The sequence below is a fragment of the Methanotorris igneus Kol 5 genome (assembly GCF_000214415.1).
In the GTDB taxonomy this organism is placed as follows: domain Archaea; phylum AGJL01; class Methanococci; order Methanococcales; family Methanococcaceae; genus Methanotorris; species Methanotorris igneus.
The window spans coordinates 1,612,848-1,670,518 of the sequence record NC_015562.1 but is presented as its reverse complement, the minus strand read 5'-3'; the positions used below and the strand labels follow the sequence as shown (position 1 = coordinate 1,670,518).

The window sequence follows — 57,671 nt, the reverse complement described above, 5'->3', positions numbered from 1 at the left end:
TTTAGTCCCATAATCTTTAGGTTTTTTTCTTATGATGAGTAATTCTTTATCAGTTTCTATGGATACCGCTGTTGCTATAGGGACAGAACCTAACTCAACACCAGCAACCTTAACATCCTCATTTTTTATATACTCTTTTATAAGTTTTGCAATGCATTTTAACACTTTTGGGTTTGTAGTGGCTTTTTTTATGTCAATATAGTAGTTACTCTTCTTTCCAGATGCTAAAATAAATTCTCCAAATTTTATACAACCAACTTCTTTTAAAAGTTCTATAAGTTCTCTTCTTAACTCTTCCATATCATCACCAACCAACTTATTTGAGATTATGAGGCAAATATAGTGTTTGCGTTAGATGTTGAATATAACCATAATTTGGGAGAAGTATTGACTTATTTTTAAAATTTAGGACCGGATAACAATCATTTAAAATTTTAGGGTATGCAATAAGTTCCAATAAAATTTCGCAAAAACTAATAAAAAATCATAAGTATCTTTAATGTAATAAAAATTATAAAAAACCTTGGTATAAAAGAGGTGGTTGTATGGATATTAAAAAGGTAGGAATTTTATTTTTGATGTTTATTTTTTTATCATTTTGTAGTGCATTTCCCACAAACGCAATAGTTATAGCAAATAAGGATAGTGTTGACTATGATTATGCAAAATTACTAATGAACAACATGTATTCAAACAAAAAAGTAACTGTTGTTGGAAATCATATAAATATAACAGACACAAAGGTCTATTATATTCCAGCATACAACAAACTAAAAATTAGTGAAAATGGAGAAACGCTAATTGTTGAGTTTGAAAACAACAACAAATCTATACAATACAAAAGCTTAACTTACGAAAGGGAAATAAACTTTGAAAAAGATAAGAAAGTTGAATTTTTTGGAAAACTATACAAGATATTAGATCATGATGGGGATTCATTAATACTTGGAGATGAAGTGAAAAATATTACAACCAATGAATCATTTGAATACAAAAACTATAAAATTGTTCTCAAAGCTGTAAGTTTTGATAAAAATGAACTTTTAGTAGATGTATATAAGGACAATGAACTAATTGAAAGTGTTAAACTAAAGAAAGGCAAATATCACCAAGTTAAAGATTCTGATATTGGAATAATATATAACGAAACTTACGAAAGTTTAAAAAGATTGTATTTCAATTTTAATGTGTATGATGCTATAAAATTGGTTGATGGGGAAGAATTCCCATTGAACAAAGATTTTATTGTATATATTAGAGGTAATAAGATTGAATTAGAACATAAGCATCCAGAAAATCTCCCAGAGAACTTTAAAATCATGAATTTTAATGTGTATGTTGATAGTTTTGGGAATATAACAACATTTAGAGTAAAAACAACTCACAACTATGAAGAAGAAATAGATGACATTCAATATCTTGGGGATGACGTTTGGGGGATAAAGGAAGGAAATAAAACATACGTGTTCTATTGTGGGGAAAAATACAAAAACGCAACATTTTACTTTGGATGTGGAAAAATTTTAGATGATAATGTTTTGAAGGTAGATTCTGACCTAATATTAATTGGAGGGCCAGTTTCAAATAACATAACTAACCAAATAAAGGATAAGTTAAAGATAAAAATCGACAACAACAACCCAGGTAAAAATAGAGGGGTAATACAACTCATAAAAAACCCATACAATCCAAAGCACAACATTCTTGTTCTTGCAGGTTCTGATAGAAATGGTACAAAAGCATGTGTTTTGGCTGTAATTAATGGAATATACAAAAATCAAGATATTATGATTGTTGAATTAGATGGGGATAAAGTAAAAGTCATTAAATAAATTTTAATAATAGCACTGGCTTTATTAGCCGGACTAAACCAAAAATATAATTTATCACATTATCCCCCAGAAGATACTTTTATAATCTTTATATTATCATTTTCTATTAATTCATCATCGTCTAACAAAAATTCATCATTTCTCATGACTATAACATTTCTCAGGTTCAATTTTTTCAATAAATCCCCAACCTTTGAACCTTTTTCAACCTCAATTACTTTTGTTATGTTTTCAAATTCAACATGGACTTTCATATCCATCAGCCAAATATGGTTGTGTGCGAATTTTTTAAACTTAAACTTATATGCATATTAACCTAATAAAATACCAATATAGGCAACATTTAATATTTTTAAGCATTATTTTTAATGTTTTTTTATATTGTTGTTTTTACCTAAATTTCATTGAAACCAATCTGGAGTTTTCACTAATTTATATCCTCCCAAAGGTCCAGATTTACTTTCAATTTCAAATCCCAAATCTTTCAAGTCTCTTATTCTATTATGTACGGCAACTCTACTACTCCTGCCTATAAACTTTTTTAAATATTCTCCAGAAACATATTCAGAGTTTTTCGTGAATATGCCTTTTTTTTCAAGTATCTTCCGTGCTTGGTTTTTACCAACTTCCTCACTCAAACGCCTATATAATTCCCCCACTCCAATTAAAATATTGAGTATAATAAAATGCCCAATATCAAGCTTCACATTGCTCTCATAAGCCCTCTTTAAAAATTCCCAAAAATCAAAGTCCTTCCTATTAACCATTGATTCAATTTCCTTTTCAATATCAACATACTTACTCTCAATCATCTACATACCCCTCTTTTTTGCCACCTTTCTTGCAAGAGCAACCTCCCCTATCCTAATCAAACCAGCAAAGAACTTCTCCAAACCACCACATGCCCAAATTGCCTTACCAAATGTAGCATTTTTTATCCTTCTCTCATATTCTTCAGGAGTAATCTCCTCTCCAGTTGTCTGTTTTGTTACAATTGCTGCTGCTTCCATCAACTCTTCCCAAGTTATACCCCTAAGCTGTTCCTGCAGTGTCTTAAATAACTTATAAACGGGTATGTCATAGAGTTTTGCAAGTGTCTTTGTAATATCACAATTCCTAACTATACCCACAACCTTTCCCTCATTATTGACTACTGGAATACTAACAACTTTATACTTAACTATTTTAATTACCGCTTCTCTTGCCTCATCATTCTCATTTAACACAATAACCTTATCAACGTCGTGCATAAATTCTTTTATTTCTTTCTTTTTATCTTCATCATTAAGTATTAGCAAATCAATAGCATTAACCCATCCAACTAATTTATCATGTTCATCAACAACAGGGGCAGAGTATCTATTTTTTTCATGCATTAATTTAGCAACTTCCTCAACTGTATAATCTGGATAGACCTTCAAAAAGTTAGTATCCATAAGTTCCTTCACTTTCATAGAACCTCCTCCCAATACAGACAATCCTAACGTTTAATTTTTGTTTTTAATCTTTATTAATTTTTTCAATTTTTATTGCATTAACTGGACATACGTCTCTACACCTACCGCAGAATATACATTTTTCTTTATCTATCTCAACTCCTTCAGGTATCTCTTTTATTGCATTAACTGGACAGACCTCAATACACGCAAGGCATCCAACACATACGTCATTATTTACAGATATGATTTTGTTAAATATAACCCCTCCCAATTCCTTCTCAACTTCTATTGCATCTTTTGGGCATACATATGCACAAGCCCCACAACCCATGCAGAAATTTAAATCAACCTCAAAGTTCTTACCAATCTCAACTTCTATTGCATTTGTTGGGCAGAACTTTGCACATATACCACAAAATACACATTTATCCCTATCAAATTTGTAATTCTTCAACCTCAATTTCCTATGAGGGACACTGAGCTCTTTGAGTTCATAGACAATATGATCTTTTTCAGCATAAGCCCTACCTTCAATAACTTCAATTGCATTAACTGGGCATGTTTGGGCACATATCTCACATTTTACACATTTGTCTGTTATTTCAGCAGGTCTCTTTATAGTTGGTTTTTTTATTGCGTCAACTGGACATTCCTCAACGCAAAGATTGCATCTCACACATTTATCTGGATTAATGAATATGGTTTTTTCTTTTATTGGTTTTATATTTTTTAATACCTCTTCCACTTTCTCATGATCCATCTCAAACTTCTCTCCTAAATCTGAGATTAAATCCTTAAATGACTTTTTTATTGTTATCATTAGCAATCACCATTATTTGTTGTCAAGGAAGCTCCGCTCTTTAGGGCGGAGAGGGGTTAATATCGAGGTTGTCGAAAAATTATTTCATCAATGAATTTAAATATTACTCTCTAATACTAATAACTCTCATTAGTGTTAAAATATTATGAACGATTGCTACTGCTAAAGTAGCTCTACATCTACTTTCAGGTAGTTTTTCATTTAGAGTTAATCTAAATTTAGTTTTTAGCCCTCCAAATATCGCTTCTATTACCCCTCTAATTTTATACAGTTTCTTATCAAACAATTTTTTAACTTTCTTTCTGATTTTAGAAATACCGTAATCCCATTTAAACTCTTTTGTTTTAACTATTGGAATGAGGTCTATGGATAACAACTCTCTAAGTAAATCTTCATCATCGTAACCACCATCCAACAATATTATCGCACCTTTCACAAAATCTAAAGATTTTATCATTTTTAGTAAGTTTTTACTGTCTGAACTATATCCATTATCCCATTTTACCATAACAATCGAAATTAATCCATAATCTTTATAATAGCAAGCTAATACGTGCATTTTGTCAAAAACCCGATACTTTACCTTTTTTATTTCATTATTCACAACTCTGATTCTTTCACAATACACTCTTAATAAATGGACTCCAGTGGAATCAGCTATGTAAATTATAACCGATGATTTTAACGAATTAGCAATAATTAAGTGTAATCCAACGATTATTTTAGTTAAATCGCTTATTTTAATCCTCTGAAAAGCTTTTCCGTATGTGGAGCTATCTATATGCTTTTTATGTAAATAATCGGAAAGAGTTTCTAAATCTCTTAAACTAATTCTAAAAATGTGTTTTATTATTAGAGTAGCTATATATTCATTGTAACTTATAGCTAAAGGCCTTCCTACTTTGCGTTTTTCTTTATATGGAAGTAAAATATTTATAATAAATGAAACAAAATCATAAGTGTACTTAATATTGAATATCTTAAACCTCTTATCGTAGGCTTTCCAGTATCCTTTTCTTTTGGTTTTTCTGCCGCTCATAATTATTATTACTATTATTTATAGTATTCGTATTTTTCGACAACCTCGTTAATATCGATAAACTTATATACAATGTTGTTATATAGTATTCTTTGAAGGCTGCCTGACCCAGCCTGATGAACATAACCTGCCCGATGACGCCTCGGCGACGAGGATGAGAGGGTGTTCCCCATGGGAACCTCCGCCCTAAAGGGCGGAGAGGAGGTCAGCTAAATTCAATGGCATCTAATGGGCATACCTCTCCACAATGACCACATAACGTACATTTCTTCATGTCAAATTTTAAGGTGCTTTTATCTTCAAATATTGCACCAAATGGACAAGTTTTAAGACAAACTAAGCATAAACAGCATTTTTTTCTATTGTAGATAAGTTCTTTGTATTTTTTTATGTTTTTCTCAATTTTAAGTTCCCCATCTTCAATTTTTGCAGATGCTTTAAAAATATTAATTGCATTAACTGGACAAACCTCAACGCACTTTCCACAATATATACATTTTTTTTCATCAATTTCAACTGGGAAAGGCGTGTTTGGCTCTATTGCATTAACTGGGCAAACCTCAACACATCTATTACACGCAATGCACTTTTCTTCATTAACTTCAATCTTTTTCATGCTTGCTTTTATGTTGAAATTGGGAATAATCTCTTCCCCGTTAAAGTATTTTTTTAAAATATCATTTAGCATAACAATCCCTCATACCAAATTATACGGCAAAACCTTGTTTTGCCATAAAAATTAATTACAATAAAATTTAATTTTGGATATAAACTACGGTAATTTTCCATAAAGTAGTCAGGTAAATTTTTTTATGCCATAGTTATTTCTTAAATAATTTCTTAATTTCATTTTCAGCAATCTTTTCAAGTTCTGATTTTGCAAGGACATATTTTTTGGAATATTCTTCCAAGTCCCTCCTCATAATTCCTCTGAGTTCATCACATATGGCAGTTAATTTATATTTCATCAATGCTTTCTCTGTTTCAACTAAACTTATTGCATTAACAGGACATTCCCTTGCACACATTCCCTCCCTTGCACATTTCAAAGGGTTTATGTAAGGCAGTTTTGTTTCGTCCCCTATCTTTATGGCATTTACATTACAGACGTTGTAGCAAATTCTACAACCAATACATTTACTCTCATCAACCATGTAACAAACATCAGTTCTTTTTGGTTTTGGTTTAAGTTTCTCTGTTCTTAAAGCATTTGTTGGACAAACCTCCAAGCATAACCCACATTTAACACACTCAATAACCTTATGGTTTTTAATATCAATTTTCCCAACACAAACATCCACACAGTTATAACAATCTATACATAAACTTTCCACAATATATGGGACTTTATTAATCTTATTTTTCTCAATTTCAATTTCTCCTGTAAGCATTTTGAACTTAATCTTTTGAGCTTTGTCAATTTTTTCTTTTAGGTCTTTCTCAGTAAATTTCCTTATGGCATCAACTGGACAAACTTCAACACATCTATTGCATGCAACACAATCATGCAAATGAATCTTATACTTCCCTTCTTCATAATGAATTGTTTCAACTGGGCAGTTCTCTTTACATAAACCACACTTAACGCATAACTCCTCATCAATAATTAAGTTGGTGTATTTTGGAATGTCAAATGGTAACCCATCTGTATCTTCCCTTAAACTATCTATTTCCAAAACACCCGTTGGACATGCCTCGATACAGTTTCCGCAACTTATACATGAACCATCATCAATCTTTGGGATTTCTTTTTTAAATTCTTTATTATAGATCATTTCTATTGCAAAAGATGGGCAAGATTCCTTACATGCAGTACAACTTATACATTTTTCTATATATTGGACTATTGGAGGAACTTTTCTATATCTTTTTTGTGGAATAGTGCTTTCTTTTTCCGTCTTTGCATCAAAAAATTTCTTAAGCCATTTTTTCTTGGCAAATTCATACAAATACCAAATAGCGGATGACATAATACCACCTTGTCACAACATAATCTTAGAATTTAATGGTTCTTTCTTTGCCGTTATTAACATCCTTAACAATGATTGCCCTTTCAGTGCAAGATACGCATGGGTCTATTGAGGCATAAGTGGCAACTGCATCTGAGATTGTTGGACATGTTTTTAGCATATACTTATATGCCTCCAAATTCATCACTGTTGGAGTTCTTATCATTATCCTCTTTATTATTCCATCATTCGTTATTGCTATCTTATACAAAACCTCTCCTCTGGGAGCTTCGTTCCTCCATTCTCCTTCCCCACCTTTTACATGGACCTTTTTTCTAACTCCCCCAGAACATTCTTCATAAAGTTCCAATGCCTTTCTAACCAACTCAATACTTGCAAGTACCTCTTCGTGCCTTACCATCATCCTTGCAAAGTTATCCCCCTCTTCCCTCCAAACTGGTTTAAACTTTAATTCTTGATATGTTGGGTGTCTTAATCTCCAATCACTCTCTGGCAATCCAGAAGCCCTTGCCACAGGGCCGACAGCCCTTGTTTTCATAATCTCTCCATAGCCAATAACCCCTATACCTTTACTCCTCAAACCTATCATTGGACCAGTTTCAAATGCCTCTATGATATTTTTTATGTCATCTTCAAATTTATCCAAGGTTCTGTATATCTTATCCATCATTTCCCTATCAATATCAACTCTAACTCCCCCAACAACATTGAATCCCATATTTACCCTGTTTCCAGTAATCATCTCCAACAAATCCATTATCATTTCCCTTACATTTAACAACCACATACCTATTGTTTCATGCTCTATTGCAAAGTTGTAAACAGCAGAAGCAATGAGATGACTATGGATTCTTTCTAATTCACATGTTATAACCCTTAAATATTTTGCTTTATCTGGAACATCTATTTTTGATATGTGCTCTATACACTCCACAAATGTTTGGGTGTGGATGTAGGAGCAAATTCCGCAAACTCTCTCTGCTAAATGAACTCCTTTTAAGTAATGCTTTCCTTCCATTATCTTTTCTATTCCTCTATGCACATAACCCATCTCTATCTCTGCATCAACGACTCTTTCCCCTTCAACATGCAACTTTATCCTCAATGGTTCTTTTAATATTGGATGTATTGGACCTATTGGAATCACTGCCATATTATCACGGGATTTTAATTTGATTTTAAATAATTACCTCTCCCTTTCTTATCTTTTCTTTAATCATTTTCTCTTTCATTGCTAATGCATCAGGCCCCACTTTTAAAATTGCCTCTATGATTTCAGAAGGCCTTGGAGGGCAACCAGGGATTTTTGCATCTACGGGAATTACCTTATCAATTCCACCAACAACATGCCCTTCCTTAAATATGCCCCCACTCAAAGCACAGGCACCAACAGCAACAACTATCTTTGGCTCTGGTGTTTTTTCGTAAATTTCTTTCAATCTTTCCTTCCAAGGAAGAGTTACTGGACCTGTAACAAGTAAAACATCTGCTTCTCTTGGGTTATTATGGACAAAAATACCATACTGCTCAATATCATACCTTGGGGCTAAGCAAGAGACAATCTCAATATCACAACCATTACACCCACCGGTATTAACAACACAGACATGGATTGACCTCTTTCTTACAAATTCCTTTAGCATGTTATTCCTCCCTCAAATCCTCCTTTAATAATTGGATAATTAACTTCCTTCCTTCCTCCAATGCCTCCTTATATGGCTTTTTATACAAAATATGGGATTCAACAACTTTTTTCCTAATCAAATCAGCATCTTTCTTTGATATCAAACCAAAGAAATCACTAAGCCAACATAATCCTAAATCAATATCCACTCTTCTTCCCAAACACCCCATCTTTGCCTGCTCTGCATAGGCATGGAGTTCATACAATGTTGCACTATCACACTTCCTTACAAAGATCTCAACGACTTCTTCAGTAGGAAGATTCAAGACCTTTGAAATTGGAATTATAACTTCTTCCATAATGTATCTATTATCCCTAATGATGTTGTATTTTTGCTCTAAACTGTCTTTTTTGTATTTTTCATCTATTTTTATCATTACAATCACCAAAAATTGAATTAAATTTTTAAACTTAAATATATCAATACTGCAATAATCACACCAATTAAAAACTCCATCCTTCCATACCCTGGTCTCATCCCAAGTGGAAATCCAAGAAATAAACTTCCTATAGGCGGAGATAAGTTAAATATTAACCCTCCAATAATTGCAGATGCTAATGCCAATTTATCAATGCGTTTTTCTACGTATGGGGCTTTATATTTGCTGTAGCTATATACCAAACCCAAACAGATGCCAACAATAAATGCTATTATGTTAAGGAGCATATAACCACCCTACACTGTATAAGCAGAATCCTAAATAAGCGAATCCAATCAATACAAGGAACATAAATGCAATTTCCAGTTTTTCCATTAAATGGCAGATTTTTTTGTATTTTAGCAATAAAATTCCAACAAATATTCCAACAAAAATTAAACTTAATGACATAATGTTTAATTGGTAAATACTCACACTTATTATATACAAGACAGTAATCAATCCAGCAATTGATAAAAGATAAAGGTAGAGCATTTTTTCACCCAAAACCTTTTATACGGCAAAACCTAAGGGTTTTGCCATTAATTTTTGCTTATGTCATCAATCTATAAGCAACATCAATCAAAACCAACGCCGCTATTGTAATTTGAAGCATAACTGAGTGGTGTGGAGCAAGTAGTGGGGTTAAAGCACATATAAATGAGATTACAACCGTCATTATTGTCATTGCAATTAGTGTTATTATTGGATTTGAAACCACTATTGGCCCTATAAACAAAGCCAAGAACAACCACAGCAGGACAAACCATGCTACTGCCTCTCCCATTAAGATTATACTCTCCAACAACCCATAATGTTCTGTAATGTATCCACTAACAATATCTTTCCCCTTCACTATTGTAAATGGGCTGTATGGTGCTTTTGAAAGCACAAGCACAAAGAACGCAAATGCTGCCAATGGAAGTTTGAATAATAATGGTCCATGTGCTGCTTCATAAGCCAATATATCCTCAATTATGACTGAATGGGTTGAAAGATAGATTATCCCAACAACTGCAAATAATGGCACCTCTGCCGCTGCGGAGAAAACACTCCTAACCCCACCAACCTTTCCATACGGAGAACCGCTACTCAATCCACAACCGTGCTCTATAATCTTTTGGAGGACGTAGAGACCTATTAGAATTAGTAGAGATGATTTCAATGAGATTCCAATGAACAAAGCTCCCAACCAAACCATTAAACTCATCAATGCAACAAACACATATAGTGGATTCCCTGCTGAGATTGGGAAGGTAATTTCTTTAACATAAAACTTTAGAATATGCAACAAATACTGAATTATTGGAGGGCCTGGCCTTCCCTGAATTCTCGCCATTATTTTCCTATGCAACCCTAACAACAAACTACCAACTAAAAATGCATACAATGACAATGATAAGGATCCCAATAACGCATCAAAGTTCATGTTATCACTTCCAGATTATTTCTCTCCTCACCACCCTCTAAATGGTATTTGTCCTTCTTTTTTTCTCCTCGTTGGTGGAATTAAAAACGTCCCAACTCCATAAATGAACATGGGAGCAAATATAGAGAATACCATATAGGTAACAACTTCACTATTGGTAATTAACAATATGCAAAATCCAATGAGTGATAATATTAAGCATACGATTCCACTTTTCTTTTCTGGTGTCATAGTCCCACCAAGTTATATTGTTAGCAAAATCTCGACCGTCCTAACAATAATCAAGAGGGATGAAAGGTGTATCATTAAGATATATGGTGCTCCTGGGGCTCTAAACATCTCTGCCTTTGCCGCATAGAATGGGGCTATACCTGTTTCCCCAGCCATACCAACTGCAAATAGAACTTTTGGATAGAAAAGGTCTGCATTGGTTTTTGCCAATTCAAATAAGGACAGAGTCCCTGTTTTGGCAAGTATCATTGCCGCTGAACCAAATAATGGCAATCCTGCAACCATTGCTATAATCCCGTATTGATATGCTGCATTTAATACCCACTCCCTTTTTACCGCAGAGACGATACCAATATTTGCAATTCCAACCAAAGCTAAAAATAAAGCATAATCAAACAAGTCCCCAGTAAGCATTGCTCCTGCTGTTGCAATTCCGCAGAATATTGCCATCATTCTTCTGATTTTTAATTCCTTCAAACTGACATCATAGAACACATCCCCAAAATCATGCAACTTTGCCTCTAACTGCTTTTCTGGTTTTGACAAATAAACAACAATAGTAAAGAATATCGCTATCAAGAAGCAAATAATTGAAAAATCAGTTATATAGAATACAATGTCTCCAAGTGGGATGTATCCGTGGAAATTTCCAACGATATTTAGTAGAGTATTTTCATCCATTTTATCTCACCAATATAGCCATTTTTAAGAGGCATTGCGAACGAAGTGAGCAATGCATCCCATTTGGATGCAACCTTTTTAAAAGGTTGCAGATAGAATACAATATCTCCAAGTGGAACATACCCATGAAAATTTCCAACGATATTTAATATGCTATCTCCATTCATTTTACCTCACCAATATAGCCAATTAATCCTAATTTTGAGCCAACTTTTATGACCAATCCTAATCCTGCGAGCATCAACCATACAAGGTAGTTATCTGGGTTGATAAAGAATCCTATAAACCCAAAAATCCACAAAGCCCATGCAATTCCAGATAGGCCAGAAATTCCCTCCCATAGGCATTTAATTGTTTCATCAAACTCTCTACCCAATGCCCTCTGAGATAACGCATAATAAAGAAGGCCGCTCGCTATTATTGCCCCTCCTGTAAACCCACTTAATATTGCCCCATAGACAACAAGCACCAATGCTAAGAATTTTGGAGATGTTTTTAGTATTTCCATCTCAACTTCATGCTCTAAAACACCATGGTGCAAAGGCAATAGAAATTCTTCAAACAGTTTTTTCTTTGGTTTGTTTTTAGCTAATGATTTCTTCATCACCAAAATCTCTGAAACTGCCAACAATTCCGCCATACCAACAACCAAGCCAGGCAAGATTAGTGCCTCCGCTAAATCAGTCCCAACTGCTGCAATAACCACAAGCATGGCACACTCTATTAAGTCAGTAAGCAACAAGATATGCAGATCAGATTTTTGATAAGATAATGCAAACAAAGACAATATCCCAACAATAAACGCAACAAGTATTGAGGGGTTATAGAAGGAGTAAATTATGTTTTCCATCATTTCACCCATCCCTATTCATGAGCATCCAACTGAATATGATAAATGAAACCAACAGTATTGTACTTTCAAGGATTGTGTCAAATCCCCTTGTGTAGTAAAGAATCTCATCCAATATTCCACCAGGCGTTGAGACGATTGTAGTTCCAAAATAAAGTGTCTTTTTACTAATCCATTCTGCTATTGGAGTTAAATAGGCCGTTATTTTTCCAAGCAGTGGCTCAAATTGAGGATATTGGGAAATTATTTCCGCTGGTTTTTCAAGAGGAATTCCTCCCCTATCGTAAGGGGCAAGAGGTGTCTTCAATACTTGGGACTGTGGGACAGGTTTTGGATAGAGTTGATTTTTATTTAATTCATGAGGCAACAATAAACCAAAGATCATAACTAATGCCAAAAATCCCGCAAATATTCGGGGAACAACGTGGGGCTTTGATAAGTAGTTCCAAATTTTGCTTAATTTATTCATTTGTTTCCCTCCTAATGAAACAATTTATTCCTGTTCTTCACTAAGTTCAGTGTTTATTACAATTGCTCTAACCAAGACAAGGATGAGTATTGCATTGACTCCAAGGAATGTCATTAACGCAAGTGTCTCGTTATAAGCCAAGAATATCAACGCAACCCCCATAGATGGCACTTCAATATTCAACAACCTCTTAAATGGGTCATCAGTCATAGGTCCAAACACAACACCTATCGTCCCAACAACCAACAAGAAATATCCAAGATACATTATCAGCGTTATCAAATCCATCAAATCACCTTATTTTGTCAATATAGGTAATTTTCTACCATATTTCTTTTTGCTCTTTTTAACAACCTCATACTTCATTAACCCAAGCAATAAGACCACAGTCCCTATCGGCTCTAATATTGAAGACACAATCGCAACATCCAAATAATAACATGAAACAATAAGCCCAATTAATCCGCTTTCAAGAAATGCAAACATTATAATTTTATTTATTGGGTTTGTGTGAACAATAACCCCAATAGCACCAAGAACACAACAAATTGCGGATACAGTTGGTAATATATCCATCGTTCCACCTTTTCATACACAGTTGTTTTTTATAAAAATACGGCACTATTTACAACTTCGAACCGTAAGGTTCGAGCAGCGAAATCTTTGATTTCGCCTAATCGAACCGTAAGGTTCGAGCAGCGAAAACTCCGCAGGAGTTTTCGCCTAATAAAATTTCAATTTTAAGCAAGTTTAACAAAACTCCAATTTAAATTAGAGTTATGTTAACTGTCATTTAATTGTAGAACGACTATATTCATGTTTTTTATTCCATTTTTTTCATCTGCTCTAATGTGTATGCTATAGCGTTACTTGAGAGTGTGGACGAGATTAAATAAACAATAGCTGCCAAACTACCCATAGGACTTTTTATATACAATGCTATCAATGCCGCAATGCAGAAATTTAAACAGCAGAGATACAACAACTTTCTCGCCCTACTTTGAGTTAAGAAAACCCTCAACCCACAAATAACTGCAATAACTCCAATTATTATTGATGATAAATCCATTCTTATCTCCCCGTTCTGTTCATCTTCCTTGCTATTTCTCCAAGAACTTTTGAAGCAAGAACGTGGTCAAATCCTTGTATTGAGAATATCGCAATAACCATTCCCACAATAAAATATTTTGGCTCTATAATTGGGCTGAATAAATGAATTAATACCGTCGCCATTAAAGCCCCAATTGTTCCCGCGTAACCGGGGTCATGGCATAATCTATTACCAATGTAAACAAATAACGCTGCAATTAAACCCCCTTCAATACCCATGAGGTAATAGCATATCGATGCAAGTAAAGTTCCTGCTGATGCATCAGGAGAACAAACAATATTTCCCATGAAATAACCGCCATTTAAATTTCCACCGATATCTCTAACTTTCTCTCCAATAACCTTTGCTCCCAAAACTCCAGGTTTTTCTGGAAGTCCAAAGTAAGTGTCTATTAACACAAAATTAATCCAGGATACTATTGAAGCTATTGCAATTTTTAGAACTTCAAGCATTTAATTCACCCAAATATTTTATCTGAAAATTTTGAAAACAATGCAGATATTAAACCAATCAAAACGCATGACATCAAATCAGGGGTAAACAAAATTTTATCTATTGCTGTCAAACCTAACGCAATAATCGGAGTTGGAAATAAAACTGATGTTTCAAATGAGTCCCTTATAGGTCTTTCTTTTGGAATTATTGGCATTTTTAACATAAACGCAAAGATTATCGACGCAATTACTGAAATGACATAATATTCCATTGATATCACCATCTATCGACACTTAAAATTAAATTATAGTTGGTGATAAAAATTTATGTTGAATTAAGGAATATTTTTTATCGACAAAAATATTTGGGATTAGCGATTTTCTAAAAGCTCATTTATCACAACAAAATTTGACTTTGAACATATAAGAACATATAAATTACAAACTTATCCCCAACAATGAACAATCATGCAGTCTCTATTAACCGAATAAATTGGAGGAGTTTCATCTTTTGGGAATATTTGAATTATTGTTTTTTTATTTATTTTCTCTGAAACCTTCTTCTCTAATCTTCTAATATCTGAGCAATCGAGGTCAATGACAACTTCTCTTTTATCTGAATGGAGACCTTTTACGGTCATGCATCCTCTTTTGAATTCAATATTTTTAATTTCAATAACATCCAATCTTTTTTTCAATTCTTCGGTAAATGCATCCTTATCAACAACTATCACAGGATAACCCTCAATATACCTAACAAATCTTTTAAATGATGGGGAATTTCCAGAATTGTTTATATCATTGATGAATTCTACTATCGCCTCTTCCAATTTTGTTAACGATAGGATATCGAGAAGATACATTATAGGGTCTTCTTTATCCCAAACATCACTGCACTTTAATAAACCAAGTGTTATTGCTGCTGCAATCATTTCAGTGGCTTTTCTCTTCCCCTTTTCGAGCATACTCAGATGAGATTGGCTAACTCCACTTTCCTCTGCAAGTTTAGATTGAGTTATATTTAACTTCTCACGGAATATTTTTACATACTTGGGGTTTAGCAAGATGGCTCTCTCTATGATGTTCAACTTTTTATACATAATCTCACATCGGAAAATACATTCCGCCAATAGTCATGTTTAATCATTATATATTGCACTGGAATAATATTATTCCCATGGGATATTTATAAATCTTTCCCAAAAAAATAAACCATAAAATTTATATATGAAAAAATGTAGTTGCAGTTTTCACAACAAATACATAGTCGTTTGTGAATTTTTTTACACTTATCTACACATAACAAAAAAATAAGGCATAATAACATTCATTTAATTTGATTTATGGATCATTAATGGGGTTAAATAGATTTTAGTCAAATTCCACAAATGACTATAAATAACAACATTACTAAAAATAGTAACTACAAAAATTAACATGGTGATAATATGAGCAAAGAATTGGCAGTTCAGAAGTTAGATTGTCCAATATGTGGAGGAAAAAATTCCTTTACAATAACAAATCATGAGATTGAAATACCTTACTTTGGTAGGGTTATTGAAACTACAATGTTGTGCGATAGGTGTAAATATAGAAAAAGTGACGTTTTTCCATTAGAGGTTAGGGAACCAAAAAGATACAAGTTGGTAATTAAAAATGAGAGAGACTTAAACAGAAGAGTTATAAAATCATCAACAGGATATGTAAAAATTCCAGAGTTGGGTGTTGAAATAACCCCAGGCCCAGTTTCAGAGGGTTATGTTTCAAATGTTGAGGGGGTCTTAAACAGGGTAGATAACGTTTTGCAAACATTAATAAGATGGGCAGAAAATGAAGAGCAGAAAAAGAAAGGAGAGGAATTAAGAGAAAGAATCAAAAAAATTAAAGAAGGGAAAGAAACTGCAACTTTAATAATTGAAGACCCGTTGGGGCATAGTGCTATTATTGGGGATGGTGTTGTTGAGGAAAAATTAACTGACGAGGAAATTGAAAAATTGAAAGGCAATGTAATTATTATAGACACTAAAAAACAATAAAAAAGAAAAAAAGTAAAAAAGTTATTTTATTATTTCTTTATTTCTTTCTTGTTAAGAAATATGCCAAAGCTCCTAATATTGCTAATATTATGATTATTCCAACTACAAGTCCAATATTTGATTTCTTCTCTTCTTCAGCCTTGCTTACATTACCAGTTACCTTTGTTACGTTTTTGGCTGTTATATTTTCAGTTACATTTTTAGTTTTATTTACTGTTACATCTTTAGTTGTTACGTTTTTAGTTACGGTTACGTTTGTTATATTTTCAACTGCAATTTCTTTAGCACAAATTGCTAAGATACAGAATGAATTCAATTTAGCTCTATACTTAATATACTCTCCATCTTCTCCAACCACTTCTGTTGATATATCTTCCCATTTATTACCATTCCATCTTTCTAATACTACATTTTCTTTACCATATCCTTTCTCCATCAACCAAGATTTTGGAACTTTAAACTCAACTTCTCCTTTTGGTTCTACAAGTTCTCCAGCATCTTTATTTACAAATACTATTTCGAATATTGAGAACGGTTCTCCTGATGGTGGTGCATTGACTGTAGTTGGTAGAGATTTCACAGCAGAAACGATAACTTGTAAGTTCATTGACTTATCGAGAGTTATCATTAACTTATCTAATCCAATGAGATCTGATAACTCTTTATCTATTGCTATAGCTACTTCCTTGCCTGGAGTTACTGTTATTTCCTTAACAATGTATTTTTCAGGTACTGCTTCTAATAAACTTTTTGCTCCTTCTTCACTTGTTGTTGTTCTTTTTCCTCCCCCACCTCCGGAAGTTACAGAGGTGGTTGGGTTTACATTAACAGTGCATTCTGAACCAAACTTCGTTCCATCTTCCAATGTAACTTCCAATGTAAACTTGTAAGTTCCAGTTTCACTTGGTTTCCATTTTATGTTGTATTCAATTATGGCATTTGATGGAGAGTTTAAAACATTGTAGCCATATCCACTATAGCCATAGCCATATCCATAACCATAATGCCAATTTAGATACCCATAACCGCTATCATTTACATAACTATAACCATATCCATAGCCATACACTGCATTGGTGCTTAATAATTTAACTTCAATTACTTCACTACTTGTATTTGAGAGGGGTTTATTGGATAATACAGTTTTTCCAGGTTCTAATGTTAATGGAATTTGGACAGTATCTACTTTTCCATCCTTTTCAACTTTAAGTGTTATATTTTTTATATTTGCCCATTCCCCCTTACTGCTGAGTATCTCTACTTTTGCGTTTATATCAATTACATCTCCAACATTACATTCTTGTTTTGATGGAGTTAAAGTTACCGAAACTGCTGCAGTTTGGCTTAATATTAACATAGATGCTAAAATCATGGTTATGATTAAACTTATAATGGTTTTATTGGATTTGTTATTTTTAATTTTGATCATGGTTTACACCACTCACATTTTATTATACTAAGGTACTTTTACTTTTAATTATATAAATATTTTTCTGTTGTGGTATCCCGAAATAATTTCGCATCAGTAGGTAATAAAAAGAGGAATGTTAATAATAAGAATAATATGAAGGGGGCAAAACTTAACGATAAAATGATTAGGAAAATCATTAGATGGAAAGAAAAGGGCTTTGAAACCAGCCGTATAGCTAAGAAAGTTGGAGTAACCCCCCGTAGAGTTCAGCAAATATGGAAAGAATATAGAGAGACCGGAGAAATTCCAAAGATAAAGCGTAGGGGTAGAAAGCCAAAGAAAATATCGAAGGAAGAAATTGATTTAGTTCTTAAAGCAGTTGAGGAGTATAAAGGAACCAGTGCAGTGCATTTAGAGAAATACATAGAGAATAAGCACAATATACATATTCCTCATAATCGTATATATACTATACTGAAGGAGTTCGATCTCACCCACAAGAGAAAGAAGAAAAGAAAGAAAAAGCCAAAGCGATTCAGCGCTTCAAAACCTAACGAAATGTGGCAGATGGATTTTAAAATCGTAGATGTGGATGGAGTTAGATATAATCTCCTGTTAATAATTGATGATCACAGTAGATTCATCCTACACGCTGGAATTTACGAAGAAGCTACAACCGACGTTGTTATCTCGGCTTTAGAAGAATGCTTTGAAAAGCATGGAACGCCGAAAAAGATATTAACTGACAATGGAACCCAATTCGTCCCTGCAAGGGGTGGAATCTCGAGATTCCAGAAGTTCCTGATGGAAAGGGAAATTTTACATATAAAAACCTCAATCAGACACCCTCAAACGATAGGAAAAGTTGAAAGAATAAATAGGGAAGTTGAATATCGACTGGACAAGTTCAACAACCTGAAAGAATTCGTTGAATGGCACAACCAAATAAAACCACACCGCTCATTAAGTTTTAAAACCCCATACGAAGTATACTTCGAAAATACCAAATGCAATAAAGAGGTGATAACATGAACATGAACAACGAAATAATTTCAGGATACAACAGTGCTTTATTTTATTAACTTTATTTTAATTTTTGATAAAATTAGAATAAAGATGACAATAATGATGGGGATGAGGTATGCTTTAGGATACAACTTCGTAATTTGAGGAGTATAGTAAATTAATATGCTCAATATAATTAAGCTTAAACATGTTCGTAATTTTGGAAAGGATTCACTTCCATACTCAAAAAGTAAATTTAAAACACCAAGTACTAGGAAATAGTATGCTATCATAGCATCTACGTTTGCAAGATACTCCTTACTTAATGCAAGATCAATTGCAGAGGTGATTAAAAAAATTATAGCCAATAAAACAAATTTTTGCCCCACAGATAGTGAAATTATGGGTTTAAAGATTTTGTTTGATGTATTTATTATGAAGTTTAGTAATTTGTTTAATTTTTGGATGTAGAATATAATCACTATAACCCCCAATATTATCAAAAGATACAAAAATCTCTTTTCTACCCCTGGTAGGGCGTAGGGGTTGTAGTGTTTATATATAAGAATAAAGACATAAATAATAAACAACATCACAAAAGTTTGTAAAACTATTTCCCTATATTCTGAGATTTTATCTTCCATGATTTAACACCTTATTTTTAACTAAATAACCCATACACAAAATAAAGGCAAGTAATGAAATTATATAAGATGGTAGGCATATTTTATAAAATCTTTCATAAACTATTTTCATTTCTTTTTCTCCATCATATTTATAGGCATTAACAACACCATAAGCCTTTAAAGGTTCTTTTCCATCAAATTTCCAATCTTTTGAATACTCTAGCTTTTAGTATCTATGTCTCTCATACTAAAAGATGTTAATATTTTTATAGCATAAACTAAATTATTTTTATGAAGTGTATTCCTAGGTGTGCTGTGTTTTGGAGGGGTAATTTACAAGGGTTAAAACAAATGATAATAATCTAAATAAAGAAAAAACTATGGGTGAATAAACATGCTATACAATAAAGAAAAACCATATAAACTCTTCCTTTTTTATGGTAAACGTATTAAAGTATATTCAAAAGTTCTACTACTCTTCCTTCTTACAAGTATTGTTCTCCATCCCTTTTTAAATTCAAATCTCCCTCCAGGGGTTGACACTCCAAGCCACCTTGAAAAAATTTGGCTTGTGTCGAAATCTTTAATAGAAAAGGGGCAAGTACCTTTCTGGGATCCTTATTGGTATGGTGGTTATCCTCCGTTCAAATATTATCCTCCTTTAAGCTACTGGACAGCTGGTATTCTCTCATTTCTTGGTTTTGGAGAAGTCTTAGCTTATAAGATTTTTATATTTCTAAGCTTTTTCCTTTGTGGATACGCAGTATATTTACTTTCAAGAGAAATAGGAATGGGAGAGTGGAGTTCTTTCTTCTCTTCATTTTTATTCTTGACTTCTTATCCGCTGTTTTCTTCTATCAGTCTGTGGGGATGGTACCCTACTGTCTGTGCTTTACCTTTTATGCTCTTTACGGTATATTTCCTTAAGAGATGCGTGAAAACAGAAAACCTTCGTTATGCTCTCTTAGCTGGCGTATGCTTTGGACTAACAATTTTAACTCACCACCTAACAGCATATGCACTGGCAATAGTTTTTATTGCTTTAACTTTAGCAGAGCTTTTATATTTTGAGAGAATTAATATTTTTATAAAAGCTTTAAGTATCACTTTAATTATAGGTTTTGCAATTTCATCTTGGTGGCTATTACCGTTCGTGGAAGGAATAGGGGAAATAGGGTTCAAAAGACCTTTAGAAGGTGGCTGGTTTTTCACCAAGCAGTTTTACTTCAAGGCTATGTTTGATAAAAATCTTATAGGCTTACACGTTTATCCTTCTTATATTGGAATAACTTTACTTCTTCTTGGAGTTATAGGCGGAGCTTTTGCACACTATAAAGGATCGAAAGATGCCCTTTCAATATTCTGGAGCTTTTTAACACTTTTTTTGGTAAGTTTTGGAACAACGACTGTTATTTACAAATATATTCCATTTTCAAATCAGCTCGATGTTGCAAGGTTCTGGTTTTACATGGTTCCATTCCTTTCTATTATAGCAGGTTATGGAACTTTCTCGTTATATGGAGTTTTGAAGAAATTTGAAAATCGGAAGGTGATAGTTGCTTTATTTGCAATATTCTTAATTATTTTGATTGTTGATCATGTTTCTGCTTTTACTAAAGCCTATACAAGCTTCAAGCCTTTTGTCTTAGATAAAGAGTTAAAAGACGGATTGGAATTTATAAAATATAATGAAGATATTAAGAGAGTTTGGGGGATTGGATTTTGGAATTGGCACGCATACTTAATTCCAGCTTATGCAGGAAAAGAAGTTACAAACGGTTGGTACGATGAGGGAACTAAACACTGGAAAGAGATACAAGAACTAAGACTTATGGAATGGACTGGAAATATTGATTTAGATGAGTTTTATAAGATAAATAAGAAGCTTAACACAACTCATATAGCCATATACGATTATTACCCCGGTGAACATCCAAAACTGTTCAAAAACCTGTTAGAGAAGGATGAGAGATTTAAAAAAGAGTACGAAAATAGTAAAATGTCGATATTTGAGCTAAAGAGATAAAAGTTCTACAAAGTGAAAGGAGATAGTCAAAGACTTAAAGACATTGCTTTAAAGGCGCTCTTCACATTTAATTAGCTTATAATAAACTTCAAATTTTTTACATTCACTTCCGGGATAGCAAGCAACAAACGCTAAAAGATTTACTTCTCTAATTTTCAACAAATTTCCTTCTCTTTTTACTAGAATTTTAGGAGGTAAATTCCAACCCATCTCTTTGTAGATACTCTCTACATTTACTGTGATATTGTTCCACTTACCAATTTTTGTAGGAACAAAGTAAAGTGCGTACGTAAGTTCTCCATACCTCTTCAAAAGTATTGGCTCGTCTGTTTCATTCGTAAACACGATCCAAACTCTTTTGTTTCCGTCTGCTAATTCGATACCTGCCGCATAAGGAGGATATTTTGATATCGGAGTACTAAACATAGGTTTTACAACAATTCTCAACTTCTTTGGGAAATCTACAGCTTGCTGGACTCCGCTCATTAGCCAACTACCACTTTTCCTTGTTAGGTTGCTTACAGCCAAGTAAACAGCATTCTCTTTTTTCTCTAGTACAGCTACCTCTCCTTTCTCGATCTTCCACCATGTTGCATCCCAAGCGAATGGCTTGTGTATATTCTTGGTAGGGTCGTATGTCCAATAATAGAAGCTTGGGTTCTGAATACCTGGGAAGCGAAGAGATGAAAGCTTATAGTGTTGGGAAAACGATGAAAAACCTGTAGATAAATCTCTAACCTCTATATAGAAGCTTTTATTCGCCTCTATAGCAACATCCGCATCTGGTGCCCTAAGAACATAAATGGCCTCCTCTCCAGACTTCAAACTTTTGGGTCCAGTAACAATATCCCAAGATTTCTTGTCAACACCGTTATTTATAAAGAAGATTGGATTGATCGTAAAAGATTCGAGATTCTTAAGTCTAATAGTAAGCTCATCGTATCGATATATTTCATGGGTGTCATTAGCAGAAAACAGTTCTATTTCTACTTTAAGATTTTGATTAGAGTAGTATAGGGCGCTAGCAATGAGTGCTATACCACAACAACCAAGGATTATAGCATTGAGAATTTTGGGGTTGAGTCTCTTCTTAATCTTCATGCTTGATCCCTCTAATCTTACCTTTTTGCCATAGAATAAAAATATACATTGCTACTGGCACAAAAGAGATAAAATAGTTCTGCAAACTCCTCATGTGAAACCATAGAATAAGCATAGGCATGAACCAGCATGAGTGCTTCAGCTTGTCAAAATTTATCCAGTAAAGAGCCAAAAGTGTCGCAAGGATCACACTCACCGCCACCCTAAAGAACGCTGGGTGAAGGTTAATATGCCCAAAATAGACGAGGGAAGCTAATCCCATTCCATGCATAATTCCAGAGAGAGGAGCTAGCACCCCTGCCAAGTAAGATTTGGGATCCCATAAAAGAAAAGGTAGGCTTATAATAATAAAAGTCGCTCCGACTGTAAGGGCATACTTAAAAGTATCTTTCATCCCAGATGCTTTAAGTAAATATATCAAGATAAATGGAATTGTAAGTGCAGGTGTTTGTTTAACTGAAATTGCAAGCCCGAGAAAAACAGCTGAAAGAACCCTTTGTTTCTCATAGAAAAATTTCATTGCAAGCAGGAGAAAGAAAACCCATATTATGTCATAGACGCCCCCAACCGAGAAAAGAAAAAGGTTTGGGTCTAGAAACATTACTATTACTGGAAGAAGCCATAGTCTTCTTGCTTCGTAGCATAGGAACAATAAGGTAAGAACAAAGAAAAGTATTGTTGTTGCGTTTAAGTCCGGAATACCCAAGAGAAAAAGGGGAATAAATATTAGGAAGCCCAAAGGGGGATAACTGAACCTATCAACTATACCCCCTTCGAGAGTAGGTGTGGTCCACCGATAATTTAACCCATATTTTTCATATGCTGGGAGCATAGAGTGTGAGTAGGGATTCTCACCATTGAAGAGCAGATCTATCGCATACCTAGAGAAGAGAATTCCATCTGTACCAAAGTGTGGTTCTTTAAAGTAAACTGTGAACAGAACAAGAACACTGCTTAGTAATAATCCAGCTCCAATATAACTAAGAAAGCTTGTATTAAATATTTCTAGAACGCTATCTATTAAGAGAAGCACCGCAATGAAATGCATACTCATCATTAAAGCTATATCCCATGGATAAGTCAATAATCCAGTCCAATAAAACTCAAGAGAGTACTTAAAAAGCAAGATTGCAAGAAAGAATTTAAAAATTCTCTCTAAATTTCTATTAGAACTCTCTTTATTTCTCATTCTTGATTGTTTACCTTTCAGTTTCGTTATTATACTTGTTATGCCAACTAAAAATTTCTTCCCCATCTTGACCACACTACCACCTCACTTCCAATATAATTTACAACGAAACCTAAAGATATTCCTATTAAATTTGCTATTAAATAATGAACTCCCAAAGAAACCAGGGCCAGTAAAGTTATGAAATTAACTACGGCTCCTAAGGCTACAGCTCCATGATATTTCAGACATCTTGAGATGAATGAACCTTCTTTCCTATCTTTAAATGTCCATAAATCGTTTAGAATAAAGTTTGAGAGAATTGAAGATTCAATTGCTACGAGGCTTGCAATATACAGAGGACAACCCAACAAAACTAAAATGTAAAGTAAACCTTCGTTAACAACAATTCCAGTAGCACCAACTATACCGAACTTAATCACTCTGTAATCTGAAAGTCTTAAAAGTAATTTTATGTAGTTAATAACTTCTTTAAAGTTAAATTTACTTTTTCCATGTTCTCTTGGTCTAAAAGTATAAGGAATTTCCTTAACCTTGAAGTCTCCAACACATAATACTTCCAGTAAAAACTTAAAACCAGTTGGATTTATTTTATCTGCAATGGCTAATATTTTACTTCTTCTAACTAAAAAGAAGCCTGATTCTGGATCTTTTATCTTTCTAATTTTGGGTAGCATGATCTTGGCTAACAGAGAAGCACCCTTTGATATTACCTTTCTGAAAATGCTCCAACCCTCTATTTCGCCGCCCTTAACGTATCTAGAAGCTATTACGATATCGTAACCATTAGAATTCTTAAGAAGTTCTAAAACATACTCTGGAGGATGTTGTAAATCAGCATCCATCACAACAACTAATTCTGCTCTAGCGCTTTTTATTCCTTCAAGAATTGCTGAAGCTAACCCTAACTTTTTTTCTCTTACAATAACCTTAACTGGATATTTCTCAGTCAACTTCTTAGCAACCTCAGCTGTTCCATCCGGGCTGTTATCATCTACAATTATAATCTCATGATTATAATCCTTCAAAACAGAATCTAATAAAGGTATCAATTTCTTTATATTTTCGGCTTCGTTGTATGTGGGGACAACTATAGACACTTTCATCAATGTATCCCTCTTCAAACTTATTTATAGTTATTGCAGAATTTTTTAAACTAATATACACATCAAACAAATTTTTTTCTACAGTTCTTTTATTCACATTTCTTTAGCATTTATAACAAAAACTTTATCAGTATATTTCTTAGCAATTTCAACAGTATTATCGTTAGAAAATTTATCAACAACAATTATTTCAATATTTTTATAAGTTTGATTTTTTATAGATTCTAAACATATACCAATAGTTTTTTCTGAATTGTAAGTGGGAATAATAACTGAAACTAAATTATCTAATGACATTTCTAATCACCTTCCTAAATTAACCAAATATACATTATATCGTTAAAATTTCTAGTGTTCGTGTTTTTATTGGGTTAAAGTTGTTTATACCTTTCTACACAAGTAATCTTAAATTAGCATATTTATCGTTATTTTAATCCAAATAACAATTTTATCAACTCTATAGCATTAGGATTAGTTAATATATACAGTAGTATTATAATTACAAAACCAACCGTTATTTTTTTATCCAACTGGTTGAATTTATTATCTACATATCTCATTAATCGTTCTTCCATTACATTCATTTTTTCTTCTAAAATGTAGATATCTTCTTTTGTAGCTAACTCATTTTTTAACTCATCTTTTAACTCATTTTTAATTATGATTTTATTTTCCTTATTCAATTCCAAAATAATATCATAAATCTCTTTTGCTTCTTTTTCATTCTTAACCTTTTTAAGTATTAACTCATATAACTTAGGTAATGCAACAGCCATAATACCACACATAAAAATTATTCACTTGATATCCTAAATGTTATACCGTTAAAATTTCCTCTATTATTTTCTCTTCTATAGGTTTGAAGTCCAAGTATTCCATTAAAACCCTCTCTATGAATCTTAACCTAACTTCTTCGTTCTTACTGATCAAGAGTTCGCCCTTAATAGCCCTATACTTAAAGCTCAGTGGTGCAGAATTCAGGACTTTAACATCAACAGGCAATCTTACAGTTTTTTCAATCTCCGCAGAGATCTTTAGTTCATAATCCAAAAAATCCCCTACCTTGTTCTCGTCAACATAAACTGCAATATCAACATCTCTGAAGTAAATCTCGTTGAAACTGCCGTGAAGATATGCAAAGATGACCTCATCTTTTTCAGCCAGAATTTCCTTAATCTTTTTCTTTATTTTTTCCTTGCTTACCAACATAATCCCTTACCTCCTTAATAAACTCCTCCAGATCTGAAACATCCTAATGTATGAGTCAGATAAAAATTTTTCCAAGCCTAATTTAACGATGTCTTTGAGTTCACCAAGTAGTTGTTTATAGTCGTGCACTAAAAATTGAAAATATGCTATTGATAAAGCTTATTTCAAATTTTAAGGATGGATAAATGTTATTTAGAAATTCATTAATATATAAATAAGTTTAAAAATTCGCACACGACTATAATTTCAGCAAGCTTTCTGTTTACAAGATCAACGTCAATTTCAGGCATGCATTATTGATATCTTCATTCTCCCCCCTATATCCAAAATATCCCTACAATAAAAATAAATATATTTCCACTTTAATAAATTAAACAAAAAGTTTAACTAAAACTTATTAATATTAAATTAACAACTAATTTTCAATAAAGTTAGAGATATATAAACTTTTTTATTAAAATGCTGAAATAATATTTTTGATAATTTAGATTTATGATTAACACTAATTCCCATCACGTATTTAAATATTTATAAATTTTGCAGACGATATTGGTATTATGATGTTGAGATTTTAATATTTAAAGTATATTGATGTAGTTATATATTTATATGTTTGATGGAAACTACGGTAACACCTTAGAAAAAATTAAAAAACTTGATGAGTAATTATGATTTTACTACAAACTGATTTTTTATAAGCATTTATAAGGAATGAGGAGGAAGAGTATGGACTTAAATGATTTGAAATATATTGAGGAAAAATTGGGAAGAAAGCCAAATGATGTAGAAATCGGAATGTTTGAGAACTTATGGAGTGAGCACTGTGCTTACAGGTCTTCAAAAGCATTGTTAAGAATGTTTGCAAAAACAATAAAGGAAGACAACAAAAATATAGTTGTTGGTCCTGGAGATGATGCGGCTATAGTTAGAGTTGATGGAGATTTATGTATAGCATTGGCTATGGAAAGCCACAACCACCCATCATACATAGATCCATACAACGGGGCAGCAACAGGAGTTGGAGGAATTGTGAGAGATATTTTATCAATGGGAGCACAACCAATAGCATTATTAGACCCATTGAGGTTTGGAGATATAAATGGAAAAGAAAAAGATAAAGTAAGATGGCTCATTGAAGGTGTTGTTAAAGGTATTGGGGATTATGGGAATAGAATTGGAGTTCCTACCGTTGGAGGAGAGTGTGAGTTTGATAGTTCATTCGACTACAACAACTTAGTTAATGTTGTGTGTATAGGGTTGGTTAAGGAAAATGAAATAATAACCGGAAAAGCAAGAGAACCGGGATTATCCTTAATTTTAGTTGGTTCAACAGGAAGAGATGGTATTGGTGGGGCCTCATTTGCTTCAAAGGACTTAACAAGTGAGAGTGAAGAAGACAGACCAAGTGTCCAAATTGGAGATGCATTTACAGAGAAGTGTTTAATTGATGCGGTTTTAGAGGCATGCAAAACAGGAAAAGTTAAGGCAATGAAGGATTTAGGAGCAGCAGGAATAACATCAGCATGCTCAGAGATGTGTTATGGTGGAGGTGTTGGGGCAGAGCTTTATTTAGAAAACGTTATTTTAAGAGAAGAGGGAATGACACCATACGAAATTATGGTTTCAGAGAGCCAGGAGAGGATGCTCTTAGCAGTTAAGCCAGGAGCAGAGGAAGAGATTATTAAGATATTTGAAAAGTATGAGTTACCTGCATCAGTGATAGGAAAAACAACAGACACAAAAAGAATAGTGGCAAAGTATAAAGGAGAAGTTGTCGTTGATTTACCTTTAGATTTACTTTGTGAGGCACCATTATTACATAGAGAAGAAAAAGAGGATTTAAAAGAGAAAAAGGATGACAAAGAAAAAATAAAAATGCCAGAGGACTTGAATGAAGTTTTATTAAAATTGCTTGAAAGCCCAAATATTTGCTCAAAAGAGTGGATTTATCAACAATATGACCATGAAGTTCAAATAAGGACTGTTGTAAAACCAGGAAAAGATGCTGCAGTTTTAAGGTTAGTTGAGGCATATCCAAAGGGTATTGCATTAACTGCTGACTGTAACTCAACATACTGCAAACTAAATCCTTATGTTGGGGCAGTTAATGCAGTTGCAGAAAGTGTTAGGAATTTAGCAACAGTAGGGGCTAAGCCAATTGCAATGCTCGACAACTTGAACTTTGGAAATCCAGAGAGGCCTGAAAGATACTGGCAATTAAAAGAGTGTGTTAAAGGTTTGGCAGATGCTGCTGAGTTCTTTGATATCCCAGTTGTTGGAGGAAACGTAAGTTTATACAATGAGACAATAATTGATGATAAAGATTACCCAATAAACCCAACACCTGCCATAGCGGTTGTTGGAATTGTAGAGGATGTTGAAAAGGTTCCAGGAGTATTTAACAAGATTAAGGAAGGAGATGTTTTAATCATCACAAATGAAACTAAGGATGAAATGGGAGGAAGCGAATACTACAAAGTTATCCACAACACAGAGGAGGGAATTGTTCCAAGAGTTGATTTGGAAAAAGAAAAAGAAATATACAACAGCGTTGTTAAATTAATAAACAAAGGTATTGTAAATGAAGCAGTAGATTGCTCAAGAGGTGGATTGGCTGTCGCTATTGCAAAACTCTGCATAAACAATAATATAGGGGCGGAATTAGATTTAAGTGAATACAACAAAAACAATTTGAGAGAAGATATATTATTATTCTCAGAAACATCTGGAAGAATAATTTTGGCAGTTGATGAGAGGCATGTTGAGGAGGTCTTAAAAGAAACAAAAGGATATGTCATTGGAAAAGTGAAAGGAAACAAATTAACTATAAAGTTGGATGGAAAAGAGTTAATTAACTTAGAAGTTGAAAAATTAGCAAAAGCATATAAAGAGGCATTCCCAAGATTCATGGGCTATTTCATAGATAGCAACAAACGAAATATTTAAATACTTTCCCCACATAATCACAATTAGGGCTGTTTCATAGATAGCAACAAGCGCAAAGTTTGTGTATTTTCGAGTAGCGTAATTTTTATATATCATGAAATATTAATTATTTATGACAGTACAGTCTCCGATATGTGGGGTCTTAAGCCCGAATGGAGACTGCTGAAAGTCATGAAGATGTGGGGAGTTTCCGTTCCCCCCGAAAGCCACCCAATGAAGATGGGAGGGTGGAAGGTTATCCGCTACGACAGTTTCGTATGTTTCAAAAGTAGCGGATAACCAGAACGGAGAAATAATGAGGCTCGCTCATTCTCAATTATGATTATCTGATGTTTGGATTTTTGTTTGGAGGGTTTATTTATAGACTCATTTATATACCCCAACCCTACAACCATAAAAATAAACACACCCTATACATCAGGTAATCTAAAATGAACATAAACGTTTATATACTCGCACTTACTAAATAGTTTATCGCCTTCACTAACTAACTTTTTATCCACTCCAGATAATTTTTTAATGAATTTGAAAACCATTATCTCACCTTAAATTTTATTTTAAAAAATAAAAAATTATTTTTCCCCTTAATCTCTTAAATAATTGTTCATCGCTCTCTAACCCGCCTCTATACTTTTACTCAACCCCTTAACAGCTTAGTCAAACCCCTCTGACCCTTAAATTAATCTTTTAATTTTAACTTAGGGTTTATAATGATTATGCTCATCCGCAAACATCATTACTTATAGCAAACAAGTTTTACCATTGATAATTTTTATGTGCTATCTGCAAAACCACAATAACAGCACACTATTTATATAGGCAATCCCGAATGAACATGAGCGAACCTATTAAATTTTTTATCTCAGTTTATTTTAACAGAATTTAACAGATTATATAATCCATTTTTCTACAATTTCCTCCACTTTTCTATAAACTTCATTGTTATCTGGCAGATCAAACAATGGTTTTCCCTTTAAATCATATTCAGCTATTTCTTTGTTATAGGGTAGTTTTCCAATTAAATTTAATCCTAACTCTTTTGCATATTCTTCAACAATTTTTTCATTTTCTTCATTTACCTTATTTGCCACAACATATATATCTTTAAATTTAACTTCCAGTTCATTTGCAAGTTTTTTTATCCTTTTTGCAGTTCCAATACCTCTCTTTGATGCATCTGTAACAACAATCATTAAATCAACGTTTTGAGTAGTTCTCCTACTCAAATGCTCCAATCCAGCTTCAGTATCTATAACAACATACTCATAAGACTTTGCGAGAGTATCTATTATCTGCCTAAGCCAATTATTTACACTGCAATAGCATCCACTTCCCTCTGGTCTTCCCATAACAAGTAAATCAAAGTTCTCTGTCTCAACTATAATCTCATAAACCTTTCCTTCTAAATAATCCTGCTTTGTTATTCCGGGAGGTAATTTGTTCTCTTCAACTAACTTCTTTAAGTCCTCCCTTATATCTCCAACTGTCTTTTCAACTTCAACTCCAAGTGTTTCTGGTAAATTTGAGTCTGGATCTGCATCAATAACTAAAATACTGTTTGTTTTTTTGGATAATGCCTTTATCAATAAAGTTGAAAACATGGTTTTTCCAGTTCCACCTTTTCCGCTTATTGCTATGATTTTTGTCATTATTTTCACCAACTACAATTTAATTTAATTAAATTTAATTTATTCTCTTTATTCCCTAACATGCTTTAAAATATGTCCTGTCTCTTTTTTTATAATTTTTAAGGCTGTTTTACATGCATTTACTGAACCTGGAAGAGCATATATAACTCTACCCTTATAAATTCCAGCCGTGGCTCTTGATAAGATTGTTGCTGTCCCTATTTCTTCATAACTTATTTTGTGGAAAATTATTTTAAATCCTTCCAACTCCTTCTCAAAAATTTCTTTCAATACATCTGGTGTAGTGTCTCTCTTAGATATACCTGTCCCTCCTGTTATAACAATGCAGTCAACATCAAAAAAATCTATAACATGGTCTATAACCCCTTTTATCATATCTTTGTTGTCAGGGATTAGGGCATGGAATATAGCATTTAACTCATTTTTTAAAAGTTCACCTGATTTATCTTCAACTTTATTATTACCTTTTAACATTTCATTATATCTACTGTCGCTTACTGTTATTACACCATACTTAATATCACTAATACCTTCATGCATTGTCTCACCTTTAAAAAATATGTGGTAAAAACCTTCGGTTTTGCCATTTATGCTAAATTTGGATATATCGATTATGTATTACATTATTATATCGTTCTACGAATTACAGCACTAATCACAATAATTAAAATTCGCTCATGTTAATTCAAGATTACCCATAAATAGTTTGTGGGGTTCTCCCAACGTAGTCAAATATGGACAATTATATACATTTAAGATATTTGCCATTTAAATCCACATAATAAACTACGTTGGGATTGGGCGTCATCAGTCCCTTAGCAGAGACCTCTGCCCCTGTCGTGGTAACCCCAGAGCCACCCATAAATCTTTTGATTGCACCCAAACCTCGTTTAAAAATATTAAAACAGCCAACTACTTGGCGATTAAAAGAGTTTGAACAATTATAGCAAACAACCTGCCCTTCTTGGGACTCCATTCTACTCCCGCATATAGGACAGGTCGTTGAAGTGTAGGCAGGATTAACTAAGATAACAACCGCCTTATAACTTATTTTTTCGATTATTCCATTCCAATTCGCTCTATCTATTCTTCTATTGAAGTGTTTATTTTTATACATCCTTCTCTTATTCAAATCCTCGAAGACAAAAATTGCATCCGGAAATAGTCGAGATAATTGTGTTGTAAGTTTGTGTAAAAAGTCCTTAACCCTATTTCTCCTTCTTTCGAATAACCTATTTATCTTTCTCAAAACTCTTAAAGGACATTTTTTAAGCAGTTTTTTAAGCCCATCAATCTTTTTATCATAAACTTCTTTAAGTCGGTGTAATTCGGTTAAATCTATCCTTATCCAACCCTCTATCGGATGGAATAAGTCGAGGGATTTTAGATTGCTATCTACTCCAACGATTATATCTTTGTCTGAATAGTTTAGATTATCTTTGAAGGTTAAAAACGCTTCATTTTCCTTTAAAATAATTTCTCCAATTGTTAAGTCCTTAACCTTATCGAAGAACCATTCATTTTTGATGTTTAAGGTTAAATACTCTTTTCTTGGTTTTATCGTTATTCTTATCTCCGCTCTTTCTTTGTCGTATTTTATTAGGGTTGTTTTAACTCTAACGAATAACCTCTCTACTACTGGTTTTGTTTTAGTTCTATAACCTCTTTTGTAGTTCGAAGCCCAACTTTGTAGGATGGAATAGGAGGTTTTTATAATCCCATCGATGTAGTGAGAGGCATAACTCCAATTTTCTAAGAGTTTGTTTCTTAGATTTCTTTTGAATTCGTTTGATTTTGGCAATTTTGGTTTATCTTTTTTAGTGTATTCTATGTTATTCCAAATCATGTCTATGCATTCGTTTAACTTATCTTTGCATTCGATTAAGAACGTTTTAAGTGGATAGTTGTGACTAACTTTGTAAGATAGAACGACTTGATAGGATAATTCCTGAGTCCCTTTTGATTTTGTCTTATTGGGCATAGTAATCGTTGTTTGTTTTTTTAGTAGGATTATAGTATTATCAAATATTTAAAAATTTCTTCAATATTTACTCACAAATGTTCATAAATGTCTATGTATAATTAAACAGTTTCAAACGGCGGTGCATGTAAAAAATTAGACCCATCTATATATCAACTGGATAAAAAATTTAAGCAAACATTTGTTAATATTTTTAACAAATTGTCCTTTAAAGCGTTATTTTTAAGGTTTTTTAGGATTATTTACGGCAAAACCTTGGATTTTGCCAAAAATTTGCCTATTATTGTTATTTTGACTGTTTTTTTTTTAGTTTGGTATTTTTTGTGTTGTTCATAAATGAGGTAAAAATTAATGGTAAAAGTTGTTTGCTATAAGTAATGATGAGTGTTTTAAACTTTTTAACATATATATTTGTTATCTGATCATACCTCTCTCTTTTTGCCATTTTCTCCTTAGGCCCAAAATGCAACCCCCTCCTCTATTACCCCCAATTGGAACTTTTGGCGTTCCAAGGCAGTTCATACATCTTGCCATAACACTTGCCCCTAAGGCCAGCCCATCTTCAACAAATACAACATTGCTTTCAACATTATCCCAAATATCCAACTCTTTAAGTTTCTCTATTATTAATCTTGGTTTTTCTCCAGTAATTCCTGCTCTCCCTGTTATGCCTATTGCAGTTTTTTCATTGACAAGTCCTTTCTTATATGCGAATTCAACTAACCTCTTTGCTATTTCTGCAGAAACCAAATCTAAAGTATAAAGCAGGGTTGAAACATTGCACTCCTCAACAATTCTCTTCCCAATTTCCTCTAATTTTGGCAAGTCACTTCCATTTTTCCCAACATCACACCCAATTAAAGTTGTTCCTGCCTTTTTTGCCGCCTCTGGATTTACTGGAACAGTTCCAAATCTGTCAACATTTGGTGGAACTTCATCAATTATTATATATTTGTGGGCTTTTTCTGCATATTCTTCTGCAAGTTCTTTATTTGGTTTGTCGCCACATTTCTTTGCTATGTCTAAAGCCGCTCCTTTATCTCTACTAACTAATCCAGAACCTCTTGCAATACTGTCAGCAATAGCCCCAGCCAAACCACACAAATTTCCAATGACCTTTGCGTAAGGTAGAGTATCATTGGTTATTCTTCCTGCCAATGTAGTTCCAAAGTCAATACTCATACATGGATTTCTGAAGTCAACTTCTGTCCATTTACTTCCAACTTTTATACCTGCTGTAACAAGCTCACCCTCCATCTCATTTGCAACAACTTCCTTCCCCGTTGGAGGGAGAACACCAGTAACAGCCCCATCAAATATTACCTTGTCCATCAAACTGTATTCATCAAAAGGTTTTGGCAATTGGTTTTTTGACATTGCAGGTGCCATCTTTGATGGAGGAACTCCTGCCTTTAAACACCCATCTGCCAATGCAATAATCATCGCCCCAACTTCCTCAGGAGATGCAAAGCCAGCTGTGACTCCAGTGCTCCTAACGACGAAATGTAAGTCATTTATTGTTAGATTTCCTTTTTCGAGGGCCTTCAACAAAACCTCCTTAACCATATCTGCAACTGCTTCTTTTGTTAATTCAACACCCCATAATGTTTTCCCAAAAACTTCCTCTCCCTTCTTTGGTTTTCTAACGTCCCTTGTCATTTTTACATATTTGCTCACAATATAGGTTTTTCCAGTGTCCATGTTTGTTGCCGTAATGATGGCTTTTGTTGTAGTATTACCTAATTCAACTGACGCCACAATATAGTAGGGGTTTCTCTTTAATTCAATTAAATCAACTGTTTGAGATTTTGCATAATGTATCTTTGGTGATTTTTTAAAAATCTTCCTTATACTATCTAAAAATCCCATGGGTCTCTCCTCTCAAAGTTATGTTTGTGTCATAATTTAGCCCATCTATATGTTAAATATTTGGATATGACTTTGTAGTATTTGCTAAAAAACCATTAATATTTATCATCTTAGGATACATAATTAACTTTCTTAAAAAAATAAATATATAATTTTCCATTAATGGCTAAATTGTAATTAATGTGAAATTTTTTATTATATAAATTTAATTTGTATGTTTTGGTGAGGTTATGGATTGGATAGAGAAGTATTTAAATATCCTTCAATGTCCCTATTGTGGTGGAGATTTAGAATACATAAAAGAAAAAAACCAACTAATATGCAAATCTTGCAAAAAAACATTTGACATTGTTGATGGAATCCCGATATTGTTAAAAAAAATGAAAAAATAATTTAAAAATTTAAAAAATAAAATAAAGGGATAAAATGAGGTGCTTCATAGCTATTGATTTGCCAGAGGAGATAAAAGACAAAATAGAGGAAGTGAAAAAGCATTTTAAAATTAAGGGCATAAAGTTGGTAGAGAAAGAAAACTTACATATAACCATCAAATTCCTTGGAGAGATTGATGAGGAAATAGTAGAAAAAATTAAAAATTTGGATTTATCAATAAGCCCAATTAAAGTAAAGATTAAAAACATTGGTGTCTTTCCAAACGAAAATTATATAAGAGTTATCTGGTTAGGAGCTACAAATTTAGTTGATTTATTTAAAGAAGTTGATGAAAAACTTTCAGAGATTGGATTTAAAAAAGAAAGGGAATACGTCCCACACGTAACTATTGGAAGGGTGAAGTTCATTGAAAATAAAAAGGCATTGAAGGATAAAATTGAAAAACACAGAAAAATAGACATTGGGGAATTTGAGGTCAAAAGCATAAAGTTGATGAAAAGTACCCTAACCCCAAATGGGCCAATATATGAAGTAATTAAAGAGTGGTAGTTATGCTAACAAACAACCAAAAAAGATTACACTATTTAATTTACCTTTACACCCACAACAATAGAGACTCGTGGATAAGGCAAGAAGTATTGTTTGCTTTAATATATTTTTTTATTAAAAATGGTGTTTTTGATGAACCTTACGATTATTCACCGAGTCCATATATGTGGGATGATAAACCAATTTACATCAACATATCTTATGAGGCAATGAATGATTTGGATTACTTACTTGATAATGAATATATCTATGAGATTTTGTTATCCACAAGAGGTCTCAACATTCCAGTTAAAGGATATAGAATAGCAAAACTTGTAGAATACGATTTCCCAAATAAAGAGGAAATTGATAAAGTTTTAATTGAAGATGGGAAAGTTAAACCAGTGGAATTAACTGACAATGGCATTGTAATAAAATCTAAAAAGGGAGATGATTTAAGAATAGATATCACAAAACTTGGAACTGTCCCCTACAAGTCAAAAAGTTATATATTGGGTGTTTCTTTATGAGTAAAACATTTACTCATTTTGTCAAATTAAAAAATCCAAAAGTTGTTATAACTGAATGGATTCCCTTTGGGAAAAACTATATGACTGAATTTATTGATAGGGTTACCTTAAAAGAGTATCAAAAAAAGAGAGTTAAATATTTCACAGAGGTCGTAGATAACATCTCTACAATAGAACCTGTTTTTAAAACATCAAAATACTATACAAAAGTTAATATAATTGATTTTGAACCAGAGATGTATGTAAAATTTATAGCAGAGGTGAATTTTGAAAAGGAAGGAATTTTCCAAGAAAAGGACGTCTTTATTTATGTTGACTATTTGGGAAGATGTATTTATGCCTCTGAAATTGAAAGTGCGGGAGATGAAGAAGTATATATCAGCCTCGACAACCTTGCCTTTATAATACCTGAGATGATTATGGATACGTCAAAAATGATAAAATCCTTGATAGCATCATCCCAAAGGTATATAATTGAGACATTATATGGACAGTATAAGGTTTATAAACACGTTTCAATACTAACAGAGACAATTTTTGAGATAAATGAAAACACCCTTGCAGAAGTGAGGCAAGTTATTGGAAATGTTAAGAGAATTATTGATATTGGTGAAGGTAAGTTAATATTTGGCGAGTTTGGAATGTTACTAATGCATCCAAATCCAAAAAAATTTGAGAACTTTATATCATGTTATTCCTTCATAAGGTCGGTGGTTCAAAGCTCTCAAGATTTATTCTTTAAGTTGAACAACATCAGCACACGATTGGAGAGATTAAGCAATATTTTAACAGGAAAAATAGACGTAGAAACAATAACTAAGTTAAGGAATGAGTTGAGTGAAATAGACAAAGAACTGGCAGTTATTGAAATTGTTAGTGGATATTTAAAAGAAATTTCAAGTTTAATGAATGAAGAAAAATTCCTATCAAAATTCACTGGGGAAGATGCAAGATTGTTAAAAATGATAAATGCAAAAAATAAACTTAAAAAATTAAATAACAGAATAATTGAGATTGAAAATGCCATAAAGAGTAATTTAGAACTTGCGACAAGTTTAACAAGGTTATTAACTACCTTATCAGACAACTTGCAGAGTAAAATCTCAAACCAGTTGGCAGAGAGTGTAAAGCACCAAGTAGCAATTGGAGAGGCAATGGAGTTGCTTGAGGCTGGGATCTTTGGTGTCTATGCTTTGGAAGCAATACATATTTTACTGCTGTTGTCAGGAAAAGAACATGAACTTATGCATTATAAAGTACTTGGTTTTCCAATACCGTTTTGGATTGTATTGTTTGCAGTGATATTTGGAATCTACATTGGAAAGAAAATCTTAGAATACAGAAAAAGAAAGGTTTTAGAAGAGTATTTAGCAACACATGAGATTGATTAACTTATAAAATAAATGGCAAAACCCAAGGGTTTTGCCGTATAAAGTTGTTTACGTTAAAATTTCCTTAATTGTTCTTAACTTTTAGAAATTTTTATTTGAATTAATAATAGTGACTATACTTCATCGTCTTCAACAATCTCCACACCAAATCTAACAACATTTTTCTTTTTTAGATATGCCCTATACTCTGCTATTTTATATGTGGTCTCAATTATCTTTTTTGCATATTCTGGCTCTACTAACGTGTTTAAAAAAGCTCTTAAATCGTATGGGGATTTTATGGTGTAGATGTCATTTGCATCACTTGAAATTACAACAGGAGCATCAAATTTCTTTGCCAATTTCAAATTTCTCCTAAATGCCATCAAAATCCTTGCTCTTTCGTAATTTTTTGCCGTTAATGCCTCATTAAAATTCAACTCTATTGCAACCCTATGCACACTTGCTAACCTCGCGAGAACATGATCTATACCACTATCCTTTCTGTTTAATTCTGGAGTTGATAAGATATCAACATCATGCATTTCCAAAGCACTTCTATTTACCTTTTCAACTCCCCCCTCAACTAAAACGAGATGAAATCTATTTCTGTATTTCCTCACTAAATTTCTAAGCTCTTTTGAAGATTGAGTCCTTATCTTTATCCCACTGTAAATTTTTAGGCCATATTGCTCCCCAAGTTCAATAACCTTATTTAACTTTTCTTCATCAAATTCATCATGATATTGCGTATAGATTGCTCCAAACCATCCCATTTTTTTTAATCTCTTTATTCCTTCCTCATTATCTATCCTATTTATATCAACCGCTTTCATTGTTTCACTTTTTATTTTTTTGGATATGGCTAAAATTTAAGTAACATCCTTTATAACATTTTTTATTTTATTATTTTATTGTAAGATTTAAATATATGGATAGAAAAAAATAAATATCTGAAATCTTTAGAGATAAATTAAAATTTTGCAAGGTGGTAAAGTTGAAGAAAGTGGGAAAGGTATTACTAATGGTTTTTAGTTTGGTAATAGTTAGTGTTATAAATTGTGGATGTGTAAATGGTAAATTAAAAGAACCAACATTTAGTGTTGATAGTTTAGATTTTAAAGGAGTAAATTATGATACAACCAATCTAAATGTCAAACTTATAATAGATAACCCAAATCCAATTGGTGTTCATGTCAATAAAATTGTATTTGACATTTATTACATAGATAATAATGGAAATCCAAAATATTTAGGTCATGGAGAAAAAGCCAATATCGACATTAGAAGTGGAAAAACCACAATAGATATTCCAATTGCACTTTCCAATAAAGAGTTAATAAAAGCTTTGGAAAATAGCAAAGATAACAAAATAACCTTAGAAATTGATGGTTCTGCAAATGTTGATTTAAAAATTACAAGTATTGATGTTCCATTTAAAACAAAACAAACAGTTCAACTTCCAGAGAATGTTGTTTCTTATTTAGAAACTGCAAAAAAGATGGGCATTGGATTCTCAATAGAAGATTTCAAAAAACCAAATGTAACTGTAGATGACGTTGAGTTTGAAGGAATCAGTGAAGATTTCAAAAATACAAAATTAAATGTAAGGCTTATCGTTGAAAACCCGAATCCAATTGATATTAATCTTAAAGATATTGCAGTTCATGCATATTACTACGATAAAGATGGTAAGCATTACTTTGGAAGTGCAAAATTACATAATACCGCCACAATTAAAGGCGGAATCTCCACACCAATATATGTTGATGTAAATATATCAAATGAAGATGTTGTAAATGCTATATTGAGCAACAAAGACAGCAAAAAAATAACTGTTAAAATTGAAGGTTCTATAGATATAGAAGGTATAAAGAAATATGGAATTTCAGAATTAAAAATACCATTTGAGAATACTAAAGAAATCCCAATAACTGATAATATGATTAAAATGGCAGAGACTGCCAAAAATAAACTAGGAATAGGATTTACAATAAAAGACTTTAAAAAACCAAATGTGACTGTAGATGATGTTGAGTTTGAAGGAACTGACTTAGAAAATCTTTATCTAAATGTTAAGCTCATAGTTGATAATCCAAATCCAATTGACATTGATATAAGCAAAATTAAGTATTATGTTTATGCAGACAATGGAGAGAAGTTTATTTTAAGTGAAAAACTATTAGGTGAAGGTGAAGGAGAAAACATTCATATTTACAAGGCAACATCTACTCCAATAGATACCCATGTAAAATTACAAAATAAAAAAGTAATAATTAACTTAATAAGATTAGCAAAAAACGATAAAATCACTTTATTAATAAAGGGGGTTGCTTACATAGATGAAATTAAAAAATTCAATATTCCTCCAATGAATATTCCATTTGAAGAAAAGAAAAATGTAAGTATTAATGAACTAAAGGAGAAATTTGGAATTGAAAACAATGAAAATAAAGATAGTGAAAATAATAAAATAAATAATGTTGTAATCAATAGAATTGGTGAAAATCAGCAAGAAGAACAACCAATACAAAAACCCGAATTAAAACAGTTATACATAACATGCTATCCAAATGAAATAAAAGTTGGAGATAGAGTGACTATACAAGTTGTAGATGAAAATGGAAATCCAGTAGAAGGGGCTACAGTAATTATTGATGGTACAATAAGGAGAACAACAGATAATAATGGTGTAGTATATCACACATTTAAAATTGGAGGAACACACACAATAAAAGTAGAAAAAGATGGATGTATAAAAGAAATCTCAATAAATGTTGAAAGATTGATTGAACAGGTAGATATAAAGAATAGGGTAGATAATATAATAAACAGGGTGAGGTAAACTAAAATTATAAGGTCTCGTTTATCTTCTTCAAAACAACTTCTTCAAAGAATTTATTTACTTCTTTTTTTGAATATCCATATTTTCTTGCAACTTTAAATATCATCTTTTCACTGCCACTTCCATACTGAGCGGCTTTTTTTGGTCTATATGCTATATAGTCTGGGATGTATTTTGATGCTATATCCCTTAAAATCCTCTTTCTCATCTCATCCATTTTATAGGTTACTGGAATTGATAAAGCAACCCTCACAACATCCTTATCCAAAAATGGAACCCTCAACTCCACACTATTTGCCATTGTGCAGTGGTCATCCCTCTCCAAATTAACCTTATAGATGTTCATGACGTCATTCAATAGTGCTTTTTTTAGTTCTTCTTCTCCTTTCTCTCTTAAAATTCTTTCATATCTGCTATATCCCCCAAACAACTCATCTGCTCCTTGACCAGATAAAACAACCTTTATATTGTCCTCTCTTGCCATCTCAGATGCGATGTATATTGGGATACCCACCCCAATCTTCATCAAATCAAGTTCATCTATTGCCTTTGCAACCTCAAAAATGTATCTTTCATATTCTTCTTCCTTTATAATCTTCTTTCTAAGTTTTAATCCCATATCCCTTGCCGCTCTCTCTGCATATCTTATGTCTTCACTTTCTTCCGTGCCTACTGTGTATAGAATAACCTCACAATACTCAGATGCCATCTTTGCAACCAATGTGCTATCAACTCCACCGGAATAGATAATCCCAACCCTCTCAATACCCCTTGTTCTCTTCCAAACTGCCCTCCATAATGCATTGTCAAGTTCTTTTTTGCATGTCTCATAGGACTTGTATTTTAAATAATCAAACCTTAATTTTTCAATATTGTTTGTTATGGTGTATTTATTATCCTCTAAGTAATAGATCAGTTCACTATTTGGGCTTAATCTATTTATGTATTCATTTAGATGTTTTGGACTTCCATCAATTCCTTCAATTTCCCTCAATAAATACCATAACGCCTTTCTTTCAGAAGCAAATGCAAAATAACCATCCCTATCCAAATAAAATAGCGGTTTAACTCCAAAAGTATCTCTCCTTAAAATTAAGGTGCTATTATTTTTGTCATATATTGCAAATGCATAATCCCCATCAAGTTCATTCAACATATCTTCTTCATACGCATGGACAATAACTTCTGAATCCGTATCTGTTTTAAAGTCATGGTTTGATAAATCTTCTCTCAACTCAATGTAATTGTATATTTCCCCATTACATATAACCCACAAACTCTCATCTTCATTTGGGATTGGTTGAGTTGCAGAACCTACAATAGCCAACCTATTATGCCCAAATCCAAAATCTGCGATGATGCTCTTTTCAACGTCCTCAAAATCCTTGAAGTATATAACTTCATCATCTACCAACATTCCCGATGCATCAGGGCCCCTATGTTTCAAGATTTTCATCATTGTTAATAAATATTTAGAAATATCTCTCCTCAAACTACGCGGGTCTTCCTCATCTTTTATAATTATACCACTTATCGAGCACATACTCCCTCACTCAATCATATTAGTTTTTCCAAATATTCAATTTCTTTTAATAATTCCGAAATTTTTTCTTCTTTTGATAATTCTTTATTGTAATTTAAATCATTTATCTCAATAACCAAACTACCTTTATATCCATAATCAACCAACTTTTTTATATATGGGGAAAAATCTATCTGGGAGTGATATAGGGGGTAATGTTCCCTACCATCACAAACTCCAGAAATATGGGTATTTTTTATATATTCATGCAATTCTTCAACAAATCTTTCCGCATTTTCTTTCGCATGTGCAAAGTCAAGAGTAAGTCCAATCCTGTATCTTTCAATAATCTGTTTTATTTCTTCAACGGAGTGGCATATATAATTAACAAGTTTTGGCATATTTTCGAGGGAAAGAGTAACGGATTTCTCTTCTGCATACGGTATGCAAACATCCAAATAGTGATAAAATTTTTCATATTCTTCCATAGTAGGCGGTCTTTTTGTAGGTCTTTTTCCAGGGTGGATTGTCAAAACCTCTGCCCCTAAAAAGTTAGCCAAATCTATCGCCCAAAGAGTCTCCTTAATAGTAGCCTCTTGGATATAAGGGTTTGTAGAAGATGGATTTAACTCAATGTATGGAGCGTGAATAGTTAAATAAAATTTTGATAGAATGGATTTTATCTCTTTTAAATAGTCCTCATCAAATCTCTTATCCCAAAATTCTGGGTTTTCAGGAAAAAACTCCATACTTTTCAATCCTACACTTTTAAATATATCTGCTATTTCCTCAATTGGGTATTCCCAAAAGAACAGGGTTGTGCAGCTTATAATTGACATAACAAACCCATCCCAACAACTATTTAAAATTATAGTCATGTGTAGAAGACATACGCAAAACCTTTGGATTTTGCCGTTTGAAACTGTTTAATTTTTCATTGACGAATGTGGACATTAATGTATTTTCGTTTTCAAAATTTTTATATATGAGTTTATATATATAACTATAAGGATGATGCCTCTGATGAAGGTGGATACTGGAGACCTAAGGAGGCGGACTTTACTGAGTGTTAAACCTATGGGTGGAGTTGGGGTTCTCCCGGAGCGAAGCGACGGGAACTTAAAAACCGTTAGGTTTTTATGTCCGTGACAGGGATGGAGACCGATGATATGTTCCCGATGAACCCAGAGGGAACTGAGGCTGATGACATCCAAGTCCAACGTGGACATTTGTCTATGATTGTTCACGTTGGACAGATCCTATTTCTTCTTATATACTTTTAAGAAGTGTGAGTGGTGAAAAATACCACTCACTAATTTAAAAATATTGATTAACAAATCTAATATACACTCTATATTACACGGTCTATTAGATTATATGTTATATGTAGAGATTAAGATTTAAATAAACTCTTTTATAGCTTTCCAGATTAAAAAACTCTGTGGTTTCAAAATTCCATCTATAGGATCTAAAAAGAGAATATTTTTCTTAACTAATAACTCTCTAATTCTTTTATTTATTTTTATATCCTCTATTTCATAGTTATTTTTAAATAAACTTAAAGCTTTTATTATCTCTTTATATAACTCTTTATTCTCTTCTTTTACATCTTCTAAGAAGTATTTTAGCCTTTGCCTAGTATCTTTAAGCAAGTAGTTTAAAACATTCTCTAACTCATCAGATTTTAATCTATTCATTACCTTTATTATTAAAACTGGCTTTCCACCTACATAGCTATAGATTAACTCTTTCTCTTCTTTAGAGAGAGATCTATTTAAAATTCTCTCTGAGAGAAAATCCATAAACTCATAAGCTTTTTCTTTATCAAAATCATCTATTAAAATATAATCTGCTCTATCATCTAATATAGCTTGGCTATAAATTTTCTCTATAAACGGAGAATCAGAGCTTAAACAAAACACATGGCATAGGCGTTTATGTTTGGTTAAGCTAATAAAGTAGTTAAATAGCTCATAAATCAAATAGCCATTTATTTTTAAATCTCCTATTTTCTGTAGCTCATCTAATATAATTATTGGTTTCTTTCCAGAGTTTTTAATCTCTAATAAAATATTAGTTATATATTTAAACACGTTCTTTGGTTTTTTATTATCTAATAATTTCTCTAAAGTATTTTTAGGAATGGGAAAGCTATAAATTACTGAGCTGTCTTTTATTAAGCTTTTAATTAACTCTAATATATTACCCTCTTCATACTCTTCAAATAACACTTCTATAAAATCATCATACTTAGAGATAAAAATCTCTCTCAAATCAAAATAGAAAACCACATAATCTTTTCCTAATTTATTAATAACTTCATTTATTAAAGCTGTTTTTCCACTATTAATAGGTCCATAAAGAAAATAGATAAAGTTTGGCTCACTCTCTATAATAGATAGAATTTCTTTTATTTCTTTTTCTCTGTTGAAGAACATAGATTTCACCAAATGTATTTTTTATTAGCAATCTTATTTAAAATCTCTAATAACTTTTAATGTAAATTTGGATATTTATAGTCATGTGCAGAAGACATACGGCAAAACCTTTGATTTTGCCGTTAAAATTTATTGCAGTTTTAGTTTAATTATAGTCGTGTGCGGAATAGTTGAATAATATAGTTATTCAACTTCCCTGCAATCGAAGGTTGCAGTGGATTTTTAAACTTATTTATATACCAATGAATTTCCAAATAGTCCTTATCCTTTCTTAAAATATACGGCAAAACTTTCAGTTTTGCCAAAAAATTTTAAATAAGTCATAAATCTTTAAAAATTTACTAACACTTTATTCCAATTTCTAACGCACACGACTATATAATGCACTTGACTATAATTTTGTAAAATTTTAAAATTTATGTTGCAATACAATATAAAAAAATCCCCCTATAAATCAACTTCTGAATTTTCTTTTGAGTACTTTTTTATAATACTTTTGGCAATTTCTGCTATGTATGGGTCATGAGATTCCTTAAACTCACTTAAAACATCCAAAACCTCTTTGCAGTATTTTTTTGATGTAGGTAGTTGATTCAACAACCTAAGTAAGTATATTTTAAAATCTTCTTCTGTATCTTTCAATTTTAATAATTTTATAATTTTGTAAACAATATTATCTACAATTTCTTCATCATTAATGTCTAAACTCAAAATAAGGTCTAATGATTTCTTCTTCACTTCCCATTTCTCATCACCTAATGCCCCCAACATTTCATAAATAAATGAACATGCCATATCAGAGTATTCCCTATTTATTAGACATTCAATAACATACAATCCCTCCAATTTAATGTCTGGATTTGGATCTTCCAATAATTTCTTTACAAGTGCAATGTATTTTTTATTATTCTCTGATCTTGACAACTTTTTGAAAATCCATCTTCTAAATAGTAGTGGATATTTTAGTAATATTGTTTTCATGAGTCTTGTGGCTCTTTCTGACACAAGATAGTACTCACAATTCATTAATTCAAAAATTATATTAAATATGTCATCATAATTGTCTTCAATAACTTTACTAAAGTTTTCATCATCCGTTTTAATTGTTCTAATAATAAAATCTATAATTCTGACTTTTAATATTATACCAGTATCTTTTTTGGATAAGATATGTAACAATTCCATCAAATCCAAGTCCAAATTTAATAATCTATCATCTGGCATGTGTTCAATTAAACCATAAACGCTATGCCATGTGGCTGATTTACCTTTAAGTACGTTTCCTAATTCTAATGAATAGTCTTTACCAACATCAATAAGTTCTTTTCTTTCTTTAATGAGTTGTTTGGCTTCGTCATCACCAACCTTTTCAAGTATATATATTGTAAGTTTTACGATAGTGGGGTCAACAACGTCATATACGACCATTTCTTTTAATCTATTTAAGATTTTTTCAGTTATTGGAATACCAATTTCCACATATGCTTTTAATTCCCTCAAAGCACTCCTTCTTTTAACAACTATGAGTTCACTTAGCATTCTATGTAATAGATCCATTCTATGTTGTATAATTTCAGGATATTCTGCTTTTATTGTATCAACCATGTCTTTTGCAATTTTGTATTTATCATATAACAATACCAATTCATGGAGAATATATGATGTCTCTTTATAATATTTTCCATTTACAAACTCTAAGAGTCTTTTTATCATTTCTTCGTTGTTACTTTTTATAGCCTTTCTTAATCTAATTTTTAATCTTATAAATGCACTTTTTCTTAATGCGGGATTTTCTACCATACTTTGTAGGATTTTATACCTACTTGCGTAATCTTTACTAAAATAATTCAATATCTCTTCAGTTCCAGGGATTTTTTGTAGTATATATCTACACATTTTTCTTATAGTATGGCTTTTATCAGTTAAATACTTAGTTGTTATTACGGAAAGTAGAGCATTTCTCAATCCATCATCTTCAAGTATCTCTGGATCCTTCTTAATTACTTCAAGAAACAACATTAAATACTCCCATCTAACTGTCCAATACCAATCATCGGCATACTCAAATAAATCTAAGTAATCCTCTTTTGTGAAATTTAACCCCTTAACATAATTTACTATTCTCAAAGCCCATACTGATGTCGACCTAGTCATCCATACAGGGTCTGTTAAGAGTGCTTTTATTTGTTGAGCATAAACCTCCGCAAATGAAGGTAGCGCATATAGTGCATTCCCTAAAAGTTTAATATTTACACATCTATCTAACCAATCATCACTGTTTGCTCCCAACTCGATCTCTCTAAATATGCCACCATAATTTAATGGATTTTCTGATCTCAGTTCTTCTATGAAGTCAATATCTATATATGGATGGATTTCAGGAGTTAGGTAATTTACAATATCTTCTCCTTTTAATTTTACAATTAAGGAAATGCCCTTAAAGTATGATATATAATGCTCTTTTAAAATTTCTTTAATATTGACATTTTCAATTAATTCTTCTATTTTTGTTCTTACTTCTGGTGAATTAGATCTTTTGTAGATAATTGCTAATGCATCTAATGCATAAGCTTTGGTTATAAAACTAATTCTCAAAAGTTCACTTGATTTCAATACGAGTGTTGATAAGTATCTTTCTATAGATTCGTTCCAATTTGGTTCTTTATCCCTGGTGCATGACGTTAGAATCTCTGCAAGAGATAGTAAAGATACAGTTTTTACAGTCCAATATCTACTATTTAAATTTTTCATCAATTTTGCTATTAATGTTTCAATTTCCCAGTCATCCAAAATCTCCCACAACATCTCAGCATTTTCTTTGAGTATTGCTATTGATAACAATTTGACTAATAAATCTTTATAATCTATAAAATTTAGAACCTTTTTGAGATCATCTTTTGTTATTTTCCCAAAATATCTTTTCATTAGAGCATATATTAGTTCATCATAACTTTCACTATCTAAACTCCAATCACTTTTTACTATATGGCAAGGAAATATCATATTTAACTTATCAAGTACCATACTCATTTCTTTTTCTTTAAATTCCTCAATTATAGATAAAGCAAACATCTGTAACAATTCATATCTATCGTTTATGGATGTTGCCATTAGTTCAGGTAACGAATTTTTAAGATACTCTGGTGATGTCAGAGAAATAGTGGAAAGAATCCATAATCTCACGGCCCTATCTAAACCATTTGCAGAGTAGAGCTTGTTAGTTGCATCAATTACCACTTCTTGTATTAATTGTGGAGGGATTAATTCAATTAAAGATTTAACATTTGATGCTAACATTTTATTTTTAGTATGTGCTAAAGCATGAATCTCTGGAATTAGTGGTTTCAGTATATCAGGATATTTTAGAATAAGTTTTTTAAGTGAATTTATCATATTTATCCTTACGAGTAAATTCTCATCACGCAAAAGTTTAAAAATATCCACTATTCTTTTTTTTATTTCCTCTCTATCTTCTATTTCAGAAATTAGCATAGCAGCTTTAATCCTATCTTTCCAACTATCTGAATTTACTAATTTAGTTATATCCATATCTTTACTATCATAAACCATTGTCATATTGTTCCCCCAACTGTCTAAAAGAACTAAAATTAAATTATTTAAATTAAATTTATTTTTATTTATTTTTTTACTTTTTCTTTTTATAGATAGAGTCTTATAATATTTATTAAACAAATTAATTATATTTATAAACAGAGTTTATAAATTTTTTGACATCTTCATAAGCATATATAAGTGATTCGTTAAAAGACAGTGAAGCATTAATAACCTTTAAAAAACCTTTAAATATATTTGATAAAAAAGTCGTTATCGGTGTAGATAGCAATCTAAAATCCTTAGATTTATTCCATCCAGAGGAAGGGTAGATTAGAGTTGACTTATCTGAACTGCATAGAATAAAGAAGGTTTATGATGTTATTATCGATAAGTTAAAGTCGATTTATAAAAAAGCCCCAAAAAGAATTGGTATCTTGCTAAAAAAGTATTATAATAGAAGAAAAAATCGAGTTGAAGATTTTATTAATAAATTAACTTCCCAGCTATCTAAACTCTTTCCAAATGCAGTTTTTATCTTTGAGGATTTGGATAAGCTCAATATGTATAAAAATTCAAACTTTAACAAAGATTTGGATAGAACGAGTTGGAGAGAGATTGCAAAAAGGCTAAAATATAAGAGTATTGTTTTTTACGTTAATCCTCACTATACTTCAAAAACCTGTCCCGTATGCGGGAGTAAAATGGAGTCCCAAGAGGGACAGGTTGTAACATGCGAAAAATGTGGAGTTTTCAATAGGCAGTTTGTCGGCTCTTTTAATATCTTTAAAAGAGGAGTTAAATTAGTTAAAAAACTCTTAGGCGGAATCGGGGTACCCGTGACTGGGGTGGAGGTCGATGATTTACTCTCCAATGAACCCAGAGGAGAGTTGAGGCCAATGTCACCCAAGTCCATCGTGAGGGTTAATTTAAGCGGAAGCACTTTTATTCACATTTACTCCTAAATCCTCACGATGGACAGACCCCATGAAGTGGAATTACAAACAGAACCTCATCTTCAAAAAATATTGTCTTGTTAATTTCTTCAGATTTTTCTATTAAGCATTCAAATTTTTCCTTAATGGCATATAATTTTCCAGATGCTTCTGTCCTAAATAACATTTTACCCATTTTATCAAAAATTACCAAGTTTATTTCTAAAATCTCACTTAGCGGCATTAGGATACTATCTTTTCAATAAAATTTAACAAGTGTGTAATTTCTGACTCCCCATTTTCATCCAACAACATAAACTTTTAGAAAAATTTAATAACGTTAATATTCCAAATATTTTTGTCCAAGACTATAGTAAAAAAAATATGGCTATAAAAAACAACTAAAAGATCGTGTCTATAGTGTATTATCCTGTTGTCTGAATAAAAAATTAATTATATTATCCAATGTGTTCCTTAATATAGTTTAAAGACAAAGAGAGGTTGTCGAAAAATTATTTCATCAATGAATTTAAATATTACTCTCTAATACTAATAACTCTCATTAGTGTTAAAATATTATGAACGATTGCTACTGCTAAAGTAGCTCTACATCTACTTTCAGGTAGTTTTTCATTTAGAGTTAATCTAAATTTAGTTTTTAGCCCTCCAAATATCGCTTCTATTACCCCTCTAATTTTATACAGTTTCTTATCAAACAATTTTTTAACTTTCTTTCTGATTTTAGAAATACCGTAATCCCATTTAAACTCTTTTGTTTTAACTATTGGAATGAGGTCTATGGATAACAACTCTCTAAGTAAATCTTCATCATCGTAACCACCATCCAACAATATTATCGCACCTTTCACAAAATCTAAAGATTTTATCATTTTTAGTAAGTTTTTACTGTCTGAACTATATCCATTATCCCATTTTACCATAACAATCGAAATTAATCCATAATCTTTATAATAGCAAGCTAATACGTGCATTTTGTCAAAAACCCGATACTTTACCTTTTTTATTTCATTATTCACAACTCTGATTCTTTCACAATACACTCTTAATAAATGGACTCCAGTGGAATCAGCTATGTAAATTATAACCGATGATTTTAACGAATTAGCAATAATTAAGTGTAATCCAACGATTATTTTAGTTAAATCGCTTATTTTAATCCTCTGAAAAGCTTTTCCGTATGTGGAGCTATCTATATGCTTTTTATGTAAATAATCGGAAAGAGTTTCTAAATCTCTTAAACTAATTCTAAAAATGTGTTTTATTATTAGAGTAGCTATATATTCATTGTAACTTATAGCTAAAGGCCTTCCTACTTTGCGTTTTTCTTTATATGGAAGTAAAATATTTATAATAAATGAAACAAAATCATAAGTGTACTTAATATTGAATATCTTAAACCTCTTATCGTAGGCTTTCCAGTATCCTTTTCTTTTGGTTTTTCTGCCGCTCATAATTATTATTACTATTATTTATAGTATTCGTATTTTTCGACAACCTCTGATTATAAAATAAGTTTAAAAATTAACGGCAAAACTCTGGGTTTTGCTATATATTAATTCCGCACACGACTATAATCCCAAACAAAATATTTAAGGTATTGATATTATCAAATTTTCTAAGAGCTTATCTATTTATAAAATTATTCACATAAAAATTCTTGAAAACTTAAATATTGAAAAATCAGAAAATTGCAAAATCGAACTAAAAGTTAAAAAAAGCAATGAGAATCTTTCCATATATGGCTATTCTACAACGCACACGACTATATTTAACCGAAGCAAAGTGAAGAACTGTTTTGCTTAATTATGTAGGAAGGAAATAATTCTTTTTGATAAGCTTTTTCTAAAAGTTTCTTATAGAATTTCATCAATCATTTGAATTAATTCCTTAACTTTTGGATTTACAATGTAGTAGTAGTTCCAAGTTCCTTCTTTTTTTGCCTTTATAATACCTGCCTTTTTTAAGATATTTAAGTGGTGAGATATTGTGGGTTGTGGTTTCTTTAACTCATCAATAATTTTACATACGCACATACTCTCATTTTCAGTTAATAACTTCAAAATCATTAATCTTGTTGGGTCTGCAAATGCTTTAAATACCTCAGCCATAGCTTCGTATTTTCCATTGTCCATATTTTACCCTCCTTTATTTTTTGTAACTTTAATTTAATTTTTATAAGATTTAATCAAAGTTTAATCAATTTTAATTTCAATGTTTTTTGGTTTATCAACACCTTTTAGGGTTTCAATCATTGCTTTTATGGTGTTTTTTATTATTTTTGAGACGAATGGATTCGCAGGGATAATCTTCCCATTTACAACAATTTTTATACCACTGGACAAAACGCAGTCATTCCATTTCGCCTCTCCTTTAACAACAGCACTTACAAAAGATTTACAGTCATAACCACAGTGTTTACAATTTAAGTTGAACGATGGTACAGTAGCCTTTTCCAAAACGAGTTTTAATACATCCTCAACATCATAGTCGTAATCCTTTATAACCGTTATGGTGTGTTCGTCAATAAGTTCTAAACCTTCATTACCTTTAATCATAACTATTTTTGGTATATTTAATTTTGAGAGTTCTTCTTTGAACCCTTCAACAATAACAAAATCTTCATCTATTTTTGATAAAATTTCTTCAAGAGACAACTTATCTTTATAAAATGCAGTCCCTTTGTTTGTAGAAAAAACTGTTGTGTTTGAGAATTGCTTTAATTTATAAGAGTCCGTTCCTTCAGCGTCAACATCAATGTCTTTACATGTGTGTTTTATAACTGCTGCTTTAAATGGGAGTTTTTTTAAAAGTTCGCAGATAAGGGTTGTTTTTCCAGAATTTTTAGGACCTATAACTCCAATAATCCTCATGGTATCACATCTTATATTGAACATGATTATAATATAAGGTTCATATATTTAAATGTTATTATTGAGATTATAATCATTTGCGAAATTTTGATATTACACATTACGCAATAAATTTTAAATTAATAATGGCTTTTATTAAAATTATACCTAAGACATTAATTAAATACATTATTTAATCATTGATAAAATTAAGTTATTTTACGCAAATAGATATTATACTGGCGTTGAAACTATGATGTTATCTTTTGTCCTTAAAATTTTAACCCTTATGTTGTTTCCAATTAATTTATGTTCATTTTTACAATTTATTATTTGAACTATTCGGTTCTTTGCAACACCTATGACCTCTCCCTTAATCCTCCCATCCATAACAACATCTACATTAACAACCTCTCCCACCTTAAAAGGGCATGGGAGTTTCTTTCTTCTATGTGTTCCAAAATCACTTGGGTGGAGTTTTAATTTAACATCAATACCCTTTGCCCCATATTGGGCTTCATAATCCTTCAATAATTTGTAGAATTTTTTAAATTCCCAAATTTTCATCTTCTTTACCCTTCTACCAAACTGATAAATCAAACACAACTGAACTCCCAATATTGGGTCTTTTTTGTTAGTTATTGGGTTTATGACATTTTGCGGAATTCTTTGGTCTAACTCTATGGCGTAATCAATAACTTTCTTAACTTCCTCATCATTCACATTTGGCAATAGAATTGGGGCTATTAACAAGTGTATCTTTGAATTCTTTATATATTCGGCAATATCTAAAATCTTCTCAATATTGTAATCCTTTCTTCCAGCTAAGATTTTTGCCATCTTTTCATCTAATGCATTAATTGACAAATTAATCCTATGCAGCCCTGCTTCTTCCAACTCATCAATCATCTTGTATGTCAAACCTACTCCATTACTTTGCATCGATACAATACCTTTCCCTTCCTTATTTATTTCGCTTAGATTTTGAACTAAATCTGCCAAAGGGTAGTATAGGGTAGGCTCTCCCTGCCCATCTAAATGTGCCTCGATGAACTTGTTTCCCTTAAACTCAACAATCTTTTTATATTCTTCAACCAAATAATCAACATCAACATAGTAATCATTTTTTCTTGTTTTGGAATGTTTCCCTTCATCAACAGAACAGAATGGGCAGTTTATATTACACCCACTCAAGCCTCTAACTTGGATAATGTTTGTTCCCCTATCTATTAAACCAAATGCAGTGTGTCCTATGAGAGGAATTGGAGGAGCTATGTAGTATGTTCTTCTATTGGTTATCTTATTTACCAAATTTTGGGAAATACTAAGTGATATTAAATTTAATATCCCCCTTTTTATATTTTCTACTTTGAGTGGATGTTCGTTTATTATAATCTTGTCGTCCTCTATATCCACATTGTATGGAATTTCTACCTCGCACTCGTAATTTTTGTTAATTTCCAAAATTAATTTGTTATCTTTACTTTTCACGCCAGTAATCATCCTAAATGATGATAAATCAAGAATATTATTTTTTTCATTTAACTCCATAACATCACCAAAAAGGTTTAATGGTATTTATTATTATGTATTATGTTTAAAAAATATGAAAAATAAAAAAAGCAAAGAATGTTATTAGGTTGTTAGTTTTTTAAATGTTTTTAAATAATGTGGGTAGTGACTATTAATTTTATCGACTAATGGTTAATAACAGAATAAATCAAAAGTTCCAAATTAATTATAAATTCATATAAGATTTTAAATTTTTTGAGATTTTAATTTTTTTAAAGTAATTTCTAAAGGTGGTTTTTATGAAACCTAAAATTTTAGATGCTTCAGCGTTTATTCATGATTACAATCCTATTTTAGAGGAAGGGGAACATTATACAACATACGACATCATCAGTGAGGTTGAATCGCGGGCAGAAATTGTTAAGCAATCTCTAAATCTTGGAAAGTTAAAGGCCATGGAACCAAGTGTTAAGAATATATTAAAAGTAAAAGATATGGTTTCAAAAACTGGAGATGCTTTATCTGAGGCAGATATTGGCATTTTAGCATTGGCATTGGATTTAGATGGAGTTTTATATACTGATGATTATGGTATTCAAAATGTTGCGAGAAAACTTGGTGTTGAAGTGAGGTCAATAATTACAGAGGGTGTTAAAGAGGAGTTTATATGGAGAAAGGTTTGTAAAGGCTGTAAAAAAATGTACCCAATGGAACACGAGGAAGATGTCTGTGAGATTTGTGGAGGGATTTTGGAGAGAAAAATGGTCAAAGGCAGGTTAAGAAAAAAACATAAGGCTAAAAGAAAGAAAAAGAAAAAAATGTGGTAAGTTATGAAATATATAAGAGCAAAATCAAAGGAAGATTTGATAAAAAAGATAAAAGAAACTGAAATGGACGATAATGAGGTCTATATTAATCAGGAATTGAATAGAGACGTTGTAATTGAACTTTTAGAGAATTGGGAAATTGACAAAATATACCTTCCAAAATCAAAATATCAACGAACATCAAAGAAAATTATAAATGCGTTAAAAGAGATAGGCGTTGAAGTTAAAAGTATAGATGCAAAATGTGGAAGGCCTACAAACAAAGACGAACTCATTAAAAAATACATGGATAAGCATCCAAAGGAAATTGCTGAGATAACAAGTATTCCTTTAAAAACTGTTGAGTATCATTATTACAAATTAAGAAAAAAAAATAAAAAAAGAAAATAAAGAATAAAAGAAAAACAATTTGGTGTTTATATGGAGCCAATAGTAATCTTTGTAAATCCAAAATATAGTGGAAATGTAGGAGCAATTGCAAGAAATATGAAAAATTTTGGAGTTAAGGAATTGAGGATTGTTGGAAATAGAGATATTTTAGATAAAGAAGCATACATCAGGGCAGTTCATGCAAAAGACATCTTAGACAATGCAAAATTTTACAACAGTTTAAAGGATGCGATAGAAGATATTGATTTTGTTGTAGCGACATCTGGTGCAATTGGTGGAGATAGGAATTTGAAGAGAGTTCCAATTACACCAAGAGAATTTGCAAAGAGGAGTTTGGAAATTGAAGGAAAAGTAGGAATTGTTTTTGGTAGGGAAGATGATGGTTTAACTAATGAAGAATTGGAGTTGTGTGATTTGTTGGTTTCTATTCCAACATCAGAGGAATACCCTATAATGAATGTGTCCCATGCTGTTGCTGTAATTCTGTATGAACTTTATGTTACAAGGGTTGAACATGAAAAAGAAATCCCATATAATGTTAAAATGAGAGTGGCATCAAAATTGGAAAAGGAGATACTAATTAAGTTATTTAATGAATTCGTAGATAAATCAAATATTCCAGATTATAGGAAAGATTTATGCAAAGTCATCTTTAAAAGGATTATAAGTAGGGCATTCATAAGTGGAAAAGAAGCAAACACGTTAATGTGTGTTTTTAGGGATAAATTGAAAAAGGATTAAATCCTATTATAGTCGTGTGCGTTAGAAAATTTGGCAAAATCCTTTGGATTTTGCCGTATAATTCGGAAAGAAACCTTTAAAAAAGGTTTCATCCAAATCGGATGCACTGCCTCGCTACGCTCGGCAGTGCCTCTTTTGGCAAAACCTTTAGGTTTTGCCGTATAATTTGGTAAATTTTTAAGGATTAATGTGTTATTTCAAATTTTAAGAAAGGATAAAGGTTATTTGAAAATTCATTGATATATAAATAAGTTTAAAAATTAATGGCAAAACCCAAAGGGTTTTGCCGTATATCCTTATTTTTTAACTCACTCTTAATCACTTTTATAATATAATATAGTCGTTTGTGTTATAAATGATCATAACCAAATGTTATGGGAGTATAAGCACTACCAAATTTAAGGACGCCATATCTTTTTGAAATTTATAGAATAATATAAAATAAATTACAAAATCCGCAAACGACTAATTTCTTAAAATTAAAATTTTGGATCTATCTATTTCTGGTATAAAATAATTTTAATAATGATACAATCTTCCACAAAAAGAATAAATGGTGATATTATGAAGATTAGGGGTAGAGCTCATGTTTTTGGGGATGATGTTGATACTGACGCAATCATTCCAGGGCCATATTTAAGAACTACAGATGTTTATGAACTTGCTTCCCACTGTATGGCTGGGATTGATGAGGATTTTCCGAAGAAGGTTAAAGAGGGGGATGTTATTGTTGCTGGGGAGAATTTTGGTTGTGGTTCGAGTAGGGAGCAAGCACCAATAGCAATAAAATATTGCGGAATAAAAGCAGTTATAGCAGAGAGTTTTGCAAGAATCTTTTACAGGAATGCAATAAACATTGGGTTAATTCCAATAGTTTGTAAGGGTATTACCAAACACGTTAAAGATGGGGACGTTATTGAAGTTGACTTGGAAAATGAGAAGATTATAATAAACGATAAAATCACCCTAAACTGCGAAACACCAAAAGGCATAGAAAGAGAAATCTTAGAAGCGGGAGGATTAACCAACTATATCAAAAAACAACAAAATTTAAAAAAGGTCGCATCAAATTAACCAAACAATTAAATTGAGAATTAATAAAAAATATCAATAATTAAACAATTAAAACTAAATCGTTCAAAAAACTCTTTTAGGATGTCCATAATTTGAAACTCAAATAATTTATTTTTCAAAACAGAATTGAAATGAGATAATTTAATGTCAAGGTTAGCAATGCAACCTTAAAAAGGTTGAGCAAAAATTACAGTTTAGTTGAATAATTTATGATTATTCAGCTTCCCTGCAACTACAGTTGCAGTGGATGCAGCCCGAACCTTACGGTTTGGTTGCATCCAAATGGTATGGATGCCAAGTAAAGCGAGATGTCTCTCTGGTTATAAAATATAATGAGGTGATTAAATGTCAAGATTAGCAATTATTGATTACGACAGATGTCAGCCAAAGAAATGTGCAATGGAATGCATCAAATACTGCCCGGGCGTAAGGATGGGGGAAGAGACCATTGTAATGGATGAAAGCTTAGGAAAGCCAGTAATATCAGAGGAACTTTGTAGTGGTTGTGGAATCTGCACTAAGAGATGTCCATTTAACGCCATATCCATCATCGGTTTACCGGAGGAATTGAGTGAGGATAAGATAGTGCACTCTTATGGGAAAAATAGATTTAGATTGTATGGTTTAGTTGTTCCAAGAGAAGGAGTTGTCGGTATTTTGGGGCCTAACGGTGTTGGGAAATCTACGATTTTGAGGATATTGAGTGGGGAGTTAATACCAAATTTAGGCAAATTGGATGAAGAACCATCTTATGACAAGGTTATAAAGCACTTTGCAGGGACAGAGTTGCAGAACTACTTTGAAAAATTAAAAAATAAGGAGATTAAGGTTATTCACAAAGTCCAGTATGTGGATGTTTTGCCAAAGGTTGTTAAAGGGAAGGTTATTGATATCTTAAAGAGGATTGATGAAAAGGAGAAGTTGGATGAGATTATAGAAAAACTTGATTTAAAGAATATTTTGGATAGGGAATTGAGCCAGTTGAGTGGTGGAGAATTGCAGAGAGTTGCTATTGCCGCTGCATGTTTGAGGAAGGGAGATGTCTATTACTTTGACGAGCCAACATCATGGCTTGATGTTAAGCAGAGGTTCAATGCTGCAAGAACAATAAGGGAATTAGATGGACATGTTGTTGTTGTAGAGCATGATTTGATTGTTTTGGATTATTTATCTGACTATATACACATTGTCTATGGGGTTCCTTCTGCTTATGGTATTGTTTCCCATCCAAGGGGAGTTAGAGTTGGAATTAATGCATATTTAGATGGGCATTTGAAGGAGGAGAACATAAAGTTTAGAAAAGAGCCAATAAAGTTTGAGAAAAGGCCACCATTAGATACATCTAACAGGCCTCTATTGCTGAAATATTCAAAAATGTCAAAGGCATTGGATGGCTTTAAGTTGGAAGTTGAAGGTGGAGAAATTTATAAAGGGGAAGTCATTGGTATTTTAGGGCCTAATGGCATAGGAAAGACAACATTTGTTAAGTTGTTGGCAAAGATTATTGAGCCAGATGAAGGAAATGTTGAGGGAGATATTAAGATATCCTACAAGCCACAATACATAACCCCCGACTATGATG

At 32.1% G+C, this 57,671-nt stretch carries 65 protein-coding genes and 1 pseudogene (2 of these 66 cut by a window edge); 18 read left to right on the top strand and 48 right to left on the bottom strand.

Annotation, left to right across the window (positions count from 1 at the left end; genetic code table 11):
• Window positions 1-300: the 5' portion of an orotate phosphoribosyltransferase gene (gene pyrE, locus METIG_RS08230; RefSeq protein WP_013799758.1), read on the bottom strand. 237 nt of this gene lie to the left of the window's left edge; only the first 300 of its 537 coding nucleotides appear in the window; the start codon lies at window positions 298-300; its stop codon lies off the left edge, out of view.
• Between the two features lie 245 nt (window positions 301-545).
• Here pyrE and METIG_RS08225 point away from each other — a divergent pair, with 245 nt between their 5' ends.
• On the top strand, window positions 546-1,832 hold the full coding sequence (locus METIG_RS08225; RefSeq protein WP_013799757.1) for an S-layer protein: 1,287 nt from the start codon (window positions 546-548) through the stop codon (window positions 1,830-1,832).
• A gap of 59 nt (window positions 1,833-1,891) precedes the next feature.
• Here the strand turns inward: METIG_RS08225 and METIG_RS08220 are convergent, their stop codons facing one another.
• From METIG_RS08220 to METIG_RS08105, 24 genes are all read right to left on the bottom strand, one after another.
• The gene (locus METIG_RS08220; RefSeq protein ID WP_013799756.1) at window positions 1,892-2,092 is read right to left on the bottom strand and encodes a MoaD/ThiS family protein; all 201 of its coding nucleotides are present in this window, start codon (window positions 2,090-2,092) and stop codon (window positions 1,892-1,894) included.
• Between the two features lie 141 nt (window positions 2,093-2,233).
• Complete coding sequence (locus METIG_RS08215; RefSeq protein ID WP_013799755.1) at window positions 2,234-2,644, bottom strand: HTH domain-containing protein; 411 nt, start codon at window positions 2,642-2,644, stop codon at window positions 2,234-2,236.
• Complete coding sequence (locus METIG_RS08210) at window positions 2,645-3,286, bottom strand: CBS domain-containing protein (RefSeq protein WP_013799754.1); 642 nt, start codon at window positions 3,284-3,286, stop codon at window positions 2,645-2,647.
• 46 nt (window positions 3,287-3,332) lie between these two features.
• Complete coding sequence (locus METIG_RS08205) at window positions 3,333-4,091, bottom strand: 4Fe-4S binding protein (protein ID WP_013799753.1); 759 nt, start codon at window positions 4,089-4,091, stop codon at window positions 3,333-3,335.
• A 103-nt stretch (window positions 4,092-4,194) separates the two neighbouring features.
• Complete coding sequence (locus tag METIG_RS08200; RefSeq protein WP_013798476.1) at window positions 4,195-5,130, bottom strand: transposase; 936 nt, start codon at window positions 5,128-5,130, stop codon at window positions 4,195-4,197.
• Between the two features lie 205 nt (window positions 5,131-5,335).
• Window positions 5,336-5,818 (bottom strand): 4Fe-4S binding protein, encoded by a 483-nt coding sequence (locus METIG_RS08195; protein ID WP_013799752.1) that lies wholly within the window; start codon window positions 5,816-5,818, stop codon window positions 5,336-5,338.
• Window positions 5,819-5,951: 133 nt separating this feature from the next.
• A complete protein-coding gene (locus METIG_RS08190; protein ID WP_013799751.1) occupies window positions 5,952-7,100 on the bottom strand; it encodes a 4Fe-4S binding protein in 1,149 nt (382 codons plus the stop codon).
• Between the two features lie 25 nt (window positions 7,101-7,125).
• Window positions 7,126-8,253, bottom strand: coding sequence for a hydrogenase large subunit (locus METIG_RS08185; RefSeq protein ID WP_013799750.1), 1,128 nt, complete (start codon window positions 8,251-8,253; stop codon window positions 7,126-7,128).
• 25 nt (window positions 8,254-8,278) lie between these two features.
• Complete coding sequence (locus METIG_RS08180) at window positions 8,279-8,743, bottom strand: NADH-quinone oxidoreductase subunit B family protein (RefSeq protein WP_013799749.1); 465 nt, start codon at window positions 8,741-8,743, stop codon at window positions 8,279-8,281.
• A gap of 1 nt (window position 8,744) precedes the next feature.
• A complete protein-coding gene (locus METIG_RS08175; protein WP_013799748.1) occupies window positions 8,745-9,161 on the bottom strand; it encodes a DUF1959 domain-containing protein in 417 nt (138 codons plus the stop codon).
• 20 nt (window positions 9,162-9,181) lie between these two features.
• Complete coding sequence (locus METIG_RS08170; protein ID WP_013799747.1) at window positions 9,182-9,451, bottom strand: energy-converting hydrogenase subunit EhaL family protein; 270 nt, start codon at window positions 9,449-9,451, stop codon at window positions 9,182-9,184.
• Window positions 9,441-9,698, bottom strand: coding sequence for a hypothetical protein (locus tag METIG_RS08165; protein ID WP_013799746.1), 258 nt, complete (start codon window positions 9,696-9,698; stop codon window positions 9,441-9,443). Before METIG_RS08165 ends, METIG_RS08170 begins: the two co-directional genes overlap by 11 nt.
• Before the next feature lie 58 nt (window positions 9,699-9,756).
• Entirely contained in the window at window positions 9,757-10,632 is an 876-nt protein-coding gene (locus METIG_RS08160; RefSeq protein ID WP_013799745.1) for a respiratory chain complex I subunit 1 family protein, read from the bottom strand.
• Between the two features lie 27 nt (window positions 10,633-10,659).
• Window positions 10,660-10,863: a hypothetical protein gene (locus METIG_RS08155; RefSeq protein WP_013799744.1), complete on the bottom strand. Its 204-nt coding sequence runs from the start codon at window positions 10,861-10,863 to the stop codon at window positions 10,660-10,662.
• Window positions 10,864-10,875: 12 nt separating this feature from the next.
• Window positions 10,876-11,544, bottom strand: a complete 669-nt coding sequence (locus tag METIG_RS08150; protein WP_013799743.1) for a membrane protein — start codon at window positions 11,542-11,544, stop codon at window positions 10,876-10,878.
• Window positions 11,523-11,711, bottom strand: a complete 189-nt coding sequence (locus METIG_RS08145) for a hypothetical protein (protein ID WP_013799742.1) — start codon at window positions 11,709-11,711, stop codon at window positions 11,523-11,525. The genes METIG_RS08150 and METIG_RS08145 overlap by 22 nt, the downstream gene beginning before the upstream one ends.
• Entirely contained in the window at window positions 11,708-12,397 is a 690-nt protein-coding gene (locus tag METIG_RS08140; protein ID WP_013799741.1) for an EhaG family protein, read from the bottom strand. Before METIG_RS08140 ends, METIG_RS08145 begins: the two co-directional genes overlap by 4 nt.
• Window position 12,398: 1 nt before the next feature.
• A complete protein-coding gene (locus METIG_RS08135; protein ID WP_013799740.1) occupies window positions 12,399-12,863 on the bottom strand; it encodes an EhaF family protein in 465 nt (154 codons plus the stop codon).
• A gap of 24 nt (window positions 12,864-12,887) precedes the next feature.
• Complete coding sequence (locus tag METIG_RS08130) at window positions 12,888-13,151, bottom strand: EhaE family protein (protein ID WP_013799739.1); 264 nt, start codon at window positions 13,149-13,151, stop codon at window positions 12,888-12,890.
• 9 nt (window positions 13,152-13,160) lie between these two features.
• Complete coding sequence (locus METIG_RS08125; RefSeq protein WP_013799738.1) at window positions 13,161-13,439, bottom strand: DUF2108 domain-containing protein; 279 nt, start codon at window positions 13,437-13,439, stop codon at window positions 13,161-13,163.
• A 247-nt stretch (window positions 13,440-13,686) separates the two neighbouring features.
• The gene (locus METIG_RS08120) at window positions 13,687-13,932 is read right to left on the bottom strand and encodes a DUF2109 domain-containing protein (RefSeq protein WP_013799737.1); all 246 of its coding nucleotides are present in this window, start codon (window positions 13,930-13,932) and stop codon (window positions 13,687-13,689) included.
• Between the two features lie 2 nt (window positions 13,933-13,934).
• Window positions 13,935-14,426, bottom strand: coding sequence for a hypothetical protein (locus METIG_RS08115; RefSeq protein ID WP_013799736.1), 492 nt, complete (start codon window positions 14,424-14,426; stop codon window positions 13,935-13,937).
• Between the two features lie 5 nt (window positions 14,427-14,431).
• A complete protein-coding gene (ehaA, locus tag METIG_RS08110; RefSeq protein ID WP_013799735.1) occupies window positions 14,432-14,692 on the bottom strand; it encodes an energy-converting NiFe hydrogenase A subunit EhaA in 261 nt (86 codons plus the stop codon).
• A 162-nt stretch (window positions 14,693-14,854) separates the two neighbouring features.
• Entirely contained in the window at window positions 14,855-15,508 is a 654-nt protein-coding gene (locus METIG_RS08105; RefSeq protein WP_013799734.1) for a helix-turn-helix domain-containing protein, read from the bottom strand.
• Window positions 15,509-15,856: 348 nt separating this feature from the next.
• Here METIG_RS08105 and METIG_RS08100 point away from each other — a divergent pair, with 348 nt between their 5' ends.
• Window positions 15,857-16,444: a ZPR1 zinc finger domain-containing protein gene (locus tag METIG_RS08100; protein ID WP_013799733.1), complete on the top strand. Its 588-nt coding sequence runs from the start codon at window positions 15,857-15,859 to the stop codon at window positions 16,442-16,444.
• Window positions 16,445-16,481: 37 nt separating this feature from the next.
• Here METIG_RS08100 and METIG_RS08095 read toward each other — a convergent pair whose 3' ends face one another.
• Window positions 16,482-17,873 (bottom strand): PGF-pre-PGF domain-containing protein, encoded by a 1,392-nt coding sequence (locus METIG_RS08095; protein WP_013799732.1) that lies wholly within the window; start codon window positions 17,871-17,873, stop codon window positions 16,482-16,484.
• 135 nt (window positions 17,874-18,008) lie between these two features.
• On the opposite strand from METIG_RS08095, the gene METIG_RS08090 reads away from it, so the two are divergent.
• Entirely contained in the window at window positions 18,009-18,887 is an 879-nt protein-coding gene (locus METIG_RS08090; protein ID WP_048055598.1) for an IS481 family transposase, read from the top strand.
• A 38-nt stretch (window positions 18,888-18,925) separates the two neighbouring features.
• On the opposite strand, the gene METIG_RS08085 is transcribed toward METIG_RS08090, so the two are convergent.
• A complete protein-coding gene (locus METIG_RS08085; RefSeq protein ID WP_013799730.1) occupies window positions 18,926-19,504 on the bottom strand; it encodes a hypothetical protein in 579 nt (192 codons plus the stop codon).
• Window positions 19,505-19,880: 376 nt separating this feature from the next.
• On the opposite strand from METIG_RS08085, the gene METIG_RS08080 reads away from it, so the two are divergent.
• Window positions 19,881-21,512: a 6-pyruvoyl-tetrahydropterin synthase-related protein gene (locus METIG_RS08080; RefSeq protein WP_013799729.1), complete on the top strand. Its 1,632-nt coding sequence runs from the start codon at window positions 19,881-19,883 to the stop codon at window positions 21,510-21,512.
• Between the two features lie 48 nt (window positions 21,513-21,560).
• Here METIG_RS08080 and METIG_RS08075 read toward each other — a convergent pair whose 3' ends face one another.
• From METIG_RS08075 to METIG_RS08050, 6 genes are all read right to left on the bottom strand, one after another.
• Window positions 21,561-22,613: a hypothetical protein gene (locus tag METIG_RS08075; RefSeq protein ID WP_013799728.1), complete on the bottom strand. Its 1,053-nt coding sequence runs from the start codon at window positions 22,611-22,613 to the stop codon at window positions 21,561-21,563.
• Window positions 22,603-23,868 carry a glycosyltransferase 87 family protein gene (locus METIG_RS08070; RefSeq protein ID WP_048055597.1) on the bottom strand — a complete coding sequence of 422 codons (1,266 nt, stop codon included), beginning with the start codon at window positions 23,866-23,868 and terminating at the stop codon, window positions 22,603-22,605. The genes METIG_RS08075 and METIG_RS08070 overlap by 11 nt, the downstream gene beginning before the upstream one ends.
• Window positions 23,850-24,908 carry a glycosyltransferase gene (locus METIG_RS08065; RefSeq protein ID WP_013799726.1) on the bottom strand — a complete coding sequence of 353 codons (1,059 nt, stop codon included), beginning with the start codon at window positions 24,906-24,908 and terminating at the stop codon, window positions 23,850-23,852. Before METIG_RS08065 ends, METIG_RS08070 begins: the two co-directional genes overlap by 19 nt.
• 93 nt (window positions 24,909-25,001) lie before the next feature.
• Window positions 25,002-25,205 carry a glycosyltransferase family 2 protein gene (locus METIG_RS08060; RefSeq protein WP_013799725.1) on the bottom strand — a complete coding sequence of 68 codons (204 nt, stop codon included), beginning with the start codon at window positions 25,203-25,205 and terminating at the stop codon, window positions 25,002-25,004.
• Between the two features lie 128 nt (window positions 25,206-25,333).
• On the bottom strand, window positions 25,334-25,684 hold the full coding sequence (locus METIG_RS08055; RefSeq protein WP_048055596.1) for a hypothetical protein: 351 nt from the start codon (window positions 25,682-25,684) through the stop codon (window positions 25,334-25,336).
• A 40-nt stretch (window positions 25,685-25,724) separates the two neighbouring features.
• Window positions 25,725-26,117 carry a nucleotidyltransferase domain-containing protein gene (locus METIG_RS08050; RefSeq protein WP_013799723.1) on the bottom strand — a complete coding sequence of 131 codons (393 nt, stop codon included), beginning with the start codon at window positions 26,115-26,117 and terminating at the stop codon, window positions 25,725-25,727.
• Window positions 26,118-26,843: 726 nt separating this feature from the next.
• Between METIG_RS08050 and purL the strand changes: the two genes are divergently transcribed.
• Window positions 26,844-29,063, top strand: coding sequence for a phosphoribosylformylglycinamidine synthase subunit PurL (purL, locus tag METIG_RS08045; RefSeq protein WP_013799722.1), 2,220 nt, complete (start codon window positions 26,844-26,846; stop codon window positions 29,061-29,063).
• 410 nt (window positions 29,064-29,473) lie between these two features.
• Here purL and METIG_RS09725 read toward each other — a convergent pair whose 3' ends face one another.
• The 5 genes from METIG_RS09725 to METIG_RS08025 all read right to left on the bottom strand — a co-directional run bounded on the left by METIG_RS09725 (window position 29,474) and on the right by METIG_RS08025 (window position 34,562).
• The gene (locus tag METIG_RS09725; protein WP_013799721.1) at window positions 29,474-29,599 is read right to left on the bottom strand and encodes a hypothetical protein; all 126 of its coding nucleotides are present in this window, start codon (window positions 29,597-29,599) and stop codon (window positions 29,474-29,476) included.
• A gap of 354 nt (window positions 29,600-29,953) precedes the next feature.
• Complete coding sequence (locus METIG_RS08040) at window positions 29,954-30,712, bottom strand: ATP-binding protein (protein WP_013799720.1); 759 nt, start codon at window positions 30,710-30,712, stop codon at window positions 29,954-29,956.
• Window positions 30,713-30,760: 48 nt separating this feature from the next.
• On the bottom strand, window positions 30,761-31,252 hold the full coding sequence (locus METIG_RS08035; RefSeq protein ID WP_013799719.1) for a MogA/MoaB family molybdenum cofactor biosynthesis protein: 492 nt from the start codon (window positions 31,250-31,252) through the stop codon (window positions 30,761-30,763).
• A 202-nt stretch (window positions 31,253-31,454) separates the two neighbouring features.
• A complete protein-coding gene (locus tag METIG_RS08030; protein WP_013799718.1) occupies window positions 31,455-32,693 on the bottom strand; it encodes an RNA-guided endonuclease TnpB family protein in 1,239 nt (412 codons plus the stop codon).
• A gap of 414 nt (window positions 32,694-33,107) precedes the next feature.
• Window positions 33,108-34,562, bottom strand: coding sequence for a methanogenesis marker 14 protein (locus tag METIG_RS08025; protein WP_013799717.1), 1,455 nt, complete (start codon window positions 34,560-34,562; stop codon window positions 33,108-33,110).
• A gap of 230 nt (window positions 34,563-34,792) precedes the next feature.
• Here METIG_RS08025 and METIG_RS09345 point away from each other — a divergent pair, with 230 nt between their 5' ends.
• Genes METIG_RS09345 through METIG_RS08010 form a run of 4 tightly spaced genes read left to right on the top strand, consistent with a single transcriptional unit; the run spans window position 34,793 to window position 37,404 of the window.
• A complete protein-coding gene (locus METIG_RS09345) occupies window positions 34,793-34,954 on the top strand; it encodes a Trm112 family protein (RefSeq protein WP_013799716.1) in 162 nt (53 codons plus the stop codon).
• Between the two features lie 34 nt (window positions 34,955-34,988).
• Window positions 34,989-35,504 carry an RNA 2',3'-cyclic phosphodiesterase gene (gene thpR / locus METIG_RS08020; RefSeq protein WP_013799715.1) on the top strand — a complete coding sequence of 172 codons (516 nt, stop codon included), beginning with the start codon at window positions 34,989-34,991 and terminating at the stop codon, window positions 35,502-35,504.
• Window positions 35,505-35,506: 2 nt separating this feature from the next.
• Complete coding sequence (locus METIG_RS08015; protein WP_013799714.1) at window positions 35,507-36,013, top strand: hypothetical protein; 507 nt, start codon at window positions 35,507-35,509, stop codon at window positions 36,011-36,013.
• A complete protein-coding gene (locus METIG_RS08010) occupies window positions 36,010-37,404 on the top strand; it encodes a hypothetical protein (protein ID WP_013799713.1) in 1,395 nt (464 codons plus the stop codon). Before METIG_RS08015 ends, METIG_RS08010 begins: the two co-directional genes overlap by 4 nt.
• Window positions 37,405-37,517: 113 nt before the next feature.
• Here the strand turns inward: METIG_RS08010 and rnp3 are convergent, their stop codons facing one another.
• Entirely contained in the window at window positions 37,518-38,219 is a 702-nt protein-coding gene (gene rnp3, locus METIG_RS08005; protein ID WP_013799712.1) for a ribonuclease P protein component 3, read from the bottom strand.
• A gap of 170 nt (window positions 38,220-38,389) precedes the next feature.
• Between rnp3 and METIG_RS09125 the strand changes: the two genes are divergently transcribed.
• Window positions 38,390-40,228 (top strand): LEA type 2 family protein, encoded by a 1,839-nt coding sequence (locus METIG_RS09125; protein ID WP_245527640.1) that lies wholly within the window; start codon window positions 38,390-38,392, stop codon window positions 40,226-40,228.
• Window positions 40,229-40,235: 7 nt separating this feature from the next.
• Here METIG_RS09125 and asnB read toward each other — a convergent pair whose 3' ends face one another.
• Together asnB and METIG_RS07990 are read right to left on the bottom strand one after the other, a co-directional pair.
• Window positions 40,236-41,771, bottom strand: coding sequence for an asparagine synthase (glutamine-hydrolyzing) (asnB, locus tag METIG_RS07995; RefSeq protein WP_013799710.1), 1,536 nt, complete (start codon window positions 41,769-41,771; stop codon window positions 40,236-40,238).
• A gap of 14 nt (window positions 41,772-41,785) precedes the next feature.
• A complete protein-coding gene (locus METIG_RS07990; RefSeq protein ID WP_013799709.1) occupies window positions 41,786-42,589 on the bottom strand; it encodes a sugar phosphate isomerase/epimerase family protein in 804 nt (267 codons plus the stop codon).
• A 172-nt stretch (window positions 42,590-42,761) separates the two neighbouring features.
• On the opposite strand from METIG_RS07990, the gene METIG_RS09575 reads away from it, so the two are divergent.
• Entirely contained in the window at window positions 42,762-42,899 is a 138-nt protein-coding gene (locus METIG_RS09575) for a hypothetical protein (RefSeq protein WP_013799708.1), read from the top strand.
• A 5-nt stretch (window positions 42,900-42,904) separates the two neighbouring features.
• A complete protein-coding gene (locus METIG_RS09720) occupies window positions 42,905-43,033 on the top strand; it encodes a hypothetical protein (protein ID WP_281033941.1) in 129 nt (42 codons plus the stop codon).
• Between the two features lie 117 nt (window positions 43,034-43,150).
• Here the strand turns inward: METIG_RS09720 and METIG_RS07985 are convergent, their stop codons facing one another.
• Both METIG_RS07985 and METIG_RS07980 read right to left on the bottom strand, forming a co-directional pair.
• The gene (locus METIG_RS07985) at window positions 43,151-44,188 is read right to left on the bottom strand and encodes an ATP-binding protein (RefSeq protein WP_013799707.1); all 1,038 of its coding nucleotides are present in this window, start codon (window positions 44,186-44,188) and stop codon (window positions 43,151-43,153) included.
• A gap of 447 nt (window positions 44,189-44,635) precedes the next feature.
• Window positions 44,636-47,764 carry a HEAT repeat domain-containing protein gene (locus METIG_RS07980; RefSeq protein WP_013799706.1) on the bottom strand — a complete coding sequence of 1,043 codons (3,129 nt, stop codon included), beginning with the start codon at window positions 47,762-47,764 and terminating at the stop codon, window positions 44,636-44,638.
• Window positions 47,765-47,949: 185 nt separating this feature from the next.
• Between METIG_RS07980 and METIG_RS07975 the strand changes: the two are divergent.
• Window positions 47,950-48,705 (top strand): annotated as a pseudogene (locus METIG_RS07975) (IS200/IS605 family accessory protein TnpB-related protein); the annotation flags it as partial.
• Window positions 48,706-48,709: 4 nt separating this feature from the next.
• Here the strand turns inward: METIG_RS07975 and METIG_RS09475 are convergent.
• From METIG_RS09475 to METIG_RS07955, 5 genes are all read right to left on the bottom strand, one after another.
• Complete coding sequence (locus METIG_RS09475; RefSeq protein ID WP_013799705.1) at window positions 48,710-48,919, bottom strand: hypothetical protein; 210 nt, start codon at window positions 48,917-48,919, stop codon at window positions 48,710-48,712.
• 292 nt (window positions 48,920-49,211) lie between these two features.
• Window positions 49,212-50,147 (bottom strand): transposase, encoded by a 936-nt coding sequence (locus METIG_RS07970; protein WP_013798476.1) that lies wholly within the window; start codon window positions 50,145-50,147, stop codon window positions 49,212-49,214.
• A gap of 402 nt (window positions 50,148-50,549) precedes the next feature.
• Complete coding sequence (locus METIG_RS07965; protein WP_013799704.1) at window positions 50,550-50,828, bottom strand: ArsR/SmtB family transcription factor; 279 nt, start codon at window positions 50,826-50,828, stop codon at window positions 50,550-50,552.
• A 60-nt stretch (window positions 50,829-50,888) separates the two neighbouring features.
• The gene (gene mobB, locus METIG_RS07960) at window positions 50,889-51,566 is read right to left on the bottom strand and encodes a molybdopterin-guanine dinucleotide biosynthesis protein B (protein ID WP_048055595.1); all 678 of its coding nucleotides are present in this window, start codon (window positions 51,564-51,566) and stop codon (window positions 50,889-50,891) included.
• A 213-nt stretch (window positions 51,567-51,779) separates the two neighbouring features.
• Complete coding sequence (locus tag METIG_RS07955; protein ID WP_013799702.1) at window positions 51,780-53,096, bottom strand: radical SAM protein; 1,317 nt, start codon at window positions 53,094-53,096, stop codon at window positions 51,780-51,782.
• A gap of 260 nt (window positions 53,097-53,356) precedes the next feature.
• Between METIG_RS07955 and METIG_RS07950 the strand changes: the two genes are divergently transcribed.
• The 5 genes from METIG_RS07950 to METIG_RS07930 form a co-directional block, all read left to right on the top strand.
• A complete protein-coding gene (locus METIG_RS07950) occupies window positions 53,357-53,884 on the top strand; it encodes a ribonuclease VapC5 (protein WP_013799701.1) in 528 nt (175 codons plus the stop codon).
• Window positions 53,885-53,887: 3 nt separating this feature from the next.
• A complete protein-coding gene (locus METIG_RS07945; RefSeq protein ID WP_013799700.1) occupies window positions 53,888-54,274 on the top strand; it encodes a hypothetical protein in 387 nt (128 codons plus the stop codon).
• Between the two features lie 30 nt (window positions 54,275-54,304).
• Entirely contained in the window at window positions 54,305-55,015 is a 711-nt protein-coding gene (locus METIG_RS07940; protein ID WP_013799699.1) for an RNA methyltransferase, read from the top strand.
• Between the two features lie 564 nt (window positions 55,016-55,579).
• A complete protein-coding gene (gene hacB, locus METIG_RS07935; protein ID WP_013799698.1) occupies window positions 55,580-56,089 on the top strand; it encodes a homoaconitase small subunit in 510 nt (169 codons plus the stop codon).
• 345 nt (window positions 56,090-56,434) lie between these two features.
• Window positions 56,435-57,671: the 5' portion of a ribosome biogenesis/translation initiation ATPase RLI gene (locus METIG_RS07930; RefSeq protein WP_013799697.1), read on the top strand. The gene runs 530 nt beyond the window's last position; the window shows 1,237 of its 1,767 coding nt (coding positions 1-1,237); it begins with the start codon at window positions 56,435-56,437; its stop codon lies off the right edge, out of view.

Bases quoted from the DNA above. Each gene is read 5' to 3' on its own strand.
- METIG_RS08225 (WP_013799757.1), top strand. From the start codon at position 546: ATGGATATTAAAAAGGTAGGAATTTTATTTTTGATGTTTATTTTTTTA.
- METIG_RS08220 (WP_013799756.1), bottom strand. From the start codon at position 2,092: ATGGATATGAAAGTCCATGTTGAATTTGAAAACATAACAAAAGTAATT.
- METIG_RS08215 (WP_013799755.1), bottom strand. From the start codon at position 2,644: ATGATTGAGAGTAAGTATGTTGATATTGAAAAGGAAATTGAATCAATG.
- METIG_RS08210 (WP_013799754.1), bottom strand. From the start codon at position 3,286: ATGAAAGTGAAGGAACTTATGGATACTAACTTTTTGAAGGTCTATCCA.
- METIG_RS08205 (WP_013799753.1), bottom strand. From the start codon at position 4,091: ATGATAACAATAAAAAAGTCATTTAAGGATTTAATCTCAGATTTAGGA.
- METIG_RS08200 (WP_013798476.1), bottom strand. From the start codon at position 5,130: ATGAGCGGCAGAAAAACCAAAAGAAAAGGATACTGGAAAGCCTACGAT.
- METIG_RS08195 (WP_013799752.1), bottom strand. From the start codon at position 5,818: ATGCTAAATGATATTTTAAAAAAATACTTTAACGGGGAAGAGATTATT.
- METIG_RS08190 (WP_013799751.1), bottom strand. From the start codon at position 7,100: ATGTCATCCGCTATTTGGTATTTGTATGAATTTGCCAAGAAAAAATGG.
- METIG_RS08185 (WP_013799750.1), bottom strand. From the start codon at position 8,253: ATGGCAGTGATTCCAATAGGTCCAATACATCCAATATTAAAAGAACCA.
- METIG_RS08180 (WP_013799749.1), bottom strand. From the start codon at position 8,743: ATGCTAAAGGAATTTGTAAGAAAGAGGTCAATCCATGTCTGTGTTGTT.
- METIG_RS08175 (WP_013799748.1), bottom strand. From the start codon at position 9,161: ATGATAAAAATAGATGAAAAATACAAAAAAGACAGTTTAGAGCAAAAA.
- METIG_RS08170 (WP_013799747.1), bottom strand. From the start codon at position 9,451: ATGCTCCTTAACATAATAGCATTTATTGTTGGCATCTGTTTGGGTTTG.
- METIG_RS08165 (WP_013799746.1), bottom strand. From the start codon at position 9,698: ATGCTCTACCTTTATCTTTTATCAATTGCTGGATTGATTACTGTCTTG.
- METIG_RS08160 (WP_013799745.1), bottom strand. From the start codon at position 10,632: ATGAACTTTGATGCGTTATTGGGATCCTTATCATTGTCATTGTATGCA.
- METIG_RS08155 (WP_013799744.1), bottom strand. From the start codon at position 10,863: ATGACACCAGAAAAGAAAAGTGGAATCGTATGCTTAATATTATCACTC.
- METIG_RS08150 (WP_013799743.1), bottom strand. From the start codon at position 11,544: ATGGATGAAAATACTCTACTAAATATCGTTGGAAATTTCCACGGATAC.
- METIG_RS08145 (WP_013799742.1), bottom strand. From the start codon at position 11,711: ATGAATGGAGATAGCATATTAAATATCGTTGGAAATTTTCATGGGTAT.
- METIG_RS08140 (WP_013799741.1), bottom strand. From the start codon at position 12,397: ATGATGGAAAACATAATTTACTCCTTCTATAACCCCTCAATACTTGTT.
- METIG_RS08135 (WP_013799740.1), bottom strand. From the start codon at position 12,863: ATGAATAAATTAAGCAAAATTTGGAACTACTTATCAAAGCCCCACGTT.
- METIG_RS08130 (WP_013799739.1), bottom strand. From the start codon at position 13,151: ATGGATTTGATAACGCTGATAATGTATCTTGGATATTTCTTGTTGGTT.
- METIG_RS08125 (WP_013799738.1), bottom strand. From the start codon at position 13,439: ATGGATATATTACCAACTGTATCCGCAATTTGTTGTGTTCTTGGTGCT.
- METIG_RS08120 (WP_013799737.1), bottom strand. From the start codon at position 13,932: ATGGATTTATCATCAATAATAATTGGAGTTATTGCAGTTATTTGTGGG.
- METIG_RS08115 (WP_013799736.1), bottom strand. From the start codon at position 14,426: ATGCTTGAAGTTCTAAAAATTGCAATAGCTTCAATAGTATCCTGGATT.
- ehaA (WP_013799735.1), bottom strand. From the start codon at position 14,692: ATGGTGATATCAATGGAATATTATGTCATTTCAGTAATTGCGTCGATA.
- METIG_RS08105 (WP_013799734.1), bottom strand. From the start codon at position 15,508: ATGTATAAAAAGTTGAACATCATAGAGAGAGCCATCTTGCTAAACCCC.
- METIG_RS08100 (WP_013799733.1), top strand. From the start codon at position 15,857: ATGAGCAAAGAATTGGCAGTTCAGAAGTTAGATTGTCCAATATGTGGA.
- METIG_RS08095 (WP_013799732.1), bottom strand. From the start codon at position 17,873: ATGATCAAAATTAAAAATAACAAATCCAATAAAACCATTATAAGTTTA.
- METIG_RS08090 (WP_048055598.1), top strand. From the start codon at position 18,009: ATGAAGGGGGCAAAACTTAACGATAAAATGATTAGGAAAATCATTAGA.
- METIG_RS08085 (WP_013799730.1), bottom strand. From the start codon at position 19,504: ATGGAAGATAAAATCTCAGAATATAGGGAAATAGTTTTACAAACTTTT.
- METIG_RS08080 (WP_013799729.1), top strand. From the start codon at position 19,881: ATGCTATACAATAAAGAAAAACCATATAAACTCTTCCTTTTTTATGGT.
- METIG_RS08075 (WP_013799728.1), bottom strand. From the start codon at position 22,613: ATGAAGATTAAGAAGAGACTCAACCCCAAAATTCTCAATGCTATAATC.
- METIG_RS08070 (WP_048055597.1), bottom strand. From the start codon at position 23,868: ATGGGGAAGAAATTTTTAGTTGGCATAACAAGTATAATAACGAAACTG.
- METIG_RS08065 (WP_013799726.1), bottom strand. From the start codon at position 24,908: ATGAAAGTGTCTATAGTTGTCCCCACATACAACGAAGCCGAAAATATA.
- METIG_RS08060 (WP_013799725.1), bottom strand. From the start codon at position 25,205: ATGTCATTAGATAATTTAGTTTCAGTTATTATTCCCACTTACAATTCA.
- METIG_RS08055 (WP_048055596.1), bottom strand. From the start codon at position 25,684: ATGGCTGTTGCATTACCTAAGTTATATGAGTTAATACTTAAAAAGGTT.
- METIG_RS08050 (WP_013799723.1), bottom strand. From the start codon at position 26,117: ATGTTGGTAAGCAAGGAAAAAATAAAGAAAAAGATTAAGGAAATTCTG.
- purL (WP_013799722.1), top strand. From the start codon at position 26,844: ATGGACTTAAATGATTTGAAATATATTGAGGAAAAATTGGGAAGAAAG.
- METIG_RS09725 (WP_013799721.1), bottom strand. From the start codon at position 29,599: ATGGTTTTCAAATTCATTAAAAAATTATCTGGAGTGGATAAAAAGTTA.
- METIG_RS08040 (WP_013799720.1), bottom strand. From the start codon at position 30,712: ATGACAAAAATCATAGCAATAAGCGGAAAAGGTGGAACTGGAAAAACC.
- METIG_RS08035 (WP_013799719.1), bottom strand. From the start codon at position 31,252: ATGCATGAAGGTATTAGTGATATTAAGTATGGTGTAATAACAGTAAGC.
- METIG_RS08030 (WP_013799718.1), bottom strand. From the start codon at position 32,693: ATGCCCAATAAGACAAAATCAAAAGGGACTCAGGAATTATCCTATCAA.
- METIG_RS08025 (WP_013799717.1), bottom strand. From the start codon at position 34,562: ATGGGATTTTTAGATAGTATAAGGAAGATTTTTAAAAAATCACCAAAG.
- METIG_RS09345 (WP_013799716.1), top strand. From the start codon at position 34,793: ATGGATTGGATAGAGAAGTATTTAAATATCCTTCAATGTCCCTATTGT.
- thpR (WP_013799715.1), top strand. From the start codon at position 34,989: ATGAGGTGCTTCATAGCTATTGATTTGCCAGAGGAGATAAAAGACAAA.
- METIG_RS08015 (WP_013799714.1), top strand. From the start codon at position 35,507: ATGCTAACAAACAACCAAAAAAGATTACACTATTTAATTTACCTTTAC.
- METIG_RS08010 (WP_013799713.1), top strand. From the start codon at position 36,010: ATGAGTAAAACATTTACTCATTTTGTCAAATTAAAAAATCCAAAAGTT.
- rnp3 (WP_013799712.1), bottom strand. From the start codon at position 38,219: ATGAAAGCGGTTGATATAAATAGGATAGATAATGAGGAAGGAATAAAG.
- asnB (WP_013799710.1), bottom strand. From the start codon at position 41,771: ATGTGCTCGATAAGTGGTATAATTATAAAAGATGAGGAAGACCCGCGT.
- METIG_RS07990 (WP_013799709.1), bottom strand. From the start codon at position 42,589: ATGTCAATTATAAGCTGCACAACCCTGTTCTTTTGGGAATACCCAATT.
- METIG_RS09575 (WP_013799708.1), top strand. From the start codon at position 42,762: ATGATGCCTCTGATGAAGGTGGATACTGGAGACCTAAGGAGGCGGACT.
- METIG_RS09720 (WP_281033941.1), top strand. From the start codon at position 42,905: ATGGAGACCGATGATATGTTCCCGATGAACCCAGAGGGAACTGAGGCT.
- METIG_RS07985 (WP_013799707.1), bottom strand. From the start codon at position 44,188: ATGTTCTTCAACAGAGAAAAAGAAATAAAAGAAATTCTATCTATTATA.
- METIG_RS07980 (WP_013799706.1), bottom strand. From the start codon at position 47,764: ATGACAATGGTTTATGATAGTAAAGATATGGATATAACTAAATTAGTA.
- METIG_RS09475 (WP_013799705.1), bottom strand. From the start codon at position 48,919: ATGCCGCTAAGTGAGATTTTAGAAATAAACTTGGTAATTTTTGATAAA.
- METIG_RS07970 (WP_013798476.1), bottom strand. From the start codon at position 50,147: ATGAGCGGCAGAAAAACCAAAAGAAAAGGATACTGGAAAGCCTACGAT.
- METIG_RS07965 (WP_013799704.1), bottom strand. From the start codon at position 50,828: ATGGACAATGGAAAATACGAAGCTATGGCTGAGGTATTTAAAGCATTT.
- mobB (WP_048055595.1), bottom strand. From the start codon at position 51,566: ATGAGGATTATTGGAGTTATAGGTCCTAAAAATTCTGGAAAAACAACC.
- METIG_RS07955 (WP_013799702.1), bottom strand. From the start codon at position 53,096: ATGGAGTTAAATGAAAAAAATAATATTCTTGATTTATCATCATTTAGG.
- METIG_RS07950 (WP_013799701.1), top strand. From the start codon at position 53,357: ATGAAACCTAAAATTTTAGATGCTTCAGCGTTTATTCATGATTACAAT.
- METIG_RS07945 (WP_013799700.1), top strand. From the start codon at position 53,888: ATGAAATATATAAGAGCAAAATCAAAGGAAGATTTGATAAAAAAGATA.
- METIG_RS07940 (WP_013799699.1), top strand. From the start codon at position 54,305: ATGGAGCCAATAGTAATCTTTGTAAATCCAAAATATAGTGGAAATGTA.
- hacB (WP_013799698.1), top strand. From the start codon at position 55,580: ATGAAGATTAGGGGTAGAGCTCATGTTTTTGGGGATGATGTTGATACT.